The following is a 57,671-nucleotide window of genomic DNA, read 5'->3' on the forward strand; positions in this document are numbered from 1 at the left end:
CGACCGGCAAACAGTCGGCGGTCTGGACAGCGACGGCCGGGGCCTGCTCCCAGCCCCGCGCGTTAAGGACGACGCCATCGGCGTCCAGGGGTCCCCACTCCCCCGGCGCGACTTGATCGAGGGCGATACCATCGGCCTCTCGGCTCGGCTTGCCACCGAGGGACACAACAACGTCGACCCGCGTTGAGTGAGTCTGATGCATCCACACGATGTCGCGGCCGAGCTCGGCCGCGAGAGCGCGGCGGCGCGCCCGCACGAGATGCTGAGCATCGCCTACGTGCAGGCCAACATTGCCCCATAGCGCGCTGGTGCCCGGGTCCGCCTTCGTCAGGTGGACCCGGGCACCAGCCCACGATTGGGTTGTCATCAGCGCAGGAAGGGAGGAATATCCAGCTCTTCCTTCTCGGCGGTCTCAGGGTACACGCGGGGAACCTCGAAGGAATCATCGGACTCAGATTCCTCGTACTCGCTGTCGGCGGGGGCCTCCACGGGAGCCGGGGCTACCTCGCGCACCGGGGCAGCGACGTCTCGGCGATGCTGCGGGCGGCGCGTCGACAGCTGGCTAATCCGCGTGGTCTCCGCAGCGGGACCCTTGGCCTCGGGGGCGGCCGGACGTTGCTGCGCGACGGGAGCGGACACGCGGGCAACGGCGGGGCGCACCCGGTTGGCATCGGTCCCGTCGTCGAAGCCGGCCGCGATGACCGTCACCCGAATCTCGTCGCCGAGGGCATCGTCGATGACGTTACCGAAGATGATGTTCGCCTCGGGGTGTGCGGCCTCACGCACCAGCTGCGAGGAGCTGAAGACCTCTTGCAGGCTGAGATCGGAACCACCCTGGAAGAACATGAGCACGCCGTGAGCACCGTCGATGGAGGCTTCGAGCAGCGGGGAGGAAATCGCGCTCTCGACGGCACGAAGCGCACGATCCTCGCCGGTCGCCGCACCAATACCCATGAGCGCCGAACCCGCGTCCTTCATAACCGACTTGACATCGTTAAAGTCCACGTTGATCAGGCCCGGGGTGGTGATCAGCTCAGTGATGCCCTGGACACCCGACAGCAGCACCTGGTCGGCGGCACGGAAGGCATCCAGCACGGAAATGTTAGCGTCGGAGATCTCGAGGAGACGATCGTTGGGGATCACGATGAGCGTGTCAACCTCTTCGCGCAGGGTCGTCACGCCCCCCTCGGCCTGCGCCGCACGACGGTTGCCTTCGAAGGAGAAGGGACGGGTCACGACACCCACCGTCAGCGCGCCCGCCTCGCGGGCGATCCTGGCGACGACGGGCGCTGCGCCCGTTCCCGTGCCGCCCCCCTCACCCGCGGTCACGAACACCATGTCGGCTCCTTCGAGCGCGGCGGTGATCTCGTCAACGTGGTCCTCAGCGGCCTTCCGACCGACGGCGGGATCCGCACCGGCGCCGAGGCCATGTGTCAGTTCGCGACCAATGTCGAGCTTCGTCTCGGCATCGGACATGAGCAAAGCCTGTGCGTCAGTATTGACCGCGACGAACTCGACGCCCTTCAGTCCGACCTCGATCATTCGATTCACGGCGTTCACTCCGCCGCCGCCAACGCCGACGACTTTGATCACTGCCAGGTGGTTTTGCGGTGTCGCCATGGATGTCTCCCTTGCATCAGACCCTCAACCTTTAGTTGAAGGTTGATGTTTAACGTGCTTTGTGTCGGGAAGACGTTAGGGGGCCGCGCGTCAACCTTCAAGCCAACACGCGGACAAAGAAGAAGACTCAACTGGTCACGGGGTGATTCGGTGAGGAAACGTCGTACGTAGTAGCAGTGACATTCGCCAGCAAGGCGGCTAACACCCGAGCCTTCTGAGGCGCGTCTGCACTGGTTCCCCACTTGACACTCTGGCCACCTCGCAGCGTGAAACTCACCTGCGTCCCCGTCGACGTAATGGTCGCCACCTGGGAACGCGTCGCATCGTCCAGAGCGCCCAGGGCGGAGGCAATATCCAAAGCTCCCGTGCCGCGTTCCTCGGGGAGAGTCGCCACCGGATACGAACCCGCGCCACTCACCTGCTCAAATGCCACGCCCTGATCGTCGATCAACCAGTACGCGCCGGATGCTTCCTCAACCGCTATGGCCGTACGCATCGAAACGGTGACCCTCAGACCAGTTGGCCACCGCCGGGACACGGACGCCGACCTGACGGCCACATTCGACTCCACCGCGCGCGCAACCGCGTCGGTGTTCAGACGCGTCAGCGGCACTCCCTCGAAGGGAGCGAGCGAGGAACGCACCGAATCCGCCGTCACCAACGTCCCATCCCCACCCGAAACCAGCACGGAAGCGGTCGAGAAGGCAAACAGCGGCGAAAAAAACACCACCCACACCGCTCCGCCCAGCAGCGCGGCGGTCACGAGGACAAGCGCCGCCCGACGCACGAGCAGCAAACGCCGCGCACGCGCACGCTCACGCAGTCTATCCCCCAGATCCGTCGTATTCTCCCCACCCAGCAGGACCGCCGCATCCCCCGCCGCCACGGGGGCAGACAAAGTCTCGCGCAGATCGCGACGCTCAAGCTCCGAGGAGCTGCTCGGCGAGGCCTCCTTGGACCTAACCGCTTGCGTCGAAGCCTCAACGGCCTCGTCCCCTCGGTGAGAAGACCGTCGTTCGCCCGATGCACGAAAGGATGATGCGCGCCCGCGACCTGGACGCCTGGGCGTTGGTGGCCTCATGGCCCCATCCGTTTCCACTGATCCAGCACTTCCGGCGCGCAGCGAGTAATCGAGCCAGCACCCATCGTCACGCACACGCCCCCGTCGCGGGTCAAGGACGCGGCCAGACGAGCCGCCTCATGCATGTCCTCCACGTACGACGCGCCGGGAATACGCGAAGCGATCAGCGAGGAATCAACACCGGGGACGGGATCCTCACGCGCCCCATAGATGCCTGCGACAACGACGCGATCCGCCCCCGAGAGGGCCTGCGCGAAACGCTCCGCAAAGACGATTGTCCGCGAGTACAGGTGAGGCTGGAATACGACCGTCACCTCCCCGCTTCCAGCGACGATGCGCGCCTGCCGGATTGCGGCCTCCACCTCGGTGGGATGATGCGCATAATCGTCAAACAGGCGACGCCCCCCAACGCTGCCGCGCGCCTCGAAGCGACGCGCCGCACCCGTAAAGTTACCCAGGCCATCCGCGATGACCTGCGGGTCCAGCCCACACTCAATGCCGGCCACCCACGCCGCGGCAGCGTTAAGCACGTTGTGTTCGCCGGACACACGAAGCCTCAGGGATGCTCGGCGCAGCCCCCACGTCAGCTCCGCACCAGCACCGTGCTCGCCGACACGAACATCCGAGATGACGGCGTCCACGTCGCACAGCGAGCGTTCCTTTCGCCCATACGTCACCACCCGCACGCCACGGTCGCGAGCGGAACGCGCCACACGCACCGCCCCCGCATCCTGCGCGCACGTGACCAGCAGCCCCCCGGGAACCAGGCGGCGGGCGAACTCAACGAAAACCTCTTCGAATTCCTCCCGCGAGTGGTAGCGATCCATATGATCGGGTTCCACGTTCGTCACAATTTCGATGGACGGGGAGTAGTTCAGGAACGACCCATCGGATTCGTCGGCCTCGGCGACGAAGATGTCTCCGCCGCCCAGGTGAGCGCCCGTCCCCAGCTGAGGGAGCACACCGCCCACCGCCACCGACGGATCGAAACCACACGCCGCCAAGCCGACCGCGAGCATGCCCGACGTTGAGGTCTTCCCGTGGGCGCCCGCCACACCGACGAAACGCATCCCCGAAGCGGCGAGGGCAAGGGCCTGCGAACGGTGGATCACCCTCTGACCGCGCTCGCGGGCGATCGTCAGCTCCGGGTTGTCCTCTCGAATCGCGGTCGACACGACCACCACCGACGCCGGATCGACGTGGGATGCGTCGTGTCCGACGTATGCTCGAACGCCCACGGAACGCAGGTGATCAAGGGCTGCTGATTCCTCACGGTCGGATCCCGTGACGACCGCTCCACGCGACGCCAAGAGCTCAGCGACGACGCTCATCCCCGCGCCGCCGATACCGATCAGGTGAAAACGATCCCGAAGCGACGGCTCACTCATGGTTCCCTTTCTTCGCCTGCTCCACAGCCAGATCAGCCAGCGCGCGCGCCCCGCCCGCACGCCCCAGAGACTGCGACGCAGCTGCCATATCAGCGAGGCGGGCCGAGCCCAGTAACGGGAACACGTTGGCTCGCACGAAGTCCACCGTGAAGTCCTCATCATCGATCAGCTGGGCGCCGCCGGCCGCCACGTGGTCGGCGGCGTTCAGGCGTTGCTCTCCGTTACCGATCGGCAGCGGAACGTACATGCAGGGCAGTCCCAGGGCCTCCATCTCCGCGACGGTGCCCGCACCCGAACGACACACCACGAAATCCGCGACCGCCAGGGCATCCTCCATCGTCGTCAGGTAATCGATCACGTGCCACCGATCCGCCACACCGGCAGCCTCAATGGCGGCACGCACCGGCCCGTCCTTGCCGCGACCCGTCAGGTGAACGACCTGCGCGCCCTCGGGCAGAGCGTCCGTGCTGGCCGCCATCGACTCGTTGAGGTGCTGGGCGCCCAGGGAGCCACCCGTCACGAGAAGAGTCGGTGCGTCGGCGTCCACGCCCAGGCGTGAAGCCGCCCTCCGTCGAGCTGCGGCTATGCCATCCGCGTCCTCGCGTTGCTTCGCCAACGACGCAATCGCGGCGCGCAGAGGCAGTCCCGTGACGATCGTGCGACCGGAGCGCGCAGCCAGGGGCGTGGACGGGAAAGTCAGCGCAACGACCCGTGCGCTGCGAGCCCCCACCCTGTTCGCCAGGCCGGGTCTGGCGTTCTGCTCGTGAATAACGACGGGAACACCCGCCCGCTTCGCCGCGATGTACGCCGGGGTCGACACGTAGCCGCCGAACCCAACGAGCACGTCGGCCCCCTCCACAACCTGCGCGCAACGCTTGACGGCGCCCCACAACCGACCCGGCAACGTGAAGAACGCCAGTGAAGGACGCCGGGGAAGGGGCACGCGAGGGATCTCCACCAGCGGAAATCCCGCGGCGGGAACCAGATCAGTCTCCAAGCCGGTGCTGGTTCCCAGCACGATGACCTCGGCACCCCTCTCACGCAGCTGCGCCGCGGTCGCCAGCAGCGGATTCACGTGACCGGCGGTTCCGCCGCCAGCCATCACGACCTTGACCATAAAGCGTCTCCTTTACGCGTTTGCGTAGCTTTAGTCTAGCGAGCCGCGCGCCTGCGGGGCGCCACCCGTGGATCGCGCCCGGCCGAGGCCTCGTCCGGACGACCGATCATCCACATCCCCGCGCGCGCACGCGCAAAGGACGCCACCACCGCGACCGCCGTTATCGTGAACAGGAACGACGAGCCCCCATACGACACGAGTGGCAACGGAACACCGATCACCGGGCCGATACCCGTGACTGACAGGACGTTAATCGCTGTCTGAACACCGATCCACGTGGCCACGCCGGACGAGGCGATGACAACGAACAGATCCGAAGACTCGCGCGCCACGCGGAACATCCCCCACACCAGCAGGCTCAGGCACACCAGCACGGCAAGCGTCCCGAGTAAGCCGAACTCCTCACCGACAATCGCGAATATGAAATCCGTGTGGGCTGCCTGCAGGTAGTTCCACTTCTCGCGAGAAGCGCCAGGACCCAACCCGGTGAGGCCACCCGACCCCAGCGCCCACAGCGAATGATCGATCTGCTCCGGCGCGGACTCGTCAGGGCTCTTTGACGTTCCCGGCAGGACCGCCAAAATGCGTCGAATACGCGTCGGATTCGACAGGACCAGCAGCACCAGGGTCGGAATCGCGAACATCGCGAGCCCGCCAAACCAGCGCTTGGGCAGTCCCGCCACCCACACCGCACCGAGCGCACCCGTCGCCACGACCATCGCGGTGCCCATGTCGCGCCCCAGCATGACTGCACCCAATGCCACCAGGAGCGGCAGGCCAACTGCCACGCCCATCGTCTTGATATCCGATCGTTTCGACGCCGACTTCGAGACCATGAACGCCAAAAAAACGACCAGCGACAGCTTCAGGAGCTCCGACGGCTGAGCCATGATGGGGCCGAGCTTCACCCAGTTCGCGTTGCCGCCCTCGGATCTGCCCAGCGGGGTCAGGACCAGCCCCTGAAACACGAGGGCGGCCACAAACATCGGCACCGACAGTCGCAGGAGTAACCGCTGCGGAATCAGCTGGACGAGCGTCGCGATGACCAGCGAGAACACGATGATGAGGAGGGGACGCGCGTACGCCGTGTACGGGTTTTCCCCCTGGGCGATTGAGGTCACGGTCTGGGCGGAAAAGCCCATCACCAGGCCAAAGACCGACAGGAGCAAGGCCGGAATGACGACGAGGTAGTACGTCGTCACCGGGCTGTCCTCCCGTTCTTGCCCCGACCCGAAACGAATCCTCGGCAGCGTGACCGTCGGGATGTGCCATCCTCGCTTATTCATCGCCACCGGTGCTTCCCCACTGGGCGCGCAGGCGGGAGACCGCCTCGACGAATGCGTCACCCCGCTGGCCGTAGTTGTCGAATTGATCCCACGATGCGTGGGCCGGAGCGAACACCACGGTGTCGCCCGGACGCGACAGGGCGACGGCCTCGTTCACAACCGAGAACATCCAGTCTTCATGCCCATCGACCTCAACGAAGGGCACTTCGGGGGCAACACTCGTCAGGGCATCAACCAACGGGGCGCGCTTAGCACCAATAACGACGACGCCTCGCAAGGTCGGTTCAACCTGGGCGATGAGCTCCCTGAAATCCTGTCCCTTCGCATCACCTCCCACGATCCAGATGACGCTGCGCGGGGGCAAACCTGCCAGCGATGCCCTGGCAGCGTGCGCATTCGTCGCCTTCGAGTCGTCGACCCACGTCAGGTCCGCCGCTCGCCCGATGATTGTGCGGCGATGCCCGGCGGGACGGAAGGAGCTAAGCCCCCTACCCACCGCCTCCGGTTCGACACCGTACGCGCGAGCGAGCGCAGCAGCAGCCAACGCGTCCAACAGTGCCGCGGCGAAGGGGCGAGGACCGTAGGCTCCCGTCAAATCCGACACGTGTGCGAGGGCAACAGCGTGACGGTCGCGATCCTCTACGAAGGCTCGATCCACCAGGAGGCCATCCACGATGCCGAATTGCGAGACGGAAGGCGAACCGAGCGTCAGCCCAATAGCGCGCGCTCCCTGGATAACATCGGCGTTCTCGACCATCGTCTCCACGCGCCGATCCGACGCGGGATAGACACAGGCCTTGATCGTGTTCTCGTAAATGCGAGCCTTGTCGGCCGCATACGCCTCGACGCTGCCATGCCAATCCAGGTGATCGGCGTCCACGTTGAGGCAGATCGAGGCCAGGGGCGACACGGACCGGGTCGTGTGCAGCTGGAAGCTCGAGAGTTCGACAGCGAACACCTCGGCATCGGAATCGATCGCGCGGGTAATCGGCGTCCCGATATTACCCACCTCAAGCACCGACCGCCCGGCGCTTCGCAGGATCTCCCCCAGCATGCCCACGGTCGTCGTCTTACCGTTCGTCCCGGTAACCGTCAGCCACGGACGACCGGCGTGCGGCCCCTCCTCCTGGAGACGCCAAGCGAGCTCTACCTCGCCCCACAGGTCAATGCCCGCTTCTTCGCACGCGGTAAACACCGGGTGATGCGCGGGGATGCCGGGGGAAACAACAACGAGGTCGGGGTGGGCTTGGATGAGAGCGTCCACCAACGCCTCGGGATCCTCTTCGACGTGCACCGACACGTCAGCTACGTCGTCACAGCTCAGGGCCTTTGCCCCGCGCGCATCGAAAGCGCTGACCCGCCAGCCGCGAGCGAGCAGCGCGCCAGCCGCCCCCTGACCGGACTGACCCCAGCCGACGACAGCGCCGTGACGACTCATCGAGCGGACACCCACTCCGCGTAGAACATACCGGCACCGGCCACGGCAGCGATCGCGGCGATCAACCAGAAACGAATCACGATCGTGACTTCCTTCCATCCCAGCAGCTCAAAGTGATGATGCAGGGGAGCCATGCGGAATACGCGCTTGCCGGTGGCCTTAAACACGCCGATCTGGATGACATCCGACCCCACAACCGCGACGAACAGCCCACCGATCACGATAGCCAGCAGCTGCGTCTGCGTCAGGATCGACAGGCCCGCAACGGCGCCGCCCAGCGCCAGCGCGCCCGTGTCCCCCATGAAGATCTGTGCCGGCGAGGCGTTCCACCACAGGAAGCCGGCAAGCGCGCCGATCAGGGCGGCGCAGAAGATCGCCAGATCCAGCGGATCGCGCGTCGCGTAACAACTCGCCTGACTGGCTCCCGGCATCGTGCACGACTGAATACGCTGAAAGTAGGTGATAAACGTGTAGGCACCGAACACGAAGATCGACACGCCGGTGGCGAGGCCGTCCAGTCCATCCGTCAGGTTCGTCGCGTTCGACCACGCCGTGACAATCAGGTTCGTCCACACGAGGTACAGGATCACGCCCACAGCGAGCCCGGCGAAGCCGAGGGTGACGGTGGTTGGGCGCGCCACCGATATCGCCAGTGTCCCCGGATATTCGCCGTATTCGTTGGGAAAGATCAGGGTTCCCAGGGCGAACAGCGAGGCGATCGTAACCTGGCCGACGATCTTGCCCGATGGGTGCAGGCCCAAGGAGCGCTGACGCATGATCTTGATTCCGTCGTCGAGCAGGCCAATGACCCCCAGGCCGACAAACAGAAACACCAGCAGCGCACCGGACCACGACGGTCCCGCCCCCGCGACGAACGACCCGATGAGCCAAGCGACGACGGTCGCCAGAATAATGACGACGCCGCCCATCGTCGGAGTCCCACGCTTGGTCAAGTGCTGGGTCGGCCCGTCCTGACGGATGAACTGTCCGTACTGGTGCATCACCAGGAAACGGATGAGCAACGGCGTGCCAGCCACGGACAGCGCCATCGCGATAATGAACGCGGCAATAAGTCCAATCACCGGGTCGTTCCCTTCTCCCGCAGGATGTCAGCCACCTGCCATGAATGTGAACCGTAGGAACCCTTGACCAGGATGACCGCGCCATCCCCGGCAAACTGCAGCGCCAGCCGAGCGGCGTGCTGCGGATCCGAAGCAACCTCGCGGCAGGTCACCCTGTGGGCCCCCTCTAGATAGTAGTGGGCGTCCGCTCCCAGGCCAATGAGTGTGTCCACCCCCGCATCCGCTATCATCGCACCGACCTGCTCGTGCAGCGATCGCGATTCCTCCCCCAGCTCCAGCATCTCGCCGAGGACGGCAATCCTGCGCCCACCGCATCCAATTGAGGCCAACGCCGCGATTCCTGCGCGCATCGAATCCAGGTTCGCGTTGTAGGAGTCGTCAATGAGGGTCAGCTCCGCTCCCTCCACAACCAGCTCACAAACGTCCATACGGTGAGGGCTGAGAGCGCGTGCACGCGACAGCGCAGCCGCCACGGTCTCACAATCCATGCCAAGCGCCAGTGCCCCGGCTGCGGCAGCGAGAGCGTTGTTCACGTGATGGCGTCCGACAACGGTCAGATCAACCCGGGCACGTTCCTCGGGCGTCGCCAACGTGAACGAGGCCCGATCCGCGCGGTCCAGGCTCACATCCTGTGCGCGAACGTCGCCGCGCAGGTCTCCAGACGCCGAGAAGCGAATAACCCTGCCCGTCGCCAACGGCGCCATCGCCTCGACGTTGGGGTCATCGGTGTTGAGAATGACGGGGCCACCCGGGCGCGTTCCTCTGATGAGTTCGGCCTTCGCCGCAGCCACACCCGCAAAACCACCGAAGCCCCCCACGTGCGCGTGTCCCACGCACAGCTCGATGGCCGCATCCGGGGACACAATATCCGTCAGGTAGGCGATGTGCCCCGGTCCCGAGGCTCCCATTTCCAGCACCAGGTACCGCGTCGACTCATCAGCCCTGAGCACTGTCAGGGGCAACCCAACCTCATTGTTGAAGGACAGTTCGGGGGCCACCGTTGGCCCGTCCTCGCTCAGAATCTGGAGCAGCAGATCCTTCGTGGTCGTCTTGCCCACGGAGCCCGTGATCGCGATGACGTCCAGTTCACCGCGTGATCGCAGCCTTTCAATGTGCGCGTGCGCCAGGGCGCCCAGCGCTTCCGTGGAATCATCGACGATGATCTGGGCCACGTCCTCGTCGACCTCGTGCTCGACGAAGACGGCCACCGCACCGCGCTCTATCGCTCCGGGCACGAACGCATGCCCGTCGGCGTTCTCCCCTCGCCGCGCAACGTACAGGGAACCCGCCGATGCCTGGCGAGAGTCTGTCACCACGGGACCGGTAACGCGCTCATCGCGTCCCACGAGGCGACCCGACACTGCCTCAGCAATCCACCGAGCCGATGCCTGCATGTTTTTCTCCTTCGAACTCACGGCGTCGTCGGATACAGGTTAGCGGACCCCGTCGAGGCGGGGATACCCAGGTTGCTAACCGCCGTACGCGCAACGTCACCAAACAGCGGAGCAGACGAATCGGATGAGATCGATGCCACCTTCGGGTTGTAGAGAACGACCGAGATCGCCAGGCGCGGCGCATCCGCGGGGATAATGCCCGCCGTCGTCGACACCAGTCCCGAGGCTCCGTCGATGACGGTTTCGGCGGTACCCGTCTTGACCCCAACGCGGTATCCCGGAACCTTTGCGGCACCGGCGGTGCCTCGCTGGTCCTCCACCACGGACTCCATCATGGTCAGCAGCTGGGAGGCGGCCGTCGGATCCATCACCTGAACCGGCTGGCTTTTCTCGGGTACTTCAACGGTGCCGTCCGCGTTCGTCCACGACTTGACAATGTGAGGCGCGATACGCACACCCCCGTTGGCGATCGTTGCGAGCGCGGACGCCTCCTGCATCGCGGTGATCGCATACGCCTGACCGAACATCGTCACGTAGCGGTCGCGTCCCTGCCATTGGTCCGAGCTGCGCAGCAGTCCCGCGGACTCACCCGGCAACTCGACGCCGGTTTCCTGGCCGAAACCAAACGCGCGCATCATGGAATAGCGCTGCTCATCGCTCAGCCCCTGTCCGATCATGACCGTGCCCGTATTCGACGACTCCGCCAAGATACCCGTTGCGGTCAGCGTTTCGCCCTCGTGTTCGTGAAAGTCCGTGATCGGCCCGCCGGCGTCCACCAGATCGAGCGAGTAAGGGACCTGGAAGACGCTCGTCGGCGTGACGGTGCCCTGATTCAGAGCAGCGCCCACCGTGATGAGCTTGCCCACCGAACCCGGCTCGAACGCGTCCTGAACCGCATGGACCTTTTGCGGTTTCGCATTATCCGGCTCGGTCGAGTTCGAGTCCGCCATCACCAGCACATGCCCGGTGGAAACGTCCTCGATCACGATGGTGCCCCAGTCCGCCTGATGCTTGGCCACGCGCGCGTCCAGGAGATCCTGCACCTGGTGTTGCAGGTCCGCGTGCAGCGTCAGCTCCATCGACCCGCCGTTCTTCGGCTCCACGGTGGTTTTCTTGCCACCGGGCATCACCGCACCGTTGGGGGCTATCTCGAATGCCTGCGCCCCCGGGGTGCCCGTCAAAAGAGCGTCGAACTCGGCCTCCATACCCGAGGATCCCTGCCCCTCGGCGTTCACCGTTCCGATCACGGGCGCAGCGACGTTCCCGTTGGGGTACTCCCGCTCGAACACCGACTCCCATTCGATCCCGTAGATGTCGAGCTTGCGGATCTCACGATAGGACACGGCATCAACGTTGCGCTTGATGTACTCGTAGGTCGAGTCCCCCAGCATCATGCCGCCCAGCTCGGCCTCGTTCATCCCCAGGATGGGAGCCAGCAATCGGGCGGCCTCCGCGGGACCTCGCCCCACCTCGTAGCCGTCATCGTCGCGATGAACGTATGATCGAATGTTCACCTGGTTGACGGCAATATCGTAGGTCTGGATAGAGTTCGCCAGGACGACACCCGTCGCATCGGTGATGGTTCCACGGGCGGCGGCAAGCTCTGTCGACGACGTTCGCACGCGCTGGCCCTGGGCCGCCAAAGACTGCCCTTCGATGATTTGCAGCTGCACCAGCCGCACGCAGCAGGCACACAGTGCAGCCACCAGTATCCACACGATCCAACGCGAACGTACCGTGACGGTATCCATAGGTACTCGCTTCCGAGTTACTTGGCGGGCGTCCCGCCCTCAACTGTACCCGTCTCGAGCGTGATGAACCCGGGGTTACCGGCGGGCACCATTCCGTTCGCCTTCGCAGCCTTCTCGAGCTCCGCGGGGGAAGCCTTACGATCCAGCTCGGCGCGCATCGTCCATGACTGTGCCTCCAGCTCGTTCAGAGCCAGCTGCTGTTCGCGGATCTCGAAGGAAGTCTGAGCCATGCGCGTGTTAAGCACCATCGACGTGACCACGGAGGCCATGGCGACGACGACCATCAGCACGAGAACCGCCGCGATGGAGCGACGCGGGCGCGTCCCCTCGACGATGCGAAGCTCGCGGACCTCCTCGCGGCGCAGCTCGGGCCGCGCTGCGGGACGTGCCTTTGCGGTTGCTGCACTCATGAGTTGTCCTTCCATTCGCTGATAAGCTCCGCGCCGCGCAGTCGCACGGAAGCGGATCGGGGGTTGTGTTCTTGTTCGGCCTGGTCGGCCCGGTCCGCGCCCTTTGTCAGCAGGCGTAGGCTGGGCGCCATCTCATCGGGGATGATCGGCAATCCAGAAGGTGCGCTGCCGGTCGCCCCGCGGCGCAGCACGTCTTTTACTATTCGGTCCTCAAGGCTTTGGTAGGCTTCGACGACCAGGCGCCCGCCAACTCGTAGGCTGGCCAGCGCCCGCGGCAGGGCGCGCTCGAGAATGGTGAGCTCGTCGTTCACGGCTACGCGCAGCGCCTGAAACGTGCGCTTAGCCGGATTTCCACCGGTACGACGGGCGGGAGCCGGTATCGCCGCGCGGACAATGTCCACGAGCTCACCGGTGCGCGTGATCGGCGCTTCGTCCCGACGCCGGATGATGAGGCGCGCGATTCTGGGGGCGAACTTTTCTTCTCCGTAGGTGCGCAGGATCCGGATGATGTCCGCCTCCGAGGCCGTCGCGAGAAGGTCAGCGGCGCTCGTTCCGGTCGTCGCGTCCATCCGCATGTCGAGCGGGGCGTCCTTCGAGTACGCGAAGCCGCGGTCGGCCTCGTCAAGCTGGAGGGAAGAGACCCCCAGGTCCATGAGGATCCCGTCGACCCGCATGCCCGCTCCGCACTGTTCCTCGATCGCCAAGTCAATGTGGTCGTAGGTGGTGTGCACGGCGCGAAATCGCGTTCCGAAACGCGCCAGGCGCTGGGAGGCCAGAGCAATTGCCTGCGGGTCGCGATCTATCCCGATAACGGTCAGTCCGTCGAAACGCTCAAGGGCGCCCTCCGTGTGCCCTCCCATTCCCAGGGTCGCGTCGACCAGGACGGCGCCCGGCGCCTCGATCGCTGGGGCGAGCATGTCGAGACACTGGGAAAGGAGGACGGGAATATGCCGCTCCTGCACGGGGCGCGTGGAGCCATCGTGACCAATGTTGCTGCTGTGGCGCGACGAAGCGCGCACCGACTCCGATGCTTCAAGCACGTCGCGCCTCCTTCACGCGTTGAGCGCCCAATCCATCCCCCCAGGTCCCCCACCGTGCTCCGCTATCGGGGAAGTGATGTCGGAACAGCGGGCGGAGACCTGGGAATACGGGTCAGAACATCCCGGGAATAACTTCTTCTGCTGTATTGGAGAAGACCTCCTCTTGGACCGCGAGGTACTCGCGCCAGGACGAGGCATTCCAGATTTCGGCTCGCGACCCCGCGCCGATGACGGCGAGCTCGCGATCCAGGCCGGCGTATGCACGCAGGTCCGCCGGAACGCTGATGCGCCCCTGCTTGTCCGGAATCTCCTTGTATGCACCCGAGAGCATCACGCGGATCCAGTCACGCGCCTGCTTCGAAGACAGAGGCGCGCGGCGCAGTTCCGCGGTCATGTTCTCGAATTCCGCTGCGGGGAAGGCGTACACGCAATGCTCCTGTCCGCGAGTAAGGACGATGCCGCCCTCCATATCCTCACGAAAGCGCGCGGGCAAAAACATGCGCCCCTTGTCGTCGAGCTTGGGCCCGTACGTGCCGAGGAACATGTCACCACCCTCCCTTGTTCGGAACTTCCCTCCACTTTAACCCACTCCCACCCAAACATACGCGGAAAGTTGCGGCGTGGCGCGCAGTTTCATCTTCAGATACCGCGAGATTCCAAGTGAAAATCAGGGTGGAGAAAAGTGGGGAAAGCTTGCACACACTCGGTGAGTCGCACGCGTCCCCTCCCTCTCCCCCGACGGTAAAGGCAGCTCCTTCAACAGCACTTTTCATTGAAATACCAGGGGTGTTTACGAGGCAGCATCACGTACCGGGACCGCACCCCTGTCCGGGGGAGCACAGTGGGGAGCACAGTGGGGAGCACAGTGGGGAGCACAGTGGGGAGCACAGTGGGGAGCACAGTGGGGAGCACAGTGGGGAGCACAGTGGGGAGCACAGTGGGGAGCACAGTGGGGAGCACAGTGGGGAGCACAGTGGGGAGCACAGTGGGGAGCACAGTGGGGAGCACAGTGGGGAGCACAGTGGGGAGCACAGTGGGGAGCACAGTGGGGAGCACAGTGGGGAGCACAGTGGGGAGCACAGTGGGGAGCACAGTGGGGAGCACAGTGGGGAGCACAGTGGGGAGCACTCTCCCGGATAGAGGAAGCGGGGTGTACCGGCCAATCCGGTACACCCCGCTTCCCCGCGACGCTACGCGACGACTAATCATCACCCTTTCGGTCGTCCCAACGACGCTCCTGGTCCTGGATGAAGGAGTCCCATCCCCCGCTGCCCTTGCTTTTCTTCCGCGCGGCAGTCGCATCGCCCGCAATCCGACTCTTTGCGCCAGGCTTGGACAGTGCGTAGAGGATACCAGCGACGGTCAGGGCAAACCCTGCGACCCCCAGGAGGATCGACGCGATGGAGTAGCCCAGGGACACGGCCGCAACCAGGACCACCATGCCAAGAACGGCACCCGCAAAGCCGACAGCGATGCGTCGGGGCGCATGCGCTCCCTGGCCCGACCGCGCCTTGGGGTCGGGAACGGGAGCGGACATCTGCGAGGCCAACGCCGGGTCTTCCTCGCGCAGCGATGCTTCCATCTGCTCAAGGATCTTCTTCTCATACTCGGTGAGAGCCATTGGGTGCCCCTTTCGGACGGATGATGTCAACAGCTTAGCGCGTGGGGTACGCCAGAGACGAACCAGCCCTCACAGCAGTGTCTCCTGCACCACCGCCGGATTCTCCCCCGGGCCGCTCATCCCGAACTCCCCATCCTCTCTCGCCCCGCCAAGCACCTCGGTCGGGCCAGCACCTCCTCGCCCGGGCACCGCCTTGCCCAGGAGCGTGGCTGGCTCCAGGGCACCCGCCCCGAACTTGCTGCGGATCCGGTCCATCGCACGCTCCGAGGCAGAGGGACGCTCATCGCGATCCAGGGTGACGGCGACCCCGCGCCGACGCGACTGAAGCCCCTCGACGCGCACCCCAAAGAGACGCACTCCCCCGATCGGCATATCCTCGCGAGCAAAGAGGGCGCGCGCGGCGTGGGCGATATCACGCCCGGTATCGGTCGGGGCAACGAGGCTCGCGCTGCGGGTGACGGTGCAAAAGTCCGCACCGCGCATCTTGATAACGACGGTCCACGCAACGCGGTGAGACGCGCGCAGCCGCCGCGCGCAGTCGTGGGCAGCGGCCAAGATGAAATCCTCAATGTCGGCACGCGAGCGAATGTCCTCCTCAAAGGTGCGTTCCATGCCGATAGATTTTTCCACGCGCGAGTTGGTCACGGCCCGGGGGTCGATCCCCCAGGCCAGGTCGTGGAGGTGATGGGCGACGGCTCCACCGAGGAGGCGGGTCAGGCGCGTGATCGGAGCGTGGGCGAGCTCTCCGATCGTGTCGATCCCCTCGCGGTTAAGTACCGCGCCGGTCCTGCCGCCCACCCCCCACAGGGCCCCCACCGGCAGTCCGTGCAAGAACTCGACCGTGGATTCTCGGGGAATCAGGAGCAGGCCATCGGGTTTGGCGTGCGAAGAGGCTACTTTTGCAACCGATTTGGTGGCGGCGATGCCGACGGAGGCCGGCAGACCGACGCTCTCGCGAATACGAGAGCGGATAAGGCACCCGATCTGCGTGGGTGAGCCGAGCCTGCAGCGAGCCCCGCTAACGTCGAGGAAGGCCTCGTCTATCGACACCTGTTCGAAGACCGGGGTGACGGTTGCGAGAATCCCCATGACCTCCTGGGAGTAGCGGCGATACAGCGAGTGGTTGCCGGGAATGAAGGCGGCCATCGGGCACAGCGCACGGGCACGGGCGGTCGGCATTCCAGCGCGCACGCCGACGGCCCGCGCCTCGTACGTAGCGGAGGTAACAACGCCGCGACCGGAGGTTCCCCCCACGACGATGGGGCGGCCTCTCAGCGTTGGGTCTTCGCGCATCTCTACCTGTGCGAAGAAGGAATCCATGTCAACGTGCAAGATGGGAGCGTGCGAGTCGTCTGATCCCCAGTCGCGTTTGGCTCGCGTGTCTCTGGGAGCGTTTGACATCTCACCTCCTGTGTCTGCCCTTTTGATGCGCGGTTACAGTGTCCACCATGGCACGCTCATCTTCGTCACGCGACATCACGTTCGAAACGGATCAGGGATCGGCACGCATCCGCTGGGATGGTCCGCGCGCGACGCTGTTCCTTAACGACGTGGAATCCTCAGCGGTGGACACCTCAGATCCCACATACCTGGAGTTCGAGTACATGCAGCACATGTTCGCGGTGGTCGCCTCCCTGTGGGGATCGAAGGACCGCTTCCGTGCCCTCCACGTTGGCGGCGCAGCGTGTGCTCTCGCGTGCGCCTGGTCAGCGTCACACGCACAATCGCGACACGTGGCCGTGGAGGTGGATCGCCTCCTCGCCCGCCAGGTGCGCGAGCACTTCCCCATCCCAAAGGCCCCACGGGTGAAGATCCGCGTGGGCGACGGCCGAACGGTCCTCGAAACGACCCGCGAGTCTTCCTTCGACGTGATCGTGCGCGACGCTTTCGCTTCAGGGGCGACGCCGAATCACCTGCGCACCGTTGAGTGCGTTCGCCAGGCCCGCCGCGCGCTCACCGCTTCGGGCGTGTACCTGGTGAACTGCGCGCACGGCGCGACGGCGAATGCCCGACAGGACGTGGCCGCCCTGCGCGAAGTGTTCCCGTTCGTCGCATCCATCCAGGACCCGAAGGTGGGACGTGGCGGCAGGCGAGGTAACGTCGTCGCCCTGGCCTGCGATCACGGCGTTGTCGATGCCAACGAGGTTGATCGCGCGCTGCGCATGCTCGCCCGCATCATGCGCCCCACTCAGCTCGAACGATGGGTGGCCGGGACCCCCGCGCTGACGGACTCGCAGATCGGGTACGAGCTCTCTGCCTAACGGGGCGCGAGGTTCCTTCCGATCCAGGGGCGTCGCCGGGGCGCCCGCCCCTTAGGCCCGATGCCGAGGCCTGGAGGGGCCGGGTCCCTGACCGTTGCGTCGCGCCTCTATGCGCGCGAGCACGTCTTCGATGGTGTCGGGCTTAGAGGGAACCTGCTCTTCCTGCGCCAACGAGGGGCTGCGCACGGTTTTGCTCTCCGCATCCTGGGCGCGGGAAACCTGCGCCAGATACGCCTCAATGACGTCACCAATATCCTTGGGTGCTTTATCCTCGCCGCTGACGGCAGGGGGCTCGCCCATGCCCGGCAGCGGAATCGCTCCGTTTCCCCCAGTCCACGCGTCGAAATGTTCCTCGAGGGCTAAAACCGTGTGGGAGACCTCGGGGTTACCTTCGACGAGCTTTTCGATGTTCTCCTGATCCTGGGCGGCGCCCTGCTCGAGGTCACCGACGGGCAACGACAGATCCGCGAACTTGGCAAAGGACGTGAGCAGCGCCGACGAGGCAGCCGGGTAACCCGTGTCCGCCATGTAGTAGGGGACGGCCCCGAGCAACGCAAGCCCGCCGATACCTCGTTGACCCAACCGAATCTGTATGAATGTGGAAAGGGGCGATGGGAACTGCATGTGATTGGTTATCCGACCGCCGGAGGGCAGGAGCGACGCGTCTGTGGCTTGGACGTGGACGGGCGTCGGGCGCGTGTGGGGTACGCCGGAGGGAACCCCGTGCAAGGAGAACGTGATCTCGACGCCAGCACGCTCGCAGATTGAGCTGATCGCGGTCGTAAAGGACTCCCAGTGCGCGTCCGGTTCCGCCCCGTGCAGGACCAGGATGGGGTTGCCCATGTCGTCAACGACCAGGTCCACAACGGTTTCAGGCATGACCATTTCCGGGGAGGCCACCCAGTTATCGACGGTCACGACGGGCCGGTGGGAGCGGTAGTCCATGAGCGCGTCAGCATCGAAGGTCGCTACCCTCTCGTTGTGCAGGGAGCGCAACATCTGGCCAATGGCCATGCGCCCTGCCCCTCCAGCGTCAATCGCCCCATCGAAATGAATGAGGAGAATCTTCGCCTTCGCACCGGCGGCTGGACCGTCGGCGTATAGGTCAGTGGCGGTGATGCTCACGTATCCTCCTGATGTTCGATCTGCTCCCTCACCACTAACGTACCTGGGCCGCCCCGCCACGTCACGCGGGAGCTGATTTTGAGCTTGGGGCGAAGTCGCCCACACCCTCGCGCGGACGGGAGCGGGTGAGCGAAAAGTAAGCAACAATGGAGGACCATCAAAAGCGAGGAGGACCCATGACCGAGCGCGCCGAGCAGGAGTCTTCGATGGGCCTTCCCTTGCCCGAACAGGATTTCGTCGATGACGCTTACGAGCGCCTGGACACGCTGCGCGCCTCCTACCGGGCACGCCAGGGTCGCGTGCACTCGACCCACGGGGTCGGGAACGCTCAGGGATGGACCGAACGGGAAGCCCTGTCAGCCCACCTGGGCGAGATGGCGGCACGCCTGGAGGGCGTGGAAGAACGCCTGGTATTTGGTCGCCTCGATATGGCCGACCGGTCGGTCCATCACGTTGGCCGCCTGTCGCTCGCGCGCGAAGACGGCACCCCGCTCCTGGTGGACTGGCGTGCCCCCGCCGCCCAACCGTTTTACCAGGCGACTTCGGCCGAACCGGACGGGGTCGTCAGGCGCCGCCACATTTCGACCCGCGAGCGCCGCGTGACGGGGCTCGAGGACGAACTCCTGGATGCGTCGCGGGCATCGGGCATGGAGCTCCAGGGCGAGGGAGCCCTCATGCACGCGCTCAGCGAAGCTCGCGACGGCCGCATGGGTGATATCGTCGCAACCATTCAGGCCGAGCAGGACAGGATTATCCGCGCGTCCGACAAGGGGCTTCTGGTCGTGCAGGGCGGGCCGGGGACAGGAAAGACGGCGGTCGCTCTGCATCGCATCGCGTATCTCCTGTACGCGCACCGGGAGCGCCTGGAGCGTTCCGGCGTCCTGTTGGTGGCACCCTCCCACCTGTTCTTGCGCTATATCGAGCAGGTGCTGCCGTCGCTGGGTGAAACGGGGGTCGTGTCGGTGACGCTGGGCGATCTGGTGCCGGGAGTGCACGCACGCGCCAGCGAGAACGAGTCCGTGGCGCGGATTAAAGGCCTGCCAGCGTGGGCGAAGATCATCAAGGAAGCCGTGCGCGGCCTGGCGAAGCTCCCCGAGGGGGACCAGGTGCTGCACGTGTGGAACCGCGAGGTGACTCTGACGCGTTCGGACGTGGATACTGCCAGACGCAGGGCGAAGCGCTCGGGGCGCCAGCACAATGTCGCGCGCGGGTCTTTCGCGCGGGAGCTGATGGATGTTGTGGCGCTTCGTTTGGCGCGCGAGGCCGGCGACGCGGACAGCGAGGGGAGGGTCGAGGCGGAAGTGAAGCGTTCGTGGTTGGCCGAGATTCATGGCTCGGTGGATTGCCGGCGCGCGATCAACTCGGCGTGGATGCCGACGAGCGCGCAGACGCTCCTGGGCAGGCTCTATGCCCGTCCCGAGGTGTTGGCTGCGGCGAACAGACGGGCGGGGTCTCCCCTGCGTCCCGACGAGTTGGCGGCCCTCGTACGGCCGCGCTCGGCCCCGTGGACAGTGTCGGATGTGCCGATCCTGGACGAGTGCGAGGAGCTGTTGGGGCCGATGCCGACTCGGTCGGCACCGTCGCGGGAACCGGATTCAGGCGACGTTGAGCGGGCGCGGGCAGCCATCGAGAGCCAGAATCTGGGCGGGGGTATCGTCACCGCCCAGATGCTCGCAGAGCAGGCGGCTGGCCAGGAATCATGGACCCCGCTGTCCGAGCGCGCAGCGAAGGATCGGACCTGGGCGTACGGCCACATCGTGGTGGACGAGGCTCAAGAGCTATCCCCCATGGCGTGGCGGTGCCTGTTGCGTCGATGCCCGTCGCGTTCACTGACCGTCGTGGGAGACCTGGACCAGCGGCGGGGCCACAAGCGGCCGCCGACCTGGGAAAAAGCGCTGGGGCCGGCGGCGCGCGCCCTCGCAGCCGAATATGCGCTGACCGTCTCGTACCGCACTCCCGCGACGCTCACAAGGCTCGCCGAGGGGGTCGTCGCCCGCGCCGGCGCCCCGGTCCTTCATCCGATGACCGCGGTGCGAGACGTGAAGGGATGCTATCGCGTGACCCGCGTGAACGCGCCACAGGCCGCCCCGACCTGTCCAGGCGAGGACGATCCCCTGCGAGAGGCCGCCCACGCCGCCCAGCGGCTGGCGGAGGACCGCCTGGACCGCGAGGCGGGCGCGTCCCAAGGACGCATCGCCGTGATCGTCGGCAACGAGCGCGCACGGGCGTGGGGGGCAGATGGCCTCGGCGAGACCGCCCTGTCCGAGCGCGTGTCGCTCCTGTCCGCCGTCGCTTCCAAGGGGCTCGAGTTCGATTCCGTCGTCCTGGTCGAACCCGAGGAGATTATGCGCGATGGCATCGGAGATCTCTTTGTCGCCCTGACCCGCGCCACCCACGACGTGCACGTCATCCACGCCGGTCCACTTCCGGCGGGGATGGAAGAGTGGTGTCAGTGACTGCGCCGGTGCTCTTACGCCCGTGGCCCGCACATCTGACATGATGGAAGCCATGACACGCGCACTGCTCCTGGAAAATCCGCACGCCATCGCCGACGAAGTTTTTGCCACGTTCGGTATCGAGGTCATCCGCGTCACGGGGGCGCTGTCTGAGGATGGTCTGATCGACGCGCTTGAGGACGTGGACTACCTGGGTCTTCGCTCAAAGACCGCGGTGACCAAGAAGGTCCTGCGCGCATGTGGGAATCTCAAGGCAATCGGCGCTTTTTGTATCGGCACGAACCAGATCGACCTGGCGGCCGCGACCGAGATGGGTATCGCCGTGTTCAACGCCCCCTATTCGAATACGCGCTCCGTCGTGGAGTTGGCGATCGGCGAGATCATCGACCTGTCGCGTCGGGTCACCGTCAAGAATTCGCGCCTGCACCAGGGTGTGTGGGACAAGAGTGCGGACGGCGCCCACGAGGTGCGGGGACACACGTTAGGCATCATCGGTTACGGCAACATCGGTACCCAGCTTTCCGTCCTCGCAGAAGCCATGGGCCTCAACGTCATCTTCTACGATGCGGCCGAGCGCCTCGCCCTGGGCAATGCGACACAGATGCCGACCATGGAGTCCGTCCTGCGCGAAGCTGACGTCGTCTCGGTGCACGTCGACGGCCACGAATCCAACACGAACCTCATCGGGAGCAAAGAGTTCGCTCTCATGAAGGCTGGCGCCCTCTTCATCAACCTCTCCCGCGGTCACGTTGTTGACGTGGACGCGCTGCACGATGCTCTCGTCTCGGGCCACCTGGGGGGAGCCGCGATCGACGTGTTCCCTTTGGAACCGCGCGCAAACGGGGACCCGTTCTCCTCCCCCCTGGCGAGCCTCGACAACGTGATCCTGACCCCCCACATCGGGGGATCGACGGAGGAAGCCCAGTACGACATTGGCCGTTTCGTGGCCGCGAAGATTGGCGAATACCAGGCCAGCGGCTCCACCGACATGAGCGTGAACCTGCCGAACCTGACGATGAATATCAGCCCCCGTTCGCGCTACCGTGTACGTCTCATCCACCGCAATGTGCCGGGCGTTATGGCGCGTGTCAACCAGATCTTCGCCAGCTCGAAGGCAAACGTTGACGCGCAGATTCTCGCCACCGTCGACGAGGTCGGCTACGCGCTGACCGATATCTCCGCGGGCCTGGGACGAGAGGGTCTGGAGGAGCTGTCCCGCCTGCCTGAAACGATCCGGCTGATCGCCAGCCCTCTGTGAGGCTGTCGCCTCCATCGCGCTCCCGGCTGGCCAAACGGCCCGAAAGTTACGGTATCGTAGGGTCATCATTCCCGAAGGAGGACAGATGGACCTCACGTCATCGCTGCGTGCCCTGTACGCGCCCGGGGTGGCCTACGAGATCGCAACCCCAGACCGCCCCATCCCGGACATGGTTCTTCAGGTCGCCTCCCGTTACCCGAACCGCACCGCGATCGATTTTTTCGCGCGCAAGCTCACCTACGCCCAACTCGTGAAGGACATGCGCAGGTGCGCGGGAGCGCTACACCGGGCGGGCGTGCGTCCCGGTGACCGCGTCGCCCTGGTGATCCCGAACTGCCCCCAGCACGCGGTCGCGGTCCTGGGAACAATGCTGCTCGGGGCGATCGTCGTCGAACACAATCCCCTGGCCCCGTCCGACGAGCTTCGGGGAGAGTACGAGCGGCACGGCGCGCGCGTGACGATCGCCTGGTCGAAGTCCCTCGAGAAGCTGACTTTCCTCGGCAGGGGGCACACGACTTTTGCGTTGGATCTGACGACAGCGCTGCCTGCGGCCTCGAGGATGGCGCTTCGCCTGCCGCTCAAGGCTGCCCGAGAAAAGAGGGACAAGCTCTCCAGCCCGCACCCTCGGTGGGTCCGCTCGTGGTCACGAGCCCTGCGGGCCGCCGCACCCTGGGAGGGCGGGTGCCCCGCATCCATGGACGACATCGCGCTCCTCATCCATACCGGCGGCACGACCGGCGTCCCTAAGGCGGCCGCCCTCACGCACGCGAACCTCATGGCCAACGTCGAGGAATCCATCGCGTGGGTTCCCGTCCTTCATGAGGGCGCCGAGGTCTTCTACTGCATCCTGCCGCTGTTCCACGCGTTCGGTTTCACGATCGGTTTCCTGGCGGGGCTGCGTCTTGGCGCGACCATCGCTATGTTCCCAAAGTTTGATACCGCGCTGGTTCTCGCCGCGCAGCGCCGCCTGCCCTGTACGTTCTTCCTGGGTGTACCGCCCATGTATGAACGCCTCCTGGCCGCCGCCGAGGGCACGCAGGCGGATCTGTCGTCCATTAGATTCTCCCTTTCGGGCGCGATGCCGCTGTCGGCGTCGTTGGCCGACCTGTGGGAGGAGGCGACCGGCGGGCTCATGATCGAGGGGTACGGCATGACCGAGGCCTCCCCTATTCTGCTCGGATCTCCGCTGGCGTCCTCGCGGGCACGCGGCGCCCTGGGGATCCCGTACCCATCGACGCAGATTCGTATCGTCGATCCCGAACATCCCGAGCGCGACGTGACTAACGGACAGGTCGGCGAGCTCATCGCGCGCGGCCCGCAGGTTTTTTCCGGCTACTGGAAGCAGGATGAGGAAACGGCCGAGGCGTTTACCACCGACGGGTGGCTGCGCACGGGCGATCTGGTCCAGGTGCGCGACGGATTCATCTACATGGCTGATCGCCGCAAGGAGATGATCAACTCCTCGGGCTTCAACGTCTACCCCTCGCAGGTGGAGGACGCCGTTCGCTCCATGCCGGGGGTGCGCGATGTCGCCGCGATCGGTGTTCCCGCCGGAGAGTCCGGAGAGGACGTTATCGCCGCTATTGTCTTAGAGGCGGGGGCTTCCGTGACACTGGCGGATCTGCGCAAGTGGGCGGAAAAATCATTGGCGCACTACGCTCTGCCCCGCCAAATCGTCGTCATGACCGAGCTGCCGCGCTCCCAGCTGGGCAAGGTCATGCGCAAGAAGGTACGCGAGCAGATCATGGGCGCGCAGGCCGCGGCGTCAGGCGCCATGGCGGGGGCGCGTGAGGCCATGGTCGGGGCACGCGATTCTGTCTCCGAGGCGGTCGCCGGAGCGCGAGACGCAGCATCCGGGGCCGTCGCCGGTGCGCGAGAGGCTGTGTCCGAGGCCGTGGCGGGGGCGCGTGAGGCGGCCTCCGAAGCTTCCGCCGAGGCCGGGGCCGCAGTCCGGAGGTTGGCGTCGCAGGTGAACGAGCGACGCGGCGACGAGGAGGGGCGTCGGTAGGGGGAGGGAAGGCCCGCACGAGGCGGTGACAAAGTGGCCTTCGGGGCGTCGCAGCCCCAGGTCAAGGCTAGTCGTCACCCAAAAGCGTTGGCCCGCCACCTGCCCGCTTGCGCGAGACGCGCGCCTTGCGTGACTTCTTCTTCGTTGTTGCGGGTGCAGCACAGGCCTGATCGGGCGCCCCTTCACCCGCGGGGGCGGGCTGCGCACCATCGCCCAAGGCCGACGTCCGCTCACGCAGCGCCTGGATGGCCCGCTCGAAGTCATCAAGCGTATCGAACGCGCGATACACGGAAGCAAAACGCAGGTAGGCGATGACATCAAGTTCCCGCAGAAAGGGCAGAATCGCCTGACCGACCTCGTTTGTGGATACGTTGGAGACACCGGTGGACCGCAGCTGCTCTTCGACCTGCTGGGCCAGGATAGCAAGCTGATCGTCCGACACGGGCCTGCCCTGACAGGCCTTCTTCACACCCGAAACGACCTTGTTGCGCGAAAACGACTCGACCACACCCGAGCGCTTGACGACCTGGAACGAAGACGTCTCGAGCGTGGTGAATCGTTTCTTGCAGTGCGTGCACTCACGACGGCGCCGAATTGACGCGCCATCGTCCGCGATGCGCGTATCGACGACGCGCGAATCCGGGTTATGACAGAAGGGACAGTGCACCCCTCAACGGTACACGCTCACCCCTTGGTCTGTCACAGTGTCCTACGCGCTACCGGACCGGAACAACAACGCGCTGCCCGGGCTGGAGAGCACCGCTGACATCATTCATGCGCTCAATATCGGCGACGACCTCCTCGAGCGGCCTGTCGGTATTCACGCTCTGCGCCAGCGACCACACCGAGTCGCCGCTAACGACGGCTTTCGTCACCGTCGGACCGTCGTAGGTGGCCGGCTGGAGAGCCAACCCCAGCGCACCGGCGCCCACCGACAACACGAGCGTTGCCAGCGCACCTGCGGCCAGCCCGCGATGCGCGAAACGCACACGTCGCCGCGGGGCTGCGGGCACTCGCAGGAAGGAGGGGTCGTCGCCGCGTTGCGCCACGACGCGACGACGCGCAGACGGAGCCGTTGAGATATCGCGGACCGTCGCCAGGGGCGTTTCCTGCAGGGGCCGCAGCGGGGACCGGCGCGCGGGGAAAGAGACTGCAGACTTCGAGGCGTAGGGAACGCTCATGGGAACCTCCAAAACAGATTCATCGAACACATGTTCGTCGAACACCTGTACGATAGCATGCAACGTGGGCAATGTCGAGACCCGCTCGAACATATGTTTCATATTGCGTGAATTCGGCATATCCTTGACGTATCTGAGTAGACGACTACCCGTGCACATCTGCGTGAGCCTCAAGACGAAGGGGAAGCCATGACCGGTCGAGCGATCAGCGATCGACACCGCGCGATCTTGCGAGTGATCAGCGACAAGCTGGAGGCGAACGGCTTTCCGCCGTCTGTGCGCGAAATCGCATCCGCCGTCGGCTTGGCCTCTCCATCGACGGTGAAGCATCACCTCGACGCCCTCGAAGCCGACGGATTCCTGGTGCGCGAAGCGGGCCTTCCTCGCGCGCTTGACCTCACGGACCGGGCGCGCACCGAACTGGGCGTCGACGATCCTGCCCAGGCCGCCTCGTCGGTGGTCCGCATCGAAGTTCCGGTCTCCAACGTCCAGGAAGAAGGAACGGCAATCCCCCTGGTCGGACGCATCGCCGCCGGCGCACCCATCACCGCCGAGCAGCACATCGAAGACATCGTCCACCTCCCCACCTCAATGACGGGCCACGGAGACCTGTTCATGCTGGAGGTCAGTGGCCAGTCCATGGTCGACGCAGGGATTTTCGACGGAGACTACGTTGTCATCCGTTCCCAAAACGATGCGCGCAACGGAGAGTTCGTCGCTGCCATGATCGACGGGGAAGCAACGGTCAAGGAGCTATCGATCACGAGCGGACACGTCTGGCTGCTCCCCCACAACCAGGACTACTCGCCCATCCCCGGCGACGAGGTAACAATCCTCGGGAAAGTCGTCACCGTCATACGATCCCTGCGGTAACCGCATGAAACGCGTGGCGCCGACCCGGATAGGTCGGCGCCACGCGTCGGTCTTTACACCTACAGGCCTAGGTCGCGTGCAACTTGGCGCAGACGCTGAGCCGACGCGGTCAGACCGTCGCGCTCGTTGAGGGTGAGCGGCGGGTTCAGGACCCGTCCCGCGCCGTCGCGGCCAACGATGGTGGGCGCCGCCATGACGACGTCTGAAATGCCTTCCCAGTCCTCAAGCAGCGTCGAGATCGTCAGGACGCGCTGCTCATCGCGCAGGACCGCGCCAGCGATCTTCGAAGCTGCCAGGCCGATCGCGTAGTTCGTCGCACCCTTGCCCTCGATGATCTTGTAGGCGCTCTGAACGACCTCCTGCGCGATCGATGCGCGCAGGGCGGAATCGAACACGCCGCCGCTGAGGGTCGGACCCCACTGCGACAGCGGGACGTTGCCGATCTCGGCGCTGGACCACAGGGCGACCTCGGAGTCGCCGTGCTCGCCCGCGATGTAGGCGTGAATGTTCTGCGTGGCCACGCCGGTCTCGCGCGACACCAGGTAGCGCAGGCGGGAGGTGTCCAGCACCGTTCCCGAGCCGAACACCTGGTTACGGGGCAGACCGGTGATCTTCAGCGCCGCGTAGGTGACGACGTCGACCGGGTTCGTGATGAACATGAAGCGTGCGTCGGGGGCAACGTTTTGCAGGTTCGGCACGATCTTCTTCATGAGGCTGACGGTCGAACCGGCCAGTTCCAGCCGGGACTGTCCGGGCTGTTGCTTGGCCCCGGCGGTCACGATGATCAGGTCGGATCCGCGAACGATTTCGACGTCATCGGAGCCTTCGATCGACCCGGCGGGGGTGAATTGGATGCCGTGAGCCATGTCGAGGGCCTCTGCCTCGACCTTCGGCTTGTTGATGTCCTGGAGGACGATAGAGCGGGCATCGCCGCGCATCGCGCACGCGTAAGCGACGGCCGTGCCAACGGCACCGGCGCCGATGATGGCAATCTTGGAGGGACGTCCGAAGGACTTTGACGGGTATAGGGTCTGCGCTTGGTTTTCCACGAGTATCTCCTAGAGTCTGCGGGCACTCCCATTGTCTCAGATACACCGGGGCGTGAGGCCGTAATCTGCGCGACGTTTTGCGTGATCTCGCCGCGCTTCCCGCCTACTGTTTGGATTCCTCGCAAAGCCGTCTCAGGGCACCACGAACGACCTGAGGGTCGGTCGTGGGCCACATCCGCGGCATCGACCGCAGGATGAATCCCCCGTACCGTTTCGTTACCACGCGAGGATCGAGGATAGCGACGACCCCTCTATCCTTAGTCGAGCGCAGTAGCCGCCCCGCGCCCTGCGCCATCATGAGCGCCGCGTGGGTAAGGGATACGGACATGAACCCATTCCCGCCCCGACGTTCGACGTCCATCGTTCGCGCGCGGGAGACGGGGTCGTCCGGACGCGGGAACGGGATCTTGTCGATGATGACCAGGCGGCAGGCTTCCCCCGCGACATCAACCCCCTGCCACAGCGACATCGTGCCGACCAGGCAGGAGTCACGTTCGTCCCGGAAGCGTTGGATCAGCTGCGCGAGCGTCTCCTCCCCCTGCAGATAGACGGTCAGCTCCGTTCGTTCGCGCAGCGCCTGAGCGCCCGCCTGCGCACCGCGCCGCGATGCGAACAGGGCGAGCGCTCCCCCGCCCGAGGCCTGGGTCAGTTCCACCAGCTCGTCCAGCAGCTGATCGGATGGGCCGTCGCGCCCCGGGAGCGGCAGGTGGGCGGCCACGTACTGGATGCCCTGGCGCGAATGATCGAAGGGAGAACCGACGTCAATTCCGTGCCACGGAATCCCTAAGACGGCCATTCCGGTCTGACTCGCCATGAAGTCGAAGTTTCCTCCGAGCGCCAGCGTCGCTGATGTAAGGATCGCGGGACGCTCGCCGATGCCGACGCCGCCGATCGCGGCAGAGACGTCGAGTGGCCCCACCGTCAGGCGCGCGTTCTCGGACTCATCCCTGGTGACGTACGCGATTGACTGGGCGGGGTCACGGCCCCACGCGTCGAGGGTATTGATCAGCTCGTCGAGCGCGGCGCGCGCCAACAGCTTTGCTGCCGCGTCCCCCTGAGCCTCGCTGACCTCGTGGCTGGCACGGCGGGCCGCATCATCCAACACGACCATCGCGTCATCGAGCACGCTCGGCCGATACTCCAGCAGCCCTTCCGGCAGGGGCGCCAGAGCTGCGCCCAGCCCGGCCCCGGCTTCATCCAGGGCCGTGGAGTCGATGGACAGATTCGAGCGCAGGGCGCGCGCCACTCGGCTCACGCGCGCCACCGTCAAGTCCGCCGCGGCCTGGGCGCGCACCCGATCCGCAAGCACGTGCGCCTCGTCAATGACCACCGCGCCGTACTCCCCGAACAGTTCACCCTCGCCGCACGCGCTGATACCAAAAAGCGAGTGGTTGGTGACCACGACGTCGGCGCCGGACGCCTGCACCCGAGCGGCCTGCGCACAACACTCATCGATCAGTGGACAGTGCTTCCCCAGGCATTCGGGCTTCGTCACGGACACGTGATGCCACGCTCGATCCGATACGCCCGGGGTGAGGTCGTCGCGATCCCCTGTGCGACTCTCGCCTATCCACTCGCGGATGCGCAGAATCTCCTTGCCGAGAGCGCCCGTCGGTCCGCCGAGGTCGCGGTCCTCAAAGAGCGTCCCCTCGCCGGGGTAGCCGCCGTCCAGTTTGTGCAGGCAGGCGTAGTTTGACCAGCCTTTCAGCACCGCGACCTTGAGGCGAACCCCGGTCACGGACGCGACCGCATCGATCGCCACGGGAGCGTCCTTGACTAGGATTTGACGCTGCAGCGCGAGCGTCGCGGTCGACACCACCCCTCGCACGCCCCGGGTTGCGCACATCGACAGCAGGGGAACAAGGTAGCCGAGCGACTTACCCGTGCCCGTGCCCGCCTGGACCAAGAGGTGCTCACGATCCTCCAAACAGGCAGCGCCCTCAGCCACCATCGATGCCTGCCCCTCCCGCGCGACACCTCCCATCCGGGCGACAACCTCATCGAGGACGCGCCCTGACACACCCACTAGATCCTCGCTCATGCCCCGCTCACCGCCGCGCCGTCCACCGTCCCACAGGCCGCCTCGCGTGCGATCACCGTAGCCAGCGCCTCGTCGACGCGCGCGACGAGGCGCGTACCAGCGTCGACGTATTCCTCGCGCTCCACGTCGCCTTCCTCGTGGACCCTGTGCACCAGGGCACCCGCCGCATACGGCAGGATCGCGTCGATGGCGATGCGAGGCCGGGGAAGCAAGTCCTCCAGCGCGGCGCGCAGGTCATCCACGCCCCACCCGGTGTACGCGCTCAGCGCCACCGCACCCGGAAAAACCGTGCGCAGCAGCGCGACCTGCTCGGGTGAAGCCAGATCAGCCTTGTTCAAGGCAATCAGCTCCGGGATGTCGGACGCGCCCTCGATCGTGTCGATAACGGAACGTACGGCCCGCACCTGAGACACCGGATCCGGGTGGGCCGCGTCCACGACGTGCACGATGACATCGGCCTGTCCCACCTCCTCCAGGGTCGACCGGAAGGCCTCCACCAGCTGGGTTGGCAGGTTGCGCACGAAACCCACCGTGTCGGTGAGCGTGTACTCCCGGCCGTCGGCCGCCCGGGCGCGGCGAACGGTGGGATCCAGGGTCGCGAAGAGCGCGTCCTGCACGAGAACACCCGCGTCCGTGAGGCGGTTGAGCAGCGTCGACTTGCCCGCGTTCGTGTACCCGGCGATGGCCACCGACGGCACTGCCCCGCGCCTGCGCGAGCTGCGCTGGGTGCGCCTGGCCGGCTCCATGCGGGCAATCTCGGAACGCAGCTTCGCCATGCGCGTGCGGATGCGACGCCGGTCGAGCTCGATCTTGGTTTCACCGGGCCCCCGCGAGCCTATGCCCGCGCCGCCGGCGACGCGCCCACCGGCCTGACGGGACATGGATTCGCCCCATCCGCGCAGTCGCGGCAACAAGTACTCGAGTTGAGCCAGCTCCACCTGCGCCTTGCCCTCACGGGACTTCGCGTGCTGGGCGAAGATGTCCAGGATGAGTGCCGTGCGGTCGACAACCTTCGCGTCGACGACGTCCTCCAGGCCTCGGCGCTGAGAGGGAGCCAGCTCCCCGTCAACGATGACGGTGTCCGCGCCCGCCGAGCGTACAATCTCCGCGAGCTCGCGTGCCTTCCCCGATCCCAGGTAGGTCGCCGGGTCGGGCTTCATGCGGCGCTGAATGATGCCGTCCAGGACCCGCGATCCGGCGGTCTCGGCGAGCGCGGCCAGCTCCCGCAGCGAGTTCTCGGCTTCCTCCTCGCTCTGCGTGGTGCGCAGTCCTACCAGGATCACTTTCTCGAGGCGCACCTGCCGATACTCGACCTCGGCGATGTCGGCGCGGTCGGACGCTCCGGTGTCGACGCGTCGCGTGCCCGCTCGGGCCTCGCGTTCGAGCGCGCCCGCATCCCCCGAGTGATCCTGCCCCGACGTTGAGGCGAGCGCCGTGCCGGAGCGCGCGAGGATACGCGCGACGACGTCGTTGACGCGCTGGTCGCGCTGCTCGGTTGAGGCGTTGGAATCGTTGGGGGTCGTGTCCATGTCCGTCCTTTTGCGTGGGGCTTCCAGTGTCGCACGTGTCGCGCGCCTTTCCGACTCGTGGGGGCACGAGTGTCGACCGGCATGTCGGCGGGTAGCGCAAACTTCGAATCGGATGGGCGAGCGCCCCGTCTGCGCCGTCGCCCGCGGGCGCGATAGGCTTTCTTGCGTGGACGAACAGTACTTCACCGATTCTTCTCCCGCGAAGGCCGACCAGACCCGCCTGATTGAGGTGAGCGCGCGCGGATTCGACCTGTCGATGCGCGTCTCCTCGCGCGTATTTTCCGGGTCCAAGCTGGATCTGGGGACGCGCCAGCTCCTGGAAAACACACCCGACCTGCCGCGGAGCGGGACCTTCCTGGACCTCGGGTGCGGATGGGGTCCGATCGCGACCGTCATGTCGTTGGAGTCTCCCGAAGCCGACGTGTGGGCAATCGACGTGAACTCGCGGGCACTGGACCTGACGGCACGTAACGCGCGGACAAACGGGGCCCGGGGAGTGCTCACGATGAAGGCCGCGGAGGCACTGGCTGCCTCGATCGAATCCCACACGCGCTTCGACGTCATGTGGTCCAACCCGCCCGTGCGCATCGGCAAGGACGCGATGCACGAGATGCTGGCGCAGTGGCTGGGTCGGCTGGCCCCGGACGGGGTCGCCTACCTGGTGGTTCAGCGCAACCTCGGAGCGGACTCACTGATCACCTGGATGAAAGGCCGCGGCATGGCTGCGAGCAAGTACGCGTCGAAGAAGGGCTACCGCATTATCGAGGTGCGCCCCGCCTGAGTATCACTCAGCGTCATCATCGCGGCCCGGGGACCCTCGCACCCACAGGCGGGTCATGCGACTCGTGTGAGGCGTCAGAGCAGGCGAATCTGGGCGACGCGCGTGGCCGGCCCCGTCAAAAACACCGAGGCCCCGGTAACGGTGGGAGTCTCTCCCGACCAGTCGATAACACCGTCGAGTCCCACGCGCACTGTTCCGCGGGGAGTGTCCACGACCCACCGGGTTGGGGCGAGCGGCCCGCGCCGAAGGGCGGTCGCCAGGGCGGCCGCGCAGCACCCGGTTCCGCACGCCTGAGTCTCACCCACGCCGCGCTCAAGCACGCGCATCGCTATGTGCCCCTCGGGGGCGCCGACCTCCGTCAGGTCAACGACCAATTCTAGGTTCGTGCCCGACGTCGGCTCGGGCTCGTAGGCGGGGCGCTGCTGTGGCGGGATGCGCGCCACATCAACGGTCGGCAGGAATACGTCGCGCAGCGCCTCCACGTCGGGCAGCTCAACGACCGTGTGGGGGTTGGGCATGTCCACCCATATCCCGCCCAGCACGCGCCGACTTCCTGGAGGGCGCACCTTGATCGTCTCGCGCCCCGAGGAGGCGGCGGACCCCATGTCCACGCGGTACTGCGCACCTAGTCCCTCGTCCTCTGTCTCCGGGGTGACACGCTTGAGGCCGCCGCGCGTCGCAACGTCCAGGGTCTGGCCAAGCGGCAGGTCCACCAGTCCCTCGCGCCGCAGGTGATCCACGAACACGCGCACGCCGTTGCCGCACATCTCGGCCTTCGACCCGTCCGCATTGCGGTAGTCCATGAACCACAGCCCGTCGCGTTTAACGGCGCGGATGAAGCCGTCCGCACCGATCCCACGGGCTGGCGAACACAGGGTCGCCACCTCCGCCTCGCTGGGGTCGTACCGATCGAACTGGTCGGTCATAACGACGAAGGAATTGCCCGCGCCGTGCGCCTTGGCCACCCGCGCGCGGCCGGGCAGCTGCGAAAACACCATGAACCCACCGTAGCCTCGGTGAGGCTGTCGCGCAGCACCTGGTCGCGTCACGAGCGCCCCACCGCCCGTTCAGCCTCCCGGCACGTCAGCTCGACGACGCGGCGGACCACGGACTGGTCGCCGGTGAATTCCTCCACGTCCACCCAGAAGACACGCGGATCCGGGCGCAGCCACTTCACCTGACGGCGCGCCAGCTGACGGGTCGCGAGCGCAATCGACTCCTCGGCCTCCTCCTCGGTCATCTCTCCGTCGATGACCGCGAGCGCCTGGGCGTATCCCGTCGCCCGGGAAGCCGTCTTTGCCTCACGCAGCCCCTCGTCGATCAGGGAACGCACCTCCTCGATCAGGCCGCCGCGCATCATCGCGCGGGTGCGCACCGCGATGCGCTCATCAAGGGCATCCATCGGGCGGCGCAGGGCTACCATCAGCGCCGGGGACGCGAACTCGTGGCGTGGCATCGACGCCGAGTAGGGGCGTCCCGTCACCTCGATAACCTCCAGTGCTCGCACGATCCGGCGCGAATTGCGCGGATCAATCCGGTCGGCTGAGACCGGATCCAGGGACGCCAAACGCTCGTGCAAGCCACGCGAACCGGCGGACCCCTGCGCCTGCGCTTCCAGGCGGGCACGCTCGAGCGGATCCGTCCCCGGGAAGTCGATGACATCCAGGAGCGCACGCTGATAGAGCCCGGATCCTCCCGCGACCACGGCGAGTCCCCCGCGCTCGTGAATGGCCGCGACGTCGGCGCGCGCGTGCTTCTGGTATGCGGCCACCGAGGCCTCGTCGCGCACGGAGAGCACATCGATCTGGTGGTGTGCGATCCCTCGGCGCTCACTAACGGGCGTCTTCGCCGTCCCCACGTCCATCCCTCGGTACAGTTGCAGCGCGTCGGCAGAGACGATTTCTCCCGCGCCCGACGCGCCGAGCGCGCCCGGAAGAATGCCGGCGAGCTCAAGCGCAAGGTCCGACTTGCCCGAGGCTGTGGGTCCCACGACCGCGCACAGCACGTCCGACGCACGCCACATCGAAGACTCCATGGCCACCAGTGTAGGGCCCGCTGACCCCGATACCGGCGCGCAACGGCTACGCTTGAGGCTATGAGCACAACAGATACTCCCCCGGTCACCATCGACCGGATCACCCAAGCGGTAGAGGCCGTGGGACTCATCCCCTTCGTCTCCCACACCGGACAGGTCGCGGCGATCCTGCCGAACCGCACGATCCGCATCGCCATGCCCGATGGCCACCCCATTCAGGGAGTTGCCGAATACCCGCGTTTTTTTGACGCGTCTCACGCCGAGCAGATCGCGTCCACCCTTCGTCGGCTCAACGCCACCACGTACCTGCCGAAGATCGCCTCCGCGCCCACCGATACTGGAACCATCGTGCTGCGCCTGCAACACACCTTCAACTGGGTGGTCGGAGCCTCTGACGCCCAGGTCCAGGCCGAGGTATCCCAGTTCATCATGGCATCCGTTGCCATGATGAACCAGCTTGATGTCATGTTCCCCGACCAGTGGACCAAGGAGGGTTCCAATGCCTGAGTGGAAGAGCTTCACCTTTGGCGACGGCTCCGAGGCCAAGCCCGCCCCCGCTGCCCCAGCACCCGCGATGGAAGCCGACGAATACGCCGCAAAGTGGGACACTAAAGTCGCCGAGGTGACGATCGCGCGCATCGAAAACGTCCTCGAAGGCGACGGCCTGCCGCACGGCTCCGGCGAATTCATCGCCGTCACCCAGCTGGAGGACGTCCGTTTCCAGATCCACCGCGAGCCCGCGGACGCTCCCTGGGTACAGATAGAAGCGCGCATCGTCCCGGAGGGCGACGGCCACACGGAGTACTCTCTGCAAGAGGTTGCAAACCGCTGGAACACCGAGCACCTGCAACCCACCGTCTTTCCCGTCGAGGACGGCAACAATTGGATCCTGGTGGCGGCGTCGCGCTTTTTCGTCGGCGAGGGACTGTCGGACCGGCAGATTCACGCGATGCTCCGCCGAGGACTGATCATCGGATTGTCCACGGTTGGCGAACTGCCCGAGCTCCTCACCGAGGCGTCAGCGCAGTAGTTTCCACCCGTCGCAGATCTCGCGGCAGGTGGGTGCGCCCCGCTCCCCCGCTACGCGCGGGGGCGGAGCGTTCTGGGCGAGCGTGCGCCGAGATCATGCGGGAGCTCCTGGCGGCAATGGCTCCCGGTTTCGACGCTTTGCCTCAGAGGGTGGGCAGGCGGGGCGAGAGCCGCGAGGGCTCAGTTCGCGGTGCTGACCCAACCCGAGCCCCCTTTCGATCTGTCAGCGCGACAGCCCCACGCGCAGCCTTGGAATCCCCAGGGACACCGCGGTATCGGGTTCCTCCGATGCCCGTCGCGCCTGCCACGCATCACCGGCGCGCGTGGGACGCACCTCAAAAAGCCCACCCTGCGCGCCAGAATCCGCGATGAGGTGGTGCGGCGCACCGTAGGTGACCATCGCTCGAATCATGTCCCCGGGGCGCGGATGGTCATCTCGAGGCAGTCCCTGAGGCAGCGCGACGTGCACGAGACGGTTATCGCGGGCACGCCCCGAAATACGGTGGGTAGCACCATCCTTGCGTCCGTCGCTCTCGGAGACCAGGACCTCAACCTCGGTGCCCGCAAGCGCGGCATTATCCTCCGCGCAAATGCGTTCTTGCACCTTGATCAGACGCTGGTAGCGTTCCAGCGCGACGTCAGGGGGAACCTGATCGCCGCGATCCGCGGCGGGAGTGCCGGGACGCGGGGAGTACAGGAAAGTGAACGCCGACGTAAAACGCGCCTGCTCCACGACGTCAAGGGTGGCCTGGAAGTCCTCTTCCGTCTCACCCGGAAAACCCACGATGATGTCCGTTGTAATCGCCGCATCCGGAATTGAAGTGCGCACACGGTCCAGGATCCCCATGAAACGCTCACGACGATACGAGCGACGCATCCGGCGCAGGATCGCGTCAGAACCCGACTGCAACGGCATATGGAGGCTGGGCATAACCGTCGGCGTCTCGGCCATCGCCACAATTACGTCGTCGGTGAAGGCAGCCGGATGCGGCGAGGTGAAACGCACTCGTTCGATGCCCTCGACGCGTCCGACGGTGCGCAGCAGATCCGCAAATGCCCCACGTTCGCCAAAGCCCACCCCGTACGAGTTCACGTTCTGTCCCAACAGGGTTACCTCGATGGCGCCCTGCGAGGCCACAGCCTGCACCTCCGAGAGGATGTCGCCGGGCCGTCGGTCGCGTTCCTTACCGCGCAGGCGCGGAACAATGCAGAACGTGCACGTATTGTTGCAGCCTACCGAAATCGACACCCACGCCGCGTAGACGCTCTCGCGGTGGGTGGGAAGCGTCGACGGAAAGACCTTCAGGGATTCCTCGATCTCGACGGCGGCCTCGCGGTTGTGCTCGGCGCGGCGCAGCAGCGCGGGCAGCACGTCAATATTGTGTGTGCCGAAGACGGCATCCACCCACGGGGCCTTCTCGATGATGCCGTCGCGCATCTGCTGGGCCAGGCAACCGCCAACCGCAATCTGCATGCCGGGCCGTTTGCGTTTGACCGCAGCGAGCTGGCCGAGGTTTCCAAAAAGGCGCGTCGCCGCATTCTCCCGAACAGAGCACGTGTTGATCACGATCACGTCCGCCCCCATGTCCCCCGCGTCCGTTGCACGCGCGACGGCCTCGGGCACGGACTCAACGGGAATCAGCCCCGCTTGCTCCAGCAAACCCGCCATTCGTTCAGAGTCGTGTTCGTTCATCTGGCAGCCGAGCGTTCGCACCGCGTAGGTGCGAGGCAACATGGTGCTCTCCGGTGTCGTCGTATTCATCGCACTGAAGTCTAGTCCTCCGCCTGCACGCCGGCGAAGTCGAGCACGTCACGCACCAGGCGCAGCGCCGCGTCGATTGCTCCCGCGCGTACCAGGGCTCGGTCCCCTTCCACGTGAATGAGGCGATGGGTGGTTCCTGCGGGATACGCGCACGCGATGTGGATGGTGCCGGCGGGGAACCCGTCGGCCGCGCCGGGTCCGGCAACCCCCGTCGTTGACACACCGATACTGGCCCCAAATAGCGACCGCACCCCCTTCGCCATCTGTATGGCGACCTGCTGATCGACGGGCCCTACCCGTGCCAGGCGCTCCGGCGAAACCCCCAGCACCGATGTTTTCGTGTCGACAGCGTAGGTGCAGACACCCCCTCGGACGACTCTGGACGCGCCGGGAACATCGACCAGCCGGGCAACGAGTCCCCCTCCCGTCAACGACTCCGCCGTCGCGATCGTCAGGCCCCGATCGGCCAGCTCCTCGATAAGGTCCGCGACCTGTGCGTCTTCCATTGTCACGTCACTCCCCACTGCCAGAACTCTTCCTCTCCCGCTTCCCCGTCGCCCCACGCGTCAAGCGCGTCTCGAACGGCAGCCGAAGCGACGGACGGGGAATACCCTTTGCGCGCCAGCATCGATGCCAGCCTGCGGTAGGCGGTCTGCCTCGGGAGGCCCTCAAGTGAGCGGCGCTTACGGGCGATCAGCTGGGCCGCCCGTTTTGCCTCGTCGTCCCTGTCGATCTGCCGAAGAGCGCGGTCGACCGTAAGAGGGTCCAGCCCCCTGCGCGTTAGCGCCTCGCGCAACGCGCGAGGCGCTGTGCCCGTTGCACTAAAGCGCGAGCGAACCAGCGCATCCGCGTAGGCCTGATCGTCCACGAGGCCCACGGCCTCAAAGCGATCCACGACCTGCGTCGCCAGATCCGCGCTGAAACCACGGCTCTTTATGGAGCTGACAAGCTCGGCACGCGAACACGCCCGGGCATCGAGCTTACGCAGCGCCACCTCGCGCGCCGCCTCGATCGCTGCCGCGCCCGTGAGGGCCGCGTTACGTTCGCGGGCGCGCGCGATCCGCTCCCTCGGGGAGGAACGGTGCTCCCGTTCCTCCCCCAGCTCCGGGTGATCCTGCGGATCCAGGTAGCGAACCACGGCCTAGAATCCCGCGTCCTCGTCAGGGTCAATCGCCGGAACGTCCTGCGAGGTCCGATCCGGCTCAGGGGCCTCGCCAATCCCTAATGAGACGAGGATCTTTTGTTCGATCTCGTTCGCCAGCTCCGGGTTATCCGCGAGGAATTGACGAACGTTCTCCTTGCCCTGGCCAAGCTGATCGTCGCCGTAGGTGAACCAAGAGCCGGACTTACGCACGATACCGGCCTCAACGCCCATGTCGATGATCGACCCCTCGCGTGAGATGCCCTTTCCGTAAACGATGTCGAATTCCGCTTGCTTAAAGGGCGGGGCCATCTTGTTCTTAACGACCTTGGCGCGCGTGCGGTTACCGACGGGGGACCCGGCTTCCTTCAGGGTTTCGATGCGGCGCACATCGATGCGCACCGAGGCATAGAACTTGAGCGCCTTACCGCCCGTAGTCGTCTCGGGCGAACCGAAGAACACGCCGATCTTTTCGCGCAGCTGGTTGATGAAGATCGCGGTGGTTCCGGTCGCGGACAGAGCACCCGTGATCTTACGGAGGGCCTGGCTCATCAGGCGGGCCTGGAGGCCCACGTGGGAATCGCCCATCTCTCCTTCAATTTCCGCCTTGGGTACCAGCGCGGCAACGGAGTCGACCACGATGATGTCGATGCCACCCGAGCGGATCAGCATGTCGGCGATCTCCAGCGCCTGTTCGCCCGTGTCAGGCTGAGATACCAGGAGAGAGTCCGTATCGACGCCCAGCGCGCGAGCGTAGACGGGGTCGAGCGCGTGCTCCGCGTCGATGAAAGCGGCGTTACCACCGGCCTTTTGGGCACTGGCAACAGCGTGCAGCGCGACCGTCGTCTTACCGGAGGATTCGGGTCCGTAGATCTCGATCACGCGTCCGCGCGGAAGGCCACCAATGCCGAGCGCGACGTCGAGGGCAAGCGAACCCGTAGGGATCACCTGGACGGGCGGGCGATTGTCGTCGCCCAGGCGCATCACGGAGCCTTTTCCGAACTGCTTATCGATCTGTGACAGGGCGACTTCGAGCGCCTTATTGCGGTCGTTGGTAATTGTCTTTGCCGCGGATGTCTTACGTGCCATGGTCTTCCTTTCGTCTTCAGGCCTCTCCGACCTGCGGGTGTCCTGGCCCAGATGACGCCCCTCTCCGAGGCGCCATGACGAGTATGCGACCGGCCATCGTCGTTTGCGTCCAACGAGCGGCGCCCCTGTGGACGACACGCGTGAATGCCTCGCCGCATGCCAGCATAAATGGAACACCTGTTCGATATCGCCTCGACACGCCGCCCACCGGGCACGCGGGCATCCGTTCGCACGGCTCCCGCAGTCCAGCGCCTCAGCGGCCGCGCTCGCGAGGGTCGATGCGGTGAATCCAGCGCGCCTCGCCGCGCCCCGTTTCCATGCACAGCGTTGCCCACACCCGGTCGGGTTCCACGCCCCCGGCCAGCGCGTCGCGCGCGGTCCCGCCCAGCGATGGAAGGTACAGGTCGGAAACGTACGAGCGGCCGAGGGCAGAACCGAAGGTCGCCTCGACCGCCTCGTAAAACTCTGAGTGCTTCACGCGTCAGGAAATGAGCGTGACGGGCACAATATCATCGGGAACCGCATCGGGGACAACCGCACCATCGATGATCGCCATGCGTTCGGACACATCGCGCAGAACGAACCAGAGAGGAACGCGCAGGGCCGAGGTGATCGCCTCAAGCAGTTCCGAGGACGCCTCCTTTTGTCCACGCTCGACCTCGGACAGGTAGCCGAGGGAAACCTGAGCCTCGGAGGAAACCTCGCGCAGGGTGCGACCCTGGCGCTGGCGAATACCGCGCAGGACATCGCCGAGTTCGCTGCGCAGCAGCGGTGTCTCGCCCAGTGTCTTTTCCATAGTATTACTGTAGCCGTTCTTGATTGAGGGGCGCATCGTCAGTTCGCGCATCGGACCACTTCGACTCGGCACATTGATACCTCGGGTTGCATTCATACCCTGTCAACGTGTGAGAGCCCAACCTTATTCCAACAATCTTTCAACCAATGTATGTGTTGCGTCACCCGGGCTCAACTCTGTGCTTGTTGGCCGACCATATCGTGGCCAGACGGCTTCGACTCCACCGACTCGGCCTCCTCCTCGTGCACAGCCTCCGCTTCCGCCTCGCACTCGGTCTCCTCCGCCCCGGTCTCCTCCGCGCGCCCGGCCTCGGCCTCGTCACCCGAGGCGCCGCGCACCAGACGAACACCGTCGATGATGTAGGTCAACCCGGAATACACCGTCAGCGCCAGCGCGACACCCGCCAGGGCCTGCCCCAGGCGGATCATCAGAACGACCCAGCCCTCGTTGGAGGCAGACAACGCAAAGAAATGCTCCCACGGAATGAAGAGGGTCCCCAGCGCGATAATCTGCATGAAGGTCTTGAGCTTGCCCGCGTTGTTCGCAGACACCACGACTCCACGCCGCAGGAACACGGCGCGCATCGCGGTAATCCCCAGCTCGCGCACCGCGATGAGGATTGTCACCCACCACGGCAGGAACCCCTGGAAGGACAAGAGAGCGAAGCCGCCCAGCGTCAGCGCCTTGTCAGCGATCGGATCGACGACGCGACCAAAGTCGGTGACCTGTCCCCACGAGCGCGCCAGCTGCCCGTCGAAGCGATCCGTGACCGCGGCGACGGCGAAAACAACGAAGGCCAGCCACCGCGCAGTCCACGACTCCTGCAATCCCAGCACGACAAAGACAGGAACCAAAACAAGGCGCGCGACGGTCAGCGCGTTCGGCAGATTCACGAGGGGAACCTTGCTATCTCGTTGCACACGCGACACGTTACCGGTCATGACCGATTCCTTTCCTCTCAGCGGCCCGTGAGCTGCCAAGCGTCCTCATCGTCGTCAGGTTCCGCATCCACCCAGTCGGGCGAAGAACCACCATAGTTATGACCAGAGTACGGGTCTACCCCACCGCCGCGCGAATCGCGCGATCTCGCCTCGCCCATTTCGTCGCCGGACGCGCCTCCCGTCCCCGCCTCATCCGAGGTCATCGTTGCGTCTCGCGCTCCGCCTGTTTCGCCGTCGCCGCAAACGGGCACCCCCTCGGCGGCGGCAGGGCCGGGTACGGGGGCGTTAAAAGCCGCCGCGGACTGCGATGTCGGGGCGCTCGGCTCTGAACCGCCGATGCCGCTGGATTCTCCACGCAGCATCGCGAGCACTTCGGGGAGTTGCTCGGGGGCAACCAGCACCTGCCTGGCCTTGGACCCTTCGGACGGACCGACGATCTCCCTGGATTCGAGCAGATCCATGAGGCGCCCGGCGCGGGCGAATCCGACGCGGAGCTTGCGTTGGAGCATTGACGTGGAGCCCAGCTGCGTCGAGACGACGAGCTCGGCAGCCTGCAGGAGGTCTTCAAGGTCGTCTCCGATGTCTTCGGCGACCTTCGTTTCCTTCTTGTCGGGCACCACGTCGTCTCGATAGTGCGCCTCCATCTGGCCTTTGACGTGCGCGACGACCTGGTGAATCTCAGATTCGCTAACCCATGCTCCCTGGACCCGCATGGGCTTGGAGGCACCCGCGGGCAGGTAGAGGGCGTCGCCCTGACCGATGAGTTTCTCCGCGCCGGGTTGGTCAAGAATCGTACGCGAGTCGGTCAGCGAGGAGGTCGCGAAGGCCAGCCGCGAGGGGATGTTCGCTTTGATGAGCCCTGTGACAACATCGACCGACGGGCGCTGAGTGGCCAGCACCAGGTGAATGCCCGCGGCGCGCGCCAGCTGCGTGATGCGCTGAATGGAAGCTTCGACGTCGCGAGGGGCGACCATCATGAGGTCGGCGAGCTCGTCGACAACCACGAGCAGGTACGGGTAGGGATGGAGGGTGCGTTGCAGGCCGGGCTTCGCCTGAACCTGCCCGGCGGCGACGGCCTTGTTGAAGTCGTCGATGTGCTTGAAGCCGTAGTCAGAGAGGTCGTCGTAGCGGGCGTCCATCTCTTTGACGACCCATTCGAGTGCTTCGGCGGCCTTCTTCGGGTCGGTGATGATCGGCGAGATGAGGTGCGGGATGCCCTCGTAGATCGTCAGTTCGACGCGCTTGGGGTCAACGAGGATCATGCGCACCTGCTGGGGGGTGGCGCGCATCATGATTGAGGTGATCATGGAGTTCACGAAGGAGGACTTACCGGAACCGGTTTGGCCTGCGACCAGCATGTGCGGCGTCTTGGCCAGGTTGGTGACCACGTAACCGCCTTCGACGTCCTTGCCGACGCCGACGACCAGTGGATGCTGGTTGCGACGCGCGGCCGCGGAACGCAGCACATCGCCGAGCGCGACGTTTTCACGGTCGGCGTTGGGGATCTCGATGCCGATGGCGCTCTTTCCGGGAATAGGCGCGAGGATGCGCACGTCCGCGGACGCCACCGCGTAGGCGATGTTCTTAGAGAGGTTGGTGAGTTTGTCGACCTTGACGCCGGCCCCCAGGACCACCTCGTAGCGGGTGACCGTCGGGCCGCGGGAGAACCCGGTCACGCGCGCGTCGATGCTAAAGTCAGCGAAGACCTGTCCGAGGGCCGCGACAACCTGGTCGTTCACGGCGGAACGCGTCATGTGGGGCGGCCCGGACACGAGCAAGTCATCGGAGGGCAGCGTGTAGGTGATGGACTCGTCCAGGTCGGGTTGGAACGCGCCCTCGGGCTCGTCAGTAATCGGCGGCGGCGCGGGTATGTCTTCGGGCGCGGGCCCCTGCGCGGGTGCCACGGCTGGACGCATCTGGGTCAGCGTCTCGGTCGGCGCATCAGAAGAGGACTGACGAGGCCGAGGAATGGGTGCGACCGCGGGAACGCCCCCGGATTCGAGCAGGCGAGTATCGCCGACGGCCTCGGTGTCCGTCGCCTTCCGGAAGGATTCGTCGCCGTCGTACTGGTCGAGAAAGGGGTCCTCACCCGCCGCGAGATCCTTGCGCGACTGGCGGCGCGCCTTCTCGGCGGGATCCGCGACCGCCTCACTGCTGCCGTCTTCCCCCCGCTTACCCACGCCGCTCAGGTGCGCAGCCATGTCGCGTAGGCGCCCGGGAACGTCGGCGACTGCCGTACGGGTAGCGAGCAGGATCGAATAGGCCAGTAGAAGAATCATCAGGGCGCCTGCCCCCCACCCCGACAGGAGGTAGATGAGCGGGCGGGCGATGAACCAGCCGAGGATACCGCCCGCTGTCTCGATGCCGGGGTCCTGTTCGAGCCCGGGGTTTCCGTGCGAAATGTGAACCAGGCCAGTCAGGGCAAGAGAGATGCCGACGCCACCCGCGATGTGGTGGGGCAGGGCGGAACGCCCGGATCGGGCCGATACGAGCTCGACGGCCAGAGCGACGAGAAGGAGGGGCACAACCACCGAGAAGATACCGAATAGCCCCGCGGACGCGTGGTGGATCGCGTTTCCGGCCTCGCCGGAGATCTGGAACCACTCGCGCAGGGCAACAACGATCGCTGCTGCCACCGCAACGAATGCTGCCGCGTCGCGCTTGACCTGCGAATCGGTCGCTTTCCACGCCCGCGCGGCCCCGAGGGCGACCCGCCCGACGGCCGCGAAGAAGCGAGCCAGGAAGCCCCGCTGTGCGGGTTCTGGCTGGGGTGCTTGAGCTGGCCGGGGGGAGCCTCCCTTGCCGCGCGGGCGCGCGGGGGCTTTACCGGACGAGGAGCGTGGAGACGAATGTGCCATGGTTGTTCCACGATATCGCTCAAGCAGCCCCTTAGGAAGAGGCGCGCCGCGTGTCCTCAGCGCAAAATATTAGTAACCACACCGGTTTCGAGGACGTTTTCCACCTGATCGCGCGTGGGAACCGGCAGGGCGGACTCGTGAGAGATCGCAAGGGCGGCGCCCGCGTTCGCCATGAGGCACGCGGTCTCCAGGTCATAGCCTAAAAGGAGGCCGGCGCACATCTCCGCGATGTGTGTGTCACCTACGCCAGCGGTATCCGCGATGCGGGCATCGAATGCGGGGATCGAGATGACGGGCGCATCTGCATGGAGTTGGAGCTCGCAGCCCCTCTCCCCCACGCGGCGAACCGTCGCGGCATCGGCGCGCATGTAGGACCGAATCGTGGAACCGTGCCGGTGGGCATCGAGAGTGCTCCCCAGCGCGGCGGCCTCCCGGCTGTTCATGGTCACGATATCCGCCCGCGGGAAGATCGTCTCCCACGCCTCGACGGGAACCTGGGCGACGGCGGGCGAGACCGACACGACAAGAGTAACGAAAGGGGGCAGGGAGGACGCCCACTCGCTCAGCTCGGAGGCGGAGTGCGCACTGGTCATGTCAGATGCCGCCACGTGGATAACATCGCCCTCACGCAGCTTGATGTGCTCCAGAGTGTCACGCGACGGCTCCGACTCCACGCCGGCCGTGACGACCGACCGCATCGACCCGTCTTCGACGATCAGCTGGATGACGACGCCGATATCGCCAACCAGCTCGGGGGTCAGGACATCAACCCCGGCCTCGACCAGCTGTTGGCGGACCGCAAAAGAATTGGGTCCCGTCCCCAGCGGCGACGCGGCGGCCGCCGGAACCCCCATGGCGGCTGCCGCACACAGGGTCGTAAAGCCCCCGCCCGGTCGCGAGCTAGCCGCGTCGGCGTGCACCGAACCACCACGCTCGGGCATGTACGCGATGTGCATCGGCAACACCAGCGCAACAGAGTGCGTCGAAATAAAGCGACCCAACACGGAACCTTCCTCCTCATTCAGCGCGCCATCGCCACCGGGCCACGGCCTCGTCAGCTGCTTCAACCAGCCTACTGCTCGGTAACCACCGGAACGATCATAGGCCGACGACGCAGGCGCCGCGCAACCCAGCGACCGATCACGCGACGCATCGCCTGCTGCAGGACGTACGGGTCCTGCCCCCCGGGAGCCGCCGCTTCTGTGAGGGCCTTGGTGACGTCGGGCAGGATCTCCTCGAACACGTCATCGTCTTCGGCCATACCGATCGCGCGAATCTCGGGGCCCGCCAGCACAGTCCCAGAGTCGTGCTCGACAACCGCGAAAATCGAGATGAAGCCCTCCGACCCCAGGGTGCGGCGAGTTTCCAGCTCATCCTCGGAAATCTCGCCGATCGAGCGGCCATCCACGTACACGTACTCGCAGGGAACGATGCCCGACACGCGAGCCGTGCCGTCCTTTAAATCAACGGTCACGCCGTCCTCGGCCAGGACCACGTTGCGCGGGCTGATGCCCGTCTTGACGGCCAGCTGACCGTTGCCGACCAGGTGGCGAACCTCCCCGTGAATGGGCATGACGTTCTTCGGCTGGATGATGTTGTAGCAGTAAATGAGTTCCCCGGCGCTCGCGTGACCGGAGACGTGAACCTTCGCGTTTTCCTTGGACACGACGCGCGCCCCCAGCCGCGTCAGGTCGTTGATGACGCGGTACACGGAGTTCTCATTGCCCGGGATCAACGACGAAGCGAGCACGATCATGTCGCCTGGCTCGATTCGAACCGTGCGGTGGGAGCCCACCGACATACGCGAGAGGGCGGCCATGGGCTCACCCTGCGACCCCGTCGCCATGTACACGCGCTGCGAGGGCGGCAGATCACCGATCTCCTTCAGGTCCACGATGATGCCCTCGGGGATCGACAGGTAGCCCTTTTCCTCGGCGATGCGCATGTTGCGCTCCATCGAGCGCCCCACGAACGCGACGCGGCGCCCGTGATGAGCGGCTGCGTTGATGACCTGCTGGACACGGTGCACGTGGGAGGCGAAGGAAGCCACGACGATCTGACCGCCGTCGGCCTCGCCAAACACCTGATCGAGAACCGGGCCAATCTCGCGTTCGGGCGTAATGAAACCGGGAACCAGGGCGTTTGTGGAGTCAACCATGAACAGGTCAACGCCCTCCTCTCCCATACGGGCGAAGGCACGCAGGTCGGTCAGACGGCGGTCCAGCGGCAGCTGGTCCATCTTAAAGTCGCCCGTGATCAGCACGTTACCGGCCCCGGTACGCACGAACACGGCGAGCGCGTCGGGGATCGAGTGCGTGACGGAGACAAACTCAAGGTCGAAGGGCCCCACGGTCAGGCGTTCGCCCTCCGCGACGATGGTGAGGCCGGGGTCGCTCAGGCGGTGTTCACGCAGCTTGGGGGCCACGAACGCCAGCGTCAGGTCCGAGCCGTAGATAGGGATGTCGCCGCGCAGCTTGAGCAAGTAGGGCACGGCGCCGATGTGATCCTCGTGGCCGTGCGTCAAAACCAGGCCGACGACGTCGTCCATGCGGTCCTCGATCCAGGAAAAGTCGGGCAGGATCAGGTCCACGCCCGGCTGGGTTTCCTCGGGGAAGAGAACGCCACAGTCCACGACCAAGAGCTTGCCCCGGTACTCGAGGACGTTCATGTTGCGCCCTATCTCGCCGAGACCTCCCAGCGGTATCACTCGCAATGCGTCATCTTCCAGGGGCGCGGGCTCGCTGAGGTTCTCGTACAAAGACTTCATGATGCCAGTCTGCCACGTCGGCGGCTCTTTGCCCGCATCGGGGAACATCTTAAACGGGTCGGTCCCCTCACACTTGGTAGGTGAAGCGACCCAACGCGTGCCGACGGGCAACGAAGCCGGGCAGGCCTGCGTCTCTCGGCAATACTGGGCTCAGACAAGCCCGGCGCGACTCATGGCGCGCCGCAGGGCACTCACCTCGGCGTCGCTGATCCCCACCATGGGCAGGCGCACGGCGGGGCTGTCGATAACACCCTGGAGCCACAGCGCGTATTTGGCGAGGACAGCCCCCTGTCCGCCTCCCATGATGGCGTGGACCAGTGGACGCAGCGAGTAGGAAAGCTCGCGGGCCTCCCACACCCGGTCGCCATCCAACAGCTCGATCATGCGGCGGTAGTGGGTGGAAGCGATGTGGGCGACGACGGAGATAAAGCCGGAGGCGCCACCCGTCATCCACGCAAAGTTGAGGCCGTCGTCGCCCGAGTAGTACTCCAGGCCGGTACGGTGCATGCGTTCCACGCCCGTTTCGATGTCACCAGTCGAATCCTTGACGGCCCGGATGCGTGGGTGCTGGGCGAGGACGTCGAGGGTCGCATCGGAGAAGGCGATGCCCGTTCGCCCGGGAATGTCGTAGAGCATGATCGGCAGGTCGGTCGCGTTGGCGACGGCATGTACGTGGGCGCGCAGCCCCTCCTGGGAGGGGCGGTTGTAGTAGGGGGAGACGACCAGGATCCCGTCCGCTCCGTGCTCCTGGGCACCCTCTGCGATGCGTACAGCGTGCGCCGTGTCGTTCGAGCATGCGCCGCACAGAATGAACGCCCGGTTCCCCACAGCCTCACGGACCGCGTCTGTCAGGTCGTTCTTCTCCGGTTGGTGCGTCGTCGGCGACTCGCCCGTCGTGCCGGACAGCAGGATCGCGTCGCACCCTTCGTCGACCAGTTTGCCGGCCAGGCGCTGGGCGGACGTCACATCAACCTCGCCCGATTCGGTCATGGGCGTGACCATGGCGGCGGCGAGGGAACCGAAGCGGCGGGGAGGAACGTGGCTCATGCGTCCCATCCTACGCACAACGCGCGGAGCGGGGTGCGAGAGGGCCGCATTGCGGGCGACTCACGCGCACCGTTGGGCTCCGCTGGTCCTTTAGTCGCACCGTGCCCACCACATGTGCTGGGTTATCCCCTTGCCGATGCTGCGCACCGCACCCGAGGGCGCAAATCCCGCCGATGTGTAAAAGCGCTGGCGTTGCGCGTCACCCGCGCTGATCCACACGCGCAGCTGCCCTCTCGTCAGATCTGCGATGGCCGACAGCATACGCGAGGCGTGTCCGGCGCGACGGAAATCCCGATCCACAACCAGCTCGTACACCTGCGTGGCCTCGCCCCATCCCCCGCCGGGCGCGCCCCGAGAATCCGAGGATGCCTCGTCGGGTCCCGCGAAAGCAAAGCCTACGACCGCGTGGCCGTGCAGGGCAACGAGCAGCGCGGTGCGTGCGGGCCTGGGCGCGGACAGGGTTTCGTTCCACCGCTGCGCGAGGGATCGCTCGGTGATTCCCTGTGCCGCGAGCACCCCCTCGCCCATGAGTGTCCGCCACGCGGCCAGTTGCAGGCGCGCGATAGCCCCCTCGTCACCGCGTTGGGCGGGCCTCACCGAGCGGTCGGCGTCCACGGGAAAGCTCACAGGTCCATGACCTCATCGAGACCGATCGTCAGGCCCGTGCGACCGATGACGCGGCGCACGCCCAGGAGGACGCCGGGCATGAAGGATGCGCGGTCGAAGGAGTCGGTGCGGATTACCAGCTGCTCGCCCTCGTTACCCAGGAGGATCTCCTCGGAGGCGGTCAGTCCGCGCAGGCGAACCGCGTGGACGGGGATGCCGTCAACGCGGCCCCCGCGTGCACCCAGCTCATCCGTCTGCGTCGCGTCGGGCATATCCCCCCACCCGGCCGCCCTGCGAGCCTGGGCCATACCGCGCGCGGTCGCAACCGCCGTGCCGGAAGGCGCGTCCACCTTGCCGGGGTGGTGCATCTCAATGACCTCTGCGGACTCGAAGTAGGGTGCCGCCATGGCCGCGAACTTCATGGCGAGCACCGCTCCCATCGCAAAGTTCGGGGCAATCAGGACGGCCTGCCCCGCCCGGCACGCGTGCTCGCTCACCCTCGCGTAGGATTCTTCCGTCCACCCGGTGGTCCCGACGACGACGTCCACTCCGGCGTCGATGAGGGCGTGCACGTTTGATTCCGTGACGGTCGGAACCGAGAAATCGACGGCGACCTGCGCGCCATTAACGCTCTGGGCGGTGATCGCGTCGCCCGCGTCAAGGAGGGCGACGACCTCCATGTCGGGCGCGTCCGTCACCGCCTGGACGACGGTGGATCCCATGCGGCCTTTGGCCCCGGTGACTGCCACGCGTATCATTGCTGTCTCCTCCTTAGCGTTCGTTCATGGTGTCAGGGTATGCGCTTTGAGCGCACGATTGAAGCGCGACGTCTCACTGCCAACAGCGCTTTAGTCGGCGGGAAGGACCAATGCCCGGCAGTCCAGCTTGGTGGCCAGGGAAGCGGCCAGCGCTCGCACGTCGCGCGCATCAACTGCCTCAAACTCGGCGAGCGATTCGTCGATGGGGCGATAGCGTCCGATGATCTCCGAACGTCCCAGGCGCATCATTCGAGACCAGTTATCTTCGAGTCCCAGGACGACGTTCCCGCGCACCTGACCGCGCACGCGCGTCATTTCCTCCTCCGTGGGGCCGTCACTGGCGAGGTCGTGGAGCTGCGCGCGCATGATGGCCTCGACCTCGGCCGCCTTGTCGGGGCTGCACCCCGCGTACATGCCGAAGGTACCGGTGTCGGAGTACGCGACATCGAAGGCGTAGGTCGTGTACGCCAGGCCGCGCTTTTCCCGCACCTCTTGGAAGAGCCTTGAGGACATTGAGCCTCCCAGGATTGACAGCAGCACGCTCATCGTCGGGCCTGTCGGGTCCGTGGCGGACAGACCTTCGCAGCCGATCACGACGTGCGTCTGCGTCACATCGCGTCGGCGGGTGATCTCTCGTTCGTGGTCGGCGATGGGCGTTCGCGTCGTCGATCGACGAGGTCGCGGGGCAGCCGCGCCGCCCGCATCCCACGGGGATGCGTCAAGGGCCGCCTGCACGCGCTCACACACGTGATCGTGATCGACGCTCCCCGCAGCCGCAACGATCAGGGAGGAGGGCGCGTAGTGCGCCTGGTAGTGCTCCCACACGTCAGCCCGATCGACGCCTGAAATGGCCTGCGCAGTTCCCCCGACGGGTCGCCCGATTGGACGGTCCCCGTGGACGGCCAGCTGGAAGGCGTCGTGCACCGTGTCGGTGGGCGAGTCCTCACCCATAGCCAGCTCATCCAGGATAACGCCGCGTTCCATCGCAAAGTCCGTCCCGTCCAGGCGAGAATCGCTGACCATATCGGTCAGCGTCTCGATCGCCATGTCCAGGTCCGCGTCGCGTACGCGCGCCCAGTACGCGGTGTGTTCGCGAGCCGTTTCGGCATTCGACTCGCCGCCGACGCTGTCGAAGGAAATGGCGATGTCGAGAGCGGAACGCGCGTGCGTCCCCTTGAAGAGGAGGTGCTCAAGAAAGTGTGTCGACCCCGCAGTCCGTTCTTCCTCGTCACGCGAACCGACGGGAACCCACAGGGAGATGCCCGCACTCTTGGTCGCGGGAATCGTCTGAGTGAGGACGCGCGCCCCGCAGCCCAGGATCGTTCGATCGACACGGGTGTCCCCGTCCTCAATCGATAGGTTGTCCTCGTTAAGCGGTAGCGGCTTCGGTGTCATACTTCTCCTCTTGGTTCCCCTCGCCCACGTGATGGGACGGGCACGAAACGATCACAGTGTAGCTGTAAAAGGCCCGGTGGCCGGGCGGAGCTCTCACTCCGTCAACCACCGGGCTTTCTCAGCTAACGGGATGCTCACTCCTCGGAAGCGCCTTCCTCACGGTCGTCGTCGCGGCGCCGACGCGTGCGCGTGCGGGGACGACGTTCACGGCGCTCGCCGCGGTCGCGACGCTCGCGGCGCTCGGTCTGCTCGCCTTCTGGGACCTCCAGGTCGCCGGCCTCACCGTCGATGACGGCGTGCAGGCTGAGCTTGCCGCGGTCGCCGATCTCGTTGATCTCGACCTCGACCTGCTGGCCGACCTGCAGGACGTCGTCCACGGAGTCGATGCGCTTGCCGCCCACCAGGCGACGCACCTGCGAGATGTGCAGCAGGCCGTCCTTGCCGGGGGTCAGCGAGACGAACGCGCCGAAGGAGGTGGTCTTGACGACAGTGCCAACGAAGCGCTCGCCGACCTCGGGCATCTGCGGGTTGGCGATCTGATTGACCATGGTGCGCGCGGCCTCAGCGGAGGCACCGTCCGAGGACGCGATGTACACGGTGCCGTCGTCCTCAATGGTGACGTCGGCGCCGGTCTCGTCCTGAATCTGGTTGATCATCTTGCCCTTGGGACCGATAACCTCGCCGATCTTGTCCACGGGAACCTTCACGGTGATGATGCGAGGAGCGTTCTGGCTCATCTCGTCCGGTCCGTCGATCGCCTGGTTGATGAGGTCGAGGATCGCCAGGCGGGCGTCGCGGGCCTGGGCGAGCGCGCCGCGCAGGACCTGGGAGTCGATGCCGTCTAGCTTGGTGTCCAGCTGCAGGGCGGTGATGAAGTCGCGGGTACCGGCGACCTTGAAGTCCATGTCGCCGAAGCCGTCCTCGGCACCCAGGATGTCGGTGAGCGTCACGGCCTTGAACTGGCCGTCGACCTCGCCGGTCATGAGCCCCATAGCGATTCCGGCGACGGGCGCGCGCAGCGGGACGCCAGCCTGCAGGAGCGACAGGGTCGAGGCACACACGGAACCCATCGAGGAGGAACCGTTGGATCCCATCGTTTCGGACACCTGGCGGATCGCGTAGGGGAAGTCCTCGCGCGACGGCAGGACGGGGACGAGGGCACGCTCGGCCAGGTCTCCGTGGCCGATCTCACGGCGCTTCGGAGAGCCGACGCGACCAACCTCACCTGTGGAGAAGGGCGCGAAGTTGTACTGGTGCATGTAGCGCTTGGAGTTAACGGGCGACAGGTTATCGATCTGCTGCTCCATGCGCAGCATCGCCAGGGTGGTCACGCCCAGGATCTGGGTCTCGCCGCGCTGGAACAGGGCGGAGCCGTGCACGCGGGGCAGGACCTCGACCTCGGCGGACAGGGAACGGATCTGGCGGGGCGTGCGACCGTCCATGCGGATCTCTTCACGCAGGGTGCGTTCCCGGATCGTCGCCTTTTCCAGGGAACGGAACGCAGCCTTGAGGCTCTTCTCACCCTCGGGGAAACGCTCGGACAGTGCCTCAAGCATCTCCGCCTTCACGGCGTCAACGGCCTCGTCACGGGCGAGCTTACCCTCGGTGAGCAGGGCCTGGGCGATCTTGTCGCCGGCCCATTCCTGGACCGCCGCGTACTCTTCGTCGCTGTAGTCCAGGAACAGCGGGAAGTCGACGGTCTCCTTGGAGGCCTTCTCGGCGACCTTGATCTGTGCTTCGCACAGGGCCTTGATGAAGGGCTTGGCAGCCTCCAGGCCGTCGGCAACGACGTCTTCGGTGGGAGCGGTGGCGCCGGAGCGGATGAGTTCCCACTGGTTCTTGCCGCCGCCGGCCTCGACCATCATGATCGCGACATCATCCGTGCCGTCAGCCTTGGTGACAATGCGGCCCGCGACGACGATGTTGAAGACGGAACGCTCGAGCTCGCTCCAGCGCGGGAACGCGACCCACTGGCCGTCGATGAGCGCCAGGCGGGTGCCGCCGATGGGGCCTGTGAAGGGCAGGCCGGCGATCTGCGTGGACATGGAGGCCGCGTTGATGGCCAACACGTCGTAGGCGTCGTCGGGGTCGATCGTCAGAACGGTCTCGACGACCTGAACCTCGTTGCGCAGCCCCTTGACGAAGCCGGGGCGCAGCGGGCGGTCAATGAGGCGGGCGGCCAGGATAGCCTCGGTGCCAGCGCGGCCCTCGCGGCGGAAGAAGGAACCGGGAATACGGCCCGCCGCGTACTGACGTTCCTCAACGTCGACGGTCAGCGGGAAGAAGTCGAACTGGTCTTTGGGGTTCTTGCCGACCGTCGTGGCGGACAGGACGGTCGTGGAGTCGTCCAGGTAGGCCAGGGCGGAGCCCGCGGCCTGCTTGGCGAGGCGGCCAGTCTCGAAGCGCACGGTGCGCTTGCCGAAACGGCCGTTGTCGATGATCGCCTCTGCGGCGACGATGTCGGAGCCTTCCATCATGGGGGCGTTTCTCCTTGGTGTGTTGGTGTCGCGCTCCACTTCGGCCTTCGATCGAAGCTCCCGGATGAACGCTCCGGAGGCCACTGTCGAAAACCGGCGGCTTGTGCGCGAAAATGGGGTTTGTCCCAGGCGGGCGCATGAAAACCGGCCCGTCTCCGCAACGGGAGGCGGGCCGGCACGAAGTCAGCGGCGCAGGCCGAGACGCTTGATGAGCGAACGGTAACGCTCAATGTCGATGTCAGCGAGGTAACCCAGCAGGCGGCGGCGACGACCGACCAGCAGCAGCAGGCCACGACGGGAGTGGTGGTCGTGCGTGTGGGTCTTGAAGTGCTCGGTCAGATCCTTGATGCGCTGGGTGAGCAGCGCGATCTGCACCTCGGGGGAACCGGTGTCGCCCTCGTGGGTCGCGTACTCGGCGATGATCTGGTCCTTAACGTCCTTGCTCAGCGGCACAGGCTTCTCCTTAGTGTTCGTTGCACGGGGCATCCGGGCCTCCCCCGGGTGCTGACAGTCCGCGGCCGATCCACGGCTTTTCTACATTAGCACGCGCACGCCCGGGGACCAAGAACGAGCGACGAAACTAACGATTCTCCCCGTTACAGCGGGGTCTCCTCCCCCGCCCGCTTCTCTTTTGGTGCCGCAGGCGGATTCGGCGCACGCCCCGGCAACAAGCACAGGAGAGTCGGGGAGCTATCGGGCGGTGACGGAATCGGGGTCGACACGCCCGGCGACGCCGATTCCGAGAATGGAGGCCGTTTGCCGCAGGTCATCATCCATCTGCGTCAGCAGGCCGTCGAGGGAGTCGAAAGACAGCATGGGGCGGATGCGCGACACGAAGGTGACGGCGATGCGTTCACCGTAGAGGTTGAGGTCGGAGCGGCCGAGAACGTGCGCTTCGACCGTGCGCGATTCACCATTGAACTGCGGGTTAGTGCCCACGGATATGGCGGCGGGCAGGAACTCCGCGGATTGGGTGCCGGGAACGGCTCGCACGACCCAGCCTGCGTAGACTCCGTCGGCTGGGATCACCCCTTCGACGTCTTCCGCGAGATTAGCCGTGGGGAATCCGAGGGTGCGGCCTCGTTTGAAGCCGTGGCAGACGCGACCGCGGATGCGGTGCAGGTGTCCGAGGACGCGGGCGGCACCGGAGACGTCGCCGGCGGCCAGGAGTTCCCTCACCCACGAGGAGGACCAGCGGCGCCCTTCCGGCGCCTCAATGTCGGCGACAGTGATGACGTCGAAGCCGTAGGTACGTCCCAGCGCTCGCAGGGTGTCGATCGTTCCCACGTTGCCGCGCCCGAAGCGGAAGTCTTCGCCGACCACGACTTCGCGAGCGCCGCATCGTTCGACCAGGTATTCGTCGACGAACTCGTCTGGTTCGAGGCTGTAGACGCTGGCGTCGTAGTGTACGACGAGCGTGGCGTCTAGACCCGCGGCGGCCATTGCGTCGAGACGATCGCGCAGCGGCGAAATGAGCTGAAGGTGAGCGTCGGGGCTGTGCACCTGGATCGGGTGCGGGTCGAAAGTAATGGCCACGGCATCGACTCCGAGCTTGTGGGCGCGCTCGATGCAGGTCGCGATGACCTTCTTGTGCCCGTTGTGCATGCCGTCGAAGTTGCCAATGGTGACGACACTGGACTCGTTACCGGGGATTTCTGCGAGGAAATGCCAGACGTTCATGCTGTCTCTTTCTAGAAAACCAGGACGGTTCGCAGACGCGCCGCGTCGATACGAAGCAGGCCGAGGACGTTTCCGCCGGGGTCGACGGCTGCGATCGGGGTGTCGTCGATCGCGGAAGCATCGCGGGGGGCGGATCCAGCGCCGAGGAGCGCGAGCCCGACGTCGGCTCCCCACTGTATCAGTTCGTGGTGTGATCGCCTGGGCGCTTGCCCGTGGGCGAAAGCGTTGGCCTCGGCCCGGCTCAGGAACAGGGATGGGAACATGCTCCTGGCGGCCTCACCAAGGGGAATCAGCGGCAGGGTCGGCCCGCCTTCGGACGCCCCCTGAGGCTCTGCCCGGTCGACCGCTTCCGTGAGCTCCTTAAGCGTCATCGCGCGCGCGAGCGAAAAGCCTCCGACTCGTGTGCGGCGCAGCACGGTCAGGTGGGCGCCCACGCCGAGGGCCCGACCAGCGTCGCGGGCCAGGGCTCGCACGTAGGTACCCGAGGAGCATTCAACTTCGACGTCGACATCAACGACGCACACAGCGCCCACCCGCGTCGCCCCGCCCAGCCGGGCCGAGGCCGCGTCGGGCGTGACGGTCAGGGGGCGCGGGGGCGCGGGAACCTCCAGGCGTGAGACGTGCACGGGCCGAGCAGCCAGGGCGACGTCCTGGCCGGCGCGAGCCAGCGCGTACGCCCTCTTCCCCTGCACCTTGATCGCCGATACCGTCGACGGCACCTGCATGATGTCGCCACGCAGGGAAGCCAGTGCCCTCTCCAGGGCGTCGGCAGGCAGGGACACGCACCCAAGCGTCTGCGTGGGCTCTCCCTCGGCGTCGTCCGTATTCGTCGATATGCCGAAACGGATCGTCGCCCGGTACTCCTTCGAGTGACCGCTCACCCACGTGAGCAGTTTCGTGGCTTTACCGATGCCGATAACCAGGACTCCCGTCGCCATAGGATCCAGCGTGCCGCCGTGGCCGACCTTGCGGGTATGAGCCAGGCGTCGCACCCGCGAGACCACGTCGTGGCTGGTGAGCCCCTGTGGCTTGTCGATGACGAGCAGGCCGGGGCGGGGGTTATCGGGACGGCGAGCCATTGGTACCTAGGCCCGTTCCTCGTCGGCTGCCTCATCCTGGTCGTCGTGGCGATAGGGATCCGCGTCGCCAGCGTAGGAAGCGCCCGCGGAAGCGGCGGCGATCGCCTCGTCCTTCGCCTTCGCCTTCGCCAGCGCGTCCTCCAGGGCGGCGGCGCTCTCGGGCAGGGCATCCAGGATGAACTCCAAAGAGGGGGCCAGGCGCAGCCCGAGGACCTTGCCCACCCGGGAACGGAACAGGCCCTGCGCGGACGTGAACGCTCGGGCAGCCTTCTGGCGTTGCTCCTCGTCTCCGAGAACCGTGTAGAAGACGGACGCGTGCTGCAGGTCGCCCGTCACGCGCACGTCCGTGATCGTCACCAGTTCCAGGCGCGGGTCCTTGACCTGCCGCCCGATCATCGACGCGACCGTTTGCAGGATCCTCTCCTGCACCTTTCGAACGCGAGCCTCGTCAGCCATCGCGACCTCCTTTCGGGCGCGCGCCCTCGTAGAAACACTTAATGGTAAGAGATCGGGGTCCGAGCGCACGCCCGGACCCCGACACGTCGCCATGCGATCAGTCACGAGCCTTCTCGCGCATCTCCCAGGTCTCGATGACGTCGCCCTCGGCGATGTCCTTGTAGCCCAGGGTGATGCCGCACTCGTAGCCCTCACGGACCTCGGTCACGTCGTCCTTTTCGCGGCGCAGGGACGCGATCTCGAGGTTGTCGGCCACCACGACGCCGTCACGCACCAGGCGCGCCTTGACGCCGCGCTTGATCGTGCCGGAGCGGACGAGAGAGCCCGCGATGTTGCCGAACTTACCGGAACGGAACACCTGGCGGATCTCCGCGCTGCCCAGCGCGACCTCCTCGTAGATCGGCTTGAGCATGCCCTTCAGGGCGGCCTCGATATCATCGATCGCCGAGTAGATGACGTTGTAGTACTTGATCTCAACGCCCTCGGCGTCAGCCATCTCGGCCACGCGCTCGGCAGGTCGGACGTTGAAGCCGATGATGACCGCGTTGTCGACGGTCGCCAGGTTGACGTCGTTTTGCGTGATCGCACCGACGCCTCGGTGAATGATACGCAACGCAACCTCGTCGCCCACGTCGATGCGCAGCAGCGAGTCCTCCAGGGCCTCGACGGCACCGGAGACGTCGCCCTTGATGACCAGGTTGAGGGTGTCGACCTCGCCCTCGGCGAGGACCTTGTCGAAGTCCTCCAGGGAAACGCGCTTACGGCGCTTAGCCAGCATTGCCTGACGCTCCGCCGCCTCTCGTTTATCGGCGATCTGGCGGGCGGTGCGGTCGTCGGATGCAACCAGGAACGAGTCGCCTGCTCTGGGGACGGAGGTCAAGCCCAGGACCGCCACCGGGGCCGAGGGGCCAGCCTCGGAGACGTCGTTACCGGCGTCGTCGAACATGGCGCGCACACGACCGTGCGAGGAACCGACCACCAGCGAATCGCCGACGCGCAGCGTACCGCGCTGGACCAGCATGGTTGCGACGGCACCGCGCCCCTTGTCCAGGTTCGCTTCGATGGCTACGCCGCGAGCGTCGGTATTCGGGTTCGCCTCGAGGGTCAGCGCCGCGTCGGCTGTCAGCAAGACGGCCTCCAGCAGCTCGTGGATACCCTTGCGCTGCTTGGCCGAGATGTTCACGAACATGACGTCGCCGCCGTACTCTTCCGCGACCAGGCCGTACTCGGTCAGCTGGGAGCGGATCTTGTCGGGGTTTGCGCCGTCCTTATCGATCTTGTTGACCGCCACGACGATCGGCACACCGGCCGCCTGCGCGTGGTTGATCGCCTCCACCGTCTGGGGCATGACGCCATCATCAGCAGCGACAACGAGGATCGCGATGTCGGTGACTTGGGCGCCACGCGCACGCATGGCCGTGAAGGCCTCGTGACCGGGGGTGTCGATGAAGGTGATGCGACGGGGCGTGCCGTCCTCTGCCTTGACCTTCACCTGGTAGGCGCCGATGTGCTGCGTGATACCGCCGTGCTCGCTGTCGACGACGTCCGTGTGACGGATCGCGTCAAGCAGCTTCGTCTTACCGTGGTCAACGTGGCCCATGACGGTGACGACCGGTGGCCGGGGCGCCATGTTGTCGGCGTCGTCAAGTTCCTCGGCCTCAAGGTCGATGTCGAAGGACTCCAGCAGCTCGCGGTCCTCGTCCTCGGGGGAAACGACCTTGACGTCGTACCCCAGCTCGGCACCCAGGGCTTCGAAGGTGTCCTGGTCGAGGGATTGCGTGGCGGTCGCCATCTCGCCGAGCGCAAAGAGGACCGTCACGAGGGCCGCGGGATTGACGTCAATCTTCTCAGCCAGGTCGGCCAGGGACGCTCCCTGACGGATGCGGATCTGCGCGCCACCTCCGCGCGGGATCGACACGCCGCCGATGACGGGGGCGTTTTGCTGCTCGTACTCTTGACGCTTCG

51 protein-coding genes (1 of these 51 running past the window's edge) are annotated in these 57,671 nt (G+C 65.9%); 8 read left to right on the forward strand and 43 right to left on the reverse strand.

What is annotated here, in order from left to right; translation table 11 throughout:
• The 15 genes from BLT68_RS00310 to dinB form a co-directional block, all read right to left on the reverse strand.
• A partial coding sequence (locus BLT68_RS00310; RefSeq protein WP_207512869.1) for a laccase domain-containing protein occupies positions 1–367 on the reverse strand: 367 nt, incomplete at its 3' end.
• Entirely contained in the window at positions 367–1,620 is a 1,254-nt protein-coding gene (ftsZ, locus tag BLT68_RS00315) for a cell division protein FtsZ (RefSeq protein WP_074632379.1), read from the reverse strand. The genes BLT68_RS00310 and ftsZ, both read right to left, overlap by 1 nt.
• Before the next feature lie 127 nt (positions 1,621–1,747).
• The gene (locus BLT68_RS00320) at positions 1,748–2,701 is read right to left on the reverse strand and encodes a cell division protein FtsQ/DivIB (RefSeq protein ID WP_074632380.1); all 954 of its coding nucleotides are present in this window, start codon (positions 2,699–2,701) and stop codon (positions 1,748–1,750) included.
• Entirely contained in the window at positions 2,698–4,089 is a 1,392-nt protein-coding gene (murC, locus tag BLT68_RS00325; RefSeq protein ID WP_074632382.1) for a UDP-N-acetylmuramate--L-alanine ligase, read from the reverse strand. The genes BLT68_RS00320 and murC overlap by 4 nt, the downstream gene beginning before the upstream one ends.
• Complete coding sequence (locus BLT68_RS00330) at positions 4,082–5,206, reverse strand: UDP-N-acetylglucosamine--N-acetylmuramyl-(pentapeptide) pyrophosphoryl-undecaprenol N-acetylglucosamine transferase (protein ID WP_074632384.1); 1,125 nt, start codon at positions 5,204–5,206, stop codon at positions 4,082–4,084. The genes murC and BLT68_RS00330 overlap by 8 nt, the downstream gene beginning before the upstream one ends.
• A gap of 35 nt (positions 5,207–5,241) precedes the next feature.
• Entirely contained in the window at positions 5,242–6,498 is a 1,257-nt protein-coding gene (locus BLT68_RS00335; protein WP_050694583.1) for an FtsW/RodA/SpoVE family cell cycle protein, read from the reverse strand.
• Complete coding sequence (murD, locus tag BLT68_RS00340; RefSeq protein ID WP_050694582.1) at positions 6,485–7,930, reverse strand: UDP-N-acetylmuramoyl-L-alanine--D-glutamate ligase; 1,446 nt, start codon at positions 7,928–7,930, stop codon at positions 6,485–6,487. Before murD ends, BLT68_RS00335 begins: the two co-directional genes overlap by 14 nt.
• A complete protein-coding gene (mraY, locus tag BLT68_RS00345; protein WP_074632385.1) occupies positions 7,927–9,012 on the reverse strand; it encodes a phospho-N-acetylmuramoyl-pentapeptide-transferase in 1,086 nt (361 codons plus the stop codon). The genes murD and mraY overlap by 4 nt, the downstream gene beginning before the upstream one ends.
• Positions 9,009–10,406 carry a UDP-N-acetylmuramoyl-tripeptide--D-alanyl-D-alanine ligase gene (locus tag BLT68_RS00350; protein ID WP_074632387.1) on the reverse strand — a complete coding sequence of 466 codons (1,398 nt, stop codon included), beginning with the start codon at positions 10,404–10,406 and terminating at the stop codon, positions 9,009–9,011. The genes mraY and BLT68_RS00350 overlap by 4 nt, the downstream gene beginning before the upstream one ends.
• A gap of 17 nt (positions 10,407–10,423) precedes the next feature.
• On the reverse strand, positions 10,424–12,157 hold the full coding sequence (locus BLT68_RS00355; RefSeq protein WP_074632388.1) for a peptidoglycan D,D-transpeptidase FtsI family protein: 1,734 nt from the start codon (positions 12,155–12,157) through the stop codon (positions 10,424–10,426).
• Positions 12,158–12,174: 17 nt separating this feature from the next.
• Positions 12,175–12,567 (reverse strand): cell division protein FtsL, encoded by a 393-nt coding sequence (gene ftsL, locus BLT68_RS00360; protein WP_050694578.1) that lies wholly within the window; start codon positions 12,565–12,567, stop codon positions 12,175–12,177.
• Positions 12,564–13,607, reverse strand: a complete 1,044-nt coding sequence (gene rsmH / locus BLT68_RS00365; protein ID WP_074632390.1) for a 16S rRNA (cytosine(1402)-N(4))-methyltransferase RsmH — start codon at positions 13,605–13,607, stop codon at positions 12,564–12,566. Before rsmH ends, ftsL begins: the two co-directional genes overlap by 4 nt.
• Before the next feature lie 112 nt (positions 13,608–13,719).
• Complete coding sequence (gene mraZ / locus BLT68_RS00370) at positions 13,720–14,151, reverse strand: division/cell wall cluster transcriptional repressor MraZ (RefSeq protein ID WP_074632391.1); 432 nt, start codon at positions 14,149–14,151, stop codon at positions 13,720–13,722.
• 657 nt (positions 14,152–14,808) lie between these two features.
• Positions 14,809–15,228 (reverse strand): DUF3040 domain-containing protein, encoded by a 420-nt coding sequence (locus tag BLT68_RS00380; RefSeq protein WP_074632393.1) that lies wholly within the window; start codon positions 15,226–15,228, stop codon positions 14,809–14,811.
• A gap of 69 nt (positions 15,229–15,297) precedes the next feature.
• Positions 15,298–16,629: a DNA polymerase IV gene (gene dinB / locus BLT68_RS00385; protein WP_083332345.1), complete on the reverse strand. Its 1,332-nt coding sequence runs from the start codon at positions 16,627–16,629 to the stop codon at positions 15,298–15,300.
• Positions 16,630–16,676: 47 nt separating this feature from the next.
• Between dinB and BLT68_RS00390 the strand changes: the two genes are divergently transcribed.
• Entirely contained in the window at positions 16,677–17,489 is an 813-nt protein-coding gene (locus BLT68_RS00390) for a spermidine synthase (protein WP_074632430.1), read from the forward strand.
• A gap of 51 nt (positions 17,490–17,540) precedes the next feature.
• Here BLT68_RS00390 and BLT68_RS00395 read toward each other — a convergent pair whose 3' ends face one another.
• On the reverse strand, positions 17,541–18,614 hold the full coding sequence (locus tag BLT68_RS00395) for a PAC2 family protein (protein WP_050694574.1): 1,074 nt from the start codon (positions 18,612–18,614) through the stop codon (positions 17,541–17,543).
• Positions 18,615–18,790: 176 nt separating this feature from the next.
• Between BLT68_RS00395 and BLT68_RS00400 the strand changes: the two genes are divergently transcribed.
• The 3 genes from BLT68_RS00400 to BLT68_RS00410 all read left to right on the forward strand — a co-directional run bounded on the left by BLT68_RS00400 (position 18,791) and on the right by BLT68_RS00410 (position 24,336).
• Positions 18,791–21,070, forward strand: a complete 2,280-nt coding sequence (locus tag BLT68_RS00400) for a HelD family protein (RefSeq protein WP_074632394.1) — start codon at positions 18,791–18,793, stop codon at positions 21,068–21,070.
• Positions 21,071–21,122: 52 nt separating this feature from the next.
• Complete coding sequence (serA, locus tag BLT68_RS00405; protein ID WP_074632395.1) at positions 21,123–22,328, forward strand: phosphoglycerate dehydrogenase; 1,206 nt, start codon at positions 21,123–21,125, stop codon at positions 22,326–22,328.
• 85 nt (positions 22,329–22,413) lie between these two features.
• Positions 22,414–24,336 (forward strand): AMP-binding protein, encoded by a 1,923-nt coding sequence (locus BLT68_RS00410; protein ID WP_050694572.1) that lies wholly within the window; start codon positions 22,414–22,416, stop codon positions 24,334–24,336.
• Between the two features lie 67 nt (positions 24,337–24,403).
• On the opposite strand, the gene nrdR is transcribed toward BLT68_RS00410, so the two are convergent.
• Together nrdR and BLT68_RS00420 are read right to left on the reverse strand one after the other, a co-directional pair.
• Entirely contained in the window at positions 24,404–25,003 is a 600-nt protein-coding gene (gene nrdR / locus BLT68_RS00415; protein ID WP_074632397.1) for a transcriptional regulator NrdR, read from the reverse strand.
• A gap of 49 nt (positions 25,004–25,052) precedes the next feature.
• On the reverse strand, positions 25,053–25,517 hold the full coding sequence (locus tag BLT68_RS00420; RefSeq protein ID WP_070778095.1) for a LysM peptidoglycan-binding domain-containing protein: 465 nt from the start codon (positions 25,515–25,517) through the stop codon (positions 25,053–25,055).
• Between the two features lie 189 nt (positions 25,518–25,706).
• Between BLT68_RS00420 and lexA the strand changes: the two genes are divergently transcribed.
• On the forward strand, positions 25,707–26,390 hold the full coding sequence (lexA, locus tag BLT68_RS00425; protein WP_074632398.1) for a transcriptional repressor LexA: 684 nt from the start codon (positions 25,707–25,709) through the stop codon (positions 26,388–26,390).
• Between the two features lie 59 nt (positions 26,391–26,449).
• On the opposite strand, the gene BLT68_RS00430 is transcribed toward lexA, so the two are convergent.
• From BLT68_RS00430 to hflX, 3 genes are all read right to left on the reverse strand, one after another.
• The gene (locus tag BLT68_RS00430; protein WP_050694569.1) at positions 26,450–27,439 is read right to left on the reverse strand and encodes an L-lactate dehydrogenase; all 990 of its coding nucleotides are present in this window, start codon (positions 27,437–27,439) and stop codon (positions 26,450–26,452) included.
• Between the two features lie 103 nt (positions 27,440–27,542).
• On the reverse strand, positions 27,543–29,480 hold the full coding sequence (locus tag BLT68_RS00435) for an ATP-dependent DNA helicase (RefSeq protein WP_070778079.1): 1,938 nt from the start codon (positions 29,478–29,480) through the stop codon (positions 27,543–27,545).
• On the reverse strand, positions 29,477–31,009 hold the full coding sequence (gene hflX / locus BLT68_RS00440) for a GTPase HflX (RefSeq protein WP_050694567.1): 1,533 nt from the start codon (positions 31,007–31,009) through the stop codon (positions 29,477–29,479). The genes BLT68_RS00435 and hflX overlap by 4 nt, the downstream gene beginning before the upstream one ends.
• A gap of 166 nt (positions 31,010–31,175) precedes the next feature.
• Here hflX and BLT68_RS00445 point away from each other — a divergent pair, with 166 nt between their 5' ends.
• Entirely contained in the window at positions 31,176–31,790 is a 615-nt protein-coding gene (locus tag BLT68_RS00445) for a class I SAM-dependent methyltransferase (protein WP_074632431.1), read from the forward strand.
• 74 nt (positions 31,791–31,864) lie between these two features.
• Here the strand turns inward: BLT68_RS00445 and dapF are convergent, their stop codons facing one another.
• Positions 31,865–32,788, reverse strand: a complete 924-nt coding sequence (dapF, locus tag BLT68_RS00450) for a diaminopimelate epimerase (RefSeq protein ID WP_074632400.1) — start codon at positions 32,786–32,788, stop codon at positions 31,865–31,867.
• A 47-nt stretch (positions 32,789–32,835) separates the two neighbouring features.
• Positions 32,836–33,825 (reverse strand): tRNA (adenosine(37)-N6)-dimethylallyltransferase MiaA, encoded by a 990-nt coding sequence (gene miaA, locus BLT68_RS00455; protein WP_074632401.1) that lies wholly within the window; start codon positions 33,823–33,825, stop codon positions 32,836–32,838.
• 60 nt (positions 33,826–33,885) lie between these two features.
• Between miaA and BLT68_RS00460 the strand changes: the two genes are divergently transcribed.
• Together BLT68_RS00460 and BLT68_RS00465 are read left to right on the forward strand one after the other, a co-directional pair.
• On the forward strand, positions 33,886–34,332 hold the full coding sequence (locus tag BLT68_RS00460) for a histidine kinase (RefSeq protein ID WP_074632403.1): 447 nt from the start codon (positions 33,886–33,888) through the stop codon (positions 34,330–34,332).
• Positions 34,325–34,855, forward strand: coding sequence for a YbjN domain-containing protein (locus BLT68_RS00465; protein WP_050694563.1), 531 nt, complete (start codon positions 34,325–34,327; stop codon positions 34,853–34,855). Before BLT68_RS00460 ends, BLT68_RS00465 begins: the two co-directional genes overlap by 8 nt.
• A 222-nt stretch (positions 34,856–35,077) precedes the next feature.
• On the opposite strand, the gene miaB is transcribed toward BLT68_RS00465, so the two are convergent.
• The 20 genes from miaB to infB all read right to left on the reverse strand — a co-directional run.
• A complete protein-coding gene (gene miaB / locus BLT68_RS00470) occupies positions 35,078–36,616 on the reverse strand; it encodes a tRNA (N6-isopentenyl adenosine(37)-C2)-methylthiotransferase MiaB (RefSeq protein ID WP_050694562.1) in 1,539 nt (512 codons plus the stop codon).
• A gap of 11 nt (positions 36,617–36,627) precedes the next feature.
• Positions 36,628–37,122: a CinA family protein gene (locus BLT68_RS00475; protein WP_082175823.1), complete on the reverse strand. Its 495-nt coding sequence runs from the start codon at positions 37,120–37,122 to the stop codon at positions 36,628–36,630.
• Between the two features lie 2 nt (positions 37,123–37,124).
• On the reverse strand, positions 37,125–37,754 hold the full coding sequence (locus tag BLT68_RS00480) for a regulatory protein RecX (protein ID WP_074632405.1): 630 nt from the start codon (positions 37,752–37,754) through the stop codon (positions 37,125–37,127).
• A gap of 3 nt (positions 37,755–37,757) precedes the next feature.
• Positions 37,758–38,846, reverse strand: a complete 1,089-nt coding sequence (gene recA / locus BLT68_RS00485; RefSeq protein WP_050694559.1) for a recombinase RecA — start codon at positions 38,844–38,846, stop codon at positions 37,758–37,760.
• Between the two features lie 253 nt (positions 38,847–39,099).
• Entirely contained in the window at positions 39,100–39,324 is a 225-nt protein-coding gene (locus BLT68_RS00490) for a DUF3046 domain-containing protein (protein ID WP_050694558.1), read from the reverse strand.
• A gap of 3 nt (positions 39,325–39,327) precedes the next feature.
• The gene (locus tag BLT68_RS00495; protein WP_074632433.1) at positions 39,328–39,642 is read right to left on the reverse strand and encodes a helix-turn-helix domain-containing protein; all 315 of its coding nucleotides are present in this window, start codon (positions 39,640–39,642) and stop codon (positions 39,328–39,330) included.
• Positions 39,643–39,812: 170 nt separating this feature from the next.
• Positions 39,813–40,583, reverse strand: a complete 771-nt coding sequence (gene pgsA / locus BLT68_RS00500; RefSeq protein ID WP_074632406.1) for a CDP-diacylglycerol--glycerol-3-phosphate 3-phosphatidyltransferase — start codon at positions 40,581–40,583, stop codon at positions 39,813–39,815.
• A 17-nt stretch (positions 40,584–40,600) separates the two neighbouring features.
• Positions 40,601–43,441, reverse strand: a complete 2,841-nt coding sequence (locus tag BLT68_RS00505; protein ID WP_074632408.1) for a DNA translocase FtsK — start codon at positions 43,439–43,441, stop codon at positions 40,601–40,603.
• A 56-nt stretch (positions 43,442–43,497) separates the two neighbouring features.
• Positions 43,498–44,397 (reverse strand): PfkB family carbohydrate kinase, encoded by a 900-nt coding sequence (locus BLT68_RS00510; RefSeq protein WP_050695729.1) that lies wholly within the window; start codon positions 44,395–44,397, stop codon positions 43,498–43,500.
• Positions 44,398–44,513: 116 nt separating this feature from the next.
• The gene (locus BLT68_RS00515) at positions 44,514–46,208 is read right to left on the reverse strand and encodes a ribonuclease J (protein ID WP_050695728.1); all 1,695 of its coding nucleotides are present in this window, start codon (positions 46,206–46,208) and stop codon (positions 44,514–44,516) included.
• Between the two features lie 150 nt (positions 46,209–46,358).
• On the reverse strand, positions 46,359–47,255 hold the full coding sequence (dapA, locus tag BLT68_RS00520) for a 4-hydroxy-tetrahydrodipicolinate synthase (protein WP_070778090.1): 897 nt from the start codon (positions 47,253–47,255) through the stop codon (positions 46,359–46,361).
• A 90-nt stretch (positions 47,256–47,345) separates the two neighbouring features.
• Positions 47,346–47,882 carry a GNAT family N-acetyltransferase gene (locus BLT68_RS00525; protein ID WP_074632409.1) on the reverse strand — a complete coding sequence of 179 codons (537 nt, stop codon included), beginning with the start codon at positions 47,880–47,882 and terminating at the stop codon, positions 47,346–47,348.
• Positions 47,879–48,619, reverse strand: a complete 741-nt coding sequence (dapB, locus tag BLT68_RS00530; RefSeq protein ID WP_070778092.1) for a 4-hydroxy-tetrahydrodipicolinate reductase — start codon at positions 48,617–48,619, stop codon at positions 47,879–47,881. Before dapB ends, BLT68_RS00525 begins: the two co-directional genes overlap by 4 nt.
• A gap of 90 nt (positions 48,620–48,709) precedes the next feature.
• A complete protein-coding gene (locus tag BLT68_RS00535) occupies positions 48,710–50,014 on the reverse strand; it encodes a M16 family metallopeptidase (protein WP_074632411.1) in 1,305 nt (434 codons plus the stop codon).
• A gap of 134 nt (positions 50,015–50,148) precedes the next feature.
• Positions 50,149–52,491 carry a polyribonucleotide nucleotidyltransferase gene (locus BLT68_RS00540; RefSeq protein ID WP_074632412.1) on the reverse strand — a complete coding sequence of 781 codons (2,343 nt, stop codon included), beginning with the start codon at positions 52,489–52,491 and terminating at the stop codon, positions 50,149–50,151.
• Positions 52,492–52,674: 183 nt separating this feature from the next.
• Positions 52,675–52,944: a 30S ribosomal protein S15 gene (gene rpsO, locus BLT68_RS00545; protein ID WP_009211818.1), complete on the reverse strand. Its 270-nt coding sequence runs from the start codon at positions 52,942–52,944 to the stop codon at positions 52,675–52,677.
• Between the two features lie 237 nt (positions 52,945–53,181).
• Positions 53,182–54,171 carry a bifunctional riboflavin kinase/FAD synthetase gene (locus BLT68_RS00550; RefSeq protein ID WP_074632414.1) on the reverse strand — a complete coding sequence of 330 codons (990 nt, stop codon included), beginning with the start codon at positions 54,169–54,171 and terminating at the stop codon, positions 53,182–53,184.
• An 11-nt stretch (positions 54,172–54,182) separates the two neighbouring features.
• A complete protein-coding gene (truB, locus tag BLT68_RS00555; RefSeq protein WP_074632416.1) occupies positions 54,183–55,250 on the reverse strand; it encodes a tRNA pseudouridine(55) synthase TruB in 1,068 nt (355 codons plus the stop codon).
• 6 nt (positions 55,251–55,256) lie between these two features.
• Entirely contained in the window at positions 55,257–55,706 is a 450-nt protein-coding gene (gene rbfA / locus BLT68_RS00560) for a 30S ribosome-binding factor RbfA (RefSeq protein WP_050694550.1), read from the reverse strand.
• 97 nt (positions 55,707–55,803) lie between these two features.
• A protein-coding gene (infB, locus tag BLT68_RS00565; protein ID WP_074632417.1) for a translation initiation factor IF-2 crosses the window boundary here: on the reverse strand, positions 55,804–57,671 show its 3' portion. 883 nt of this gene lie beyond the right edge of the window; 1,868 of the gene's 2,751 nt are visible here — the last part of the coding sequence; its start codon lies beyond the right edge, outside the window; it ends in the stop codon at positions 55,804–55,806.

The sequence above is a fragment of the Schaalia meyeri genome (assembly GCF_900105015.1).
Classification (GTDB): Bacteria; Actinomycetota; Actinomycetes; order Actinomycetales; family Actinomycetaceae; genus Pauljensenia; species Pauljensenia meyeri.

Excerpts from the sequence above, each read along its gene's own strand:
- BLT68_RS00510 (WP_050695729.1), bottom strand. The coding sequence starts at position 44,397 with ATGCACATCGCGTACATGCCCGAGCGTGGTGGTTCGGTGCACGCCGAC.
- BLT68_RS00350 (WP_074632387.1), bottom strand. The coding sequence starts at position 10,406 with ATGCAGGCATCGGCTCGGTGGATTGCTGAGGCAGTGTCGGGTCGCCTC.
- pgsA (WP_074632406.1), bottom strand. The coding sequence starts at position 40,583 with ATGACCGGTAACGTGTCGCGTGTGCAACGAGATAGCAAGGTTCCCCTC.
- hflX (WP_050694567.1), bottom strand. The coding sequence starts at position 31,009 with ATGGACACGACCCCCAACGATTCCAACGCCTCAACCGAGCAGCGCGAC.
- BLT68_RS00410 (WP_050694572.1), top strand. The coding sequence starts at position 22,414 with ATGGACCTCACGTCATCGCTGCGTGCCCTGTACGCGCCCGGGGTGGCC.
- ftsZ (WP_074632379.1), bottom strand. The coding sequence starts at position 1,620 with ATGGCGACACCGCAAAACCACCTGGCAGTGATCAAAGTCGTCGGCGTT.
- rbfA (WP_050694550.1), bottom strand. The coding sequence starts at position 55,706 with ATGGCTGACGAGGCTCGCGTTCGAAAGGTGCAGGAGAGGATCCTGCAA.
- BLT68_RS00390 (WP_074632430.1), top strand. The coding sequence starts at position 16,677 with ATGGCACGCTCATCTTCGTCACGCGACATCACGTTCGAAACGGATCAG.
- dinB (WP_083332345.1), bottom strand. The coding sequence starts at position 16,629 with ATGTCAAACGCTCCCAGAGACACGCGAGCCAAACGCGACTGGGGATCA.
- BLT68_RS00320 (WP_074632380.1), bottom strand. The coding sequence starts at position 2,701 with ATGAGGCCACCAACGCCCAGGCGTCCAGGTCGCGGGCGCGCATCATCC.
- dapA (WP_070778090.1), bottom strand. The coding sequence starts at position 47,255 with ATGAGCCACGTTCCTCCCCGCCGCTTCGGTTCCCTCGCCGCCGCCATG.
- dapB (WP_070778092.1), bottom strand. The coding sequence starts at position 48,619 with ATGATACGCGTGGCAGTCACCGGGGCCAAAGGCCGCATGGGATCCACC.
- BLT68_RS00475 (WP_082175823.1), bottom strand. The coding sequence starts at position 37,122 with ATGGAAGACGCACAGGTCGCGGACCTTATCGAGGAGCTGGCCGATCGG.
- truB (WP_074632416.1), bottom strand. The coding sequence starts at position 55,250 with ATGGCTCGCCGTCCCGATAACCCCCGCCCCGGCCTGCTCGTCATCGAC.
- BLT68_RS00380 (WP_074632393.1), bottom strand. The coding sequence starts at position 15,228 with ATGGCTCTCACCGAGTATGAGAAGAAGATCCTTGAGCAGATGGAAGCA.
- miaB (WP_050694562.1), bottom strand. The coding sequence starts at position 36,616 with ATGAATACGACGACACCGGAGAGCACCATGTTGCCTCGCACCTACGCG.
- miaA (WP_074632401.1), bottom strand. The coding sequence starts at position 33,825 with ATGGAGTCTTCGATGTGGCGTGCGTCGGACGTGCTGTGCGCGGTCGTG.
- ftsL (WP_050694578.1), bottom strand. The coding sequence starts at position 12,567 with ATGAGTGCAGCAACCGCAAAGGCACGTCCCGCAGCGCGGCCCGAGCTG.
- murD (WP_050694582.1), bottom strand. The coding sequence starts at position 7,930 with ATGAGTCGTCACGGCGCTGTCGTCGGCTGGGGTCAGTCCGGTCAGGGG.
- BLT68_RS00515 (WP_050695728.1), bottom strand. The coding sequence starts at position 46,208 with ATGAAGTCTTTGTACGAGAACCTCAGCGAGCCCGCGCCCCTGGAAGAT.
- BLT68_RS00460 (WP_074632403.1), top strand. The coding sequence starts at position 33,886 with ATGAGCACAACAGATACTCCCCCGGTCACCATCGACCGGATCACCCAA.
- BLT68_RS00535 (WP_074632411.1), bottom strand. The coding sequence starts at position 50,014 with ATGACACCGAAGCCGCTACCGCTTAACGAGGACAACCTATCGATTGAG.
- BLT68_RS00400 (WP_074632394.1), top strand. The coding sequence starts at position 18,791 with ATGACCGAGCGCGCCGAGCAGGAGTCTTCGATGGGCCTTCCCTTGCCC.
- BLT68_RS00495 (WP_074632433.1), bottom strand. The coding sequence starts at position 39,642 with ATGGAAAAGACACTGGGCGAGACACCGCTGCTGCGCAGCGAACTCGGC.
- dapF (WP_074632400.1), bottom strand. The coding sequence starts at position 32,788 with ATGGTGTTTTCGCAGCTGCCCGGCCGCGCGCGGGTGGCCAAGGCGCAC.
- murC (WP_074632382.1), bottom strand. The coding sequence starts at position 4,089 with ATGAGTGAGCCGTCGCTTCGGGATCGTTTTCACCTGATCGGTATCGGC.
- BLT68_RS00435 (WP_070778079.1), bottom strand. The coding sequence starts at position 29,480 with ATGAGCGAGGATCTAGTGGGTGTGTCAGGGCGCGTCCTCGATGAGGTT.
- BLT68_RS00355 (WP_074632388.1), bottom strand. The coding sequence starts at position 12,157 with ATGGATACCGTCACGGTACGTTCGCGTTGGATCGTGTGGATACTGGTG.
- serA (WP_074632395.1), top strand. The coding sequence starts at position 21,123 with ATGACACGCGCACTGCTCCTGGAAAATCCGCACGCCATCGCCGACGAA.
- BLT68_RS00505 (WP_074632408.1), bottom strand. The coding sequence starts at position 43,441 with ATGGCACATTCGTCTCCACGCTCCTCGTCCGGTAAAGCCCCCGCGCGC.
- lexA (WP_074632398.1), top strand. The coding sequence starts at position 25,707 with ATGACCGGTCGAGCGATCAGCGATCGACACCGCGCGATCTTGCGAGTG.
- BLT68_RS00330 (WP_074632384.1), bottom strand. The coding sequence starts at position 5,206 with ATGGTCAAGGTCGTGATGGCTGGCGGCGGAACCGCCGGTCACGTGAAT.
- mraZ (WP_074632391.1), bottom strand. The coding sequence starts at position 14,151 with ATGTTCCTCGGCACGTACGGGCCCAAGCTCGACGACAAGGGGCGCATG.
- BLT68_RS00550 (WP_074632414.1), bottom strand. The coding sequence starts at position 54,171 with ATGAACGTCTGGCATTTCCTCGCAGAAATCCCCGGTAACGAGTCCAGT.
- BLT68_RS00420 (WP_070778095.1), bottom strand. The coding sequence starts at position 25,517 with ATGAGCGTTCCCTACGCCTCGAAGTCTGCAGTCTCTTTCCCCGCGCGC.
- BLT68_RS00465 (WP_050694563.1), top strand. The coding sequence starts at position 34,325 with ATGCCTGAGTGGAAGAGCTTCACCTTTGGCGACGGCTCCGAGGCCAAG.
- recA (WP_050694559.1), bottom strand. The coding sequence starts at position 38,846 with ATGGCACGTAAGACATCCGCGGCAAAGACAATTACCAACGACCGCAAT.
- BLT68_RS00540 (WP_074632412.1), bottom strand. The coding sequence starts at position 52,491 with ATGATGGAAGGCTCCGACATCGTCGCCGCAGAGGCGATCATCGACAAC.